Here is a 56,011-nt window from a genome sequence, read left to right on the forward strand (position 1 = left end):
CAGGAGTGTGCCGGACGGCTCACTCCCAGAACTGATTAGGAGCCGCGAAATGAAGGTGGTCGTGGACCAGTCCCGCTGTGTCGGGGCCGGGCAGTGCGTGCTCGTCGCGCCCGAGGTGTTCGACCAGCGCGACGAGGACGGGATCGTGGTGCTGCTGCAGGAAAACCCGCCCGCGGAACTGCAGGCGCAGGCCAAGGAAGCGGCACAGCTCTGCCCGGCGCTCGCGATCGAGGTGGACGGCTGAGCCAGCGGCCCCGGCGGTCCTTTATCCTGTAAGGGGAAAGGGGTCGCCGGTGGTCGTGTTCGCGGGGCAGGGCGACGCCCGCCGTTCGATGGAGTTGCTGTGGCGCGCGGGCAGCGAACCGCGCAGCGCGCCGGGGCCGAAACCCGCGCTGAGCGTGGACCTCATCGTGAACGCGGCGATCGAGCTCGCCGATGCCGAGGGCATGGCGGCGTTGTCGATGCGCGCGGTCGGGGAGCGGCTCGGGCGCACGGCGATGGCGCTGTACACGTACGTGCCGAGCAAGACCGAGCTGATCGACTTGATGTGCGACCAGGCGTTCGGCGATCTGCGCGACGACCACGAGCTGTCCGGCGGCTGGCGGCCCGCGTTGCTCGAACTGGCCGGCGACCTGTGGGACTTCCATCTGCGTCACCCGTGGCTGCTGCAGGTGTCCTACGCGCGGCCGGTGCTGGGTCCGGGGGAGTTCCGGATGCAGGAAACGGTGCTGCGGGTGCTGTTCGCGACCGGTCTGCCCGCCGGTCAGGTGCGGCGGCTGGTGGGCGCGCTGCTCAACGTCGTGCGCGGCGCGGTGCAGATCGCCGCCGAATCGCGGTTGGCGCTGAAGGAAACCGGACTGTCCGATGAGGACTGGTGGCGTGCGCGGACGTCCGCGCTCGGCGAGCTGGCCCCGGATCTCGCGGAGCGGTACCCGAACGTCGCGCGGCTGGGCGAGGAAGGGGCGCCTCCACCGCCCGCCGGAGTGTCCTATTTGGAGCACGAAGCCCGGTTGAGCTTCGACGCCGGCGTGGCGGTGCTGGCGGACGGGATCGAGGCGGCTATCGCTTGCGCGCCTCGATCAGATACCGAGTAGTCGTCGCGACGAACGGGCCGTTCTGAAGTTCCTCGTGCAGCTCGCGCAGGCGCGGCAGGTATTCGTCCACAGTGAATCCCGGCACCATCCAGATCACCTTGCGCAGGAAGTAAATCACCGCGCCGATGTCGTGGAATTCAGTGCGGAGTTCCTCGAAGCGCAGGTCCACTACCTCGAGCCCGGCCTGCTCCGCTGCGGCTTTGGCGTGGTCTGGATGGCGGCCGTTGCGTACCTCCGGCGGCTGAGGTCCGAGGAAGTACTCGACCAGCTCGAACACGCTCCACGGCCCGACCTGTTGCGACAGATAGCGGCCGCCGGGCTTGAGGACGCGCTTGATCTCGTCCCACCACACCGTGACCGGATGCCTGCTGACGACCATTTCGAATGTGTTGTCCTGAAATGGAAGCGGCGGCTCGTCCGTGTCCGCGACGACGGTCGCGCCGCGGGGTTCCAGCAGCGCGGCCGCCTTCTCGAGATTCGGCGGCCACGATTCGGTGGCGACCGTGAGCGGGGGCAGGACCGGCACGCCGGCCAGCACTTCGCCGCCGCCGGTCTGGATGTCCACAACGGACTGGACGTCCCGCAGTCGTTCGCCGAGCAGCCGCTGATATCCCCAGGACGGCCGCTGCTCGCTGGCCCGGCCGTCGAGCCAGGAGAAATCCCAGCCGTCCACCGACACCGACGCGGCCTCGTCCACCAGTTCGTCGAAGGTGCGCATCCGGTGATCGTCACAAATTCGGCGCGGGCGAGCCACTCGATTTTTGCCGCTGCCCGCTGAAGAACTCCCGCGCGGACGGGGGTGCCCACAGCAGGGCAACGATGACGAACTGCACCGCGCCGACGACCGGGACGACCGCGTGGAACATCGGCGAGGACGACCAGGAGAAGGCGCTGAACATCACGGACAACAGCTGGGAGACCGTCGTGAGACGGCGGGTCCACCGTCGCGCGGTGGCCAGCTTCCAGACCAGCAGCGCGCACAGCACCAGCAGGACGCCGTGGAACACCGCGCCGGAAACCACCGCGACATCGACGGACCGGTCGATCTCCGCCGCGGCGAACTCGGGGTGCTGGGACGCGATCTGCGTGCGCAAGGCGTCCCGGCTCGACCACATCACCACGGGCACCACCAGATGAGTGATCGCCACGACGGCCAGCAGCACCCGCGCCCACTGCACTGGCGTCGGCACTGGTCGCTCCCGGATCACTGCTCCTCCTCGCTTTCCCGCACGTGTCGCGTGCGGCGCCAGCGAGGTCCGGTTCCGGGCGGGCTCGTGACCGTGCCGCCGCGTTCCGCCCACGCCTGGTTGAGCCGGGTGACCAGCTCCAGCGCGGTGGTCACGTCCCGGTCCGGCCAGTCGGCGATGACCTCCGAGAAGACGGCGGCGCCCGCCTCGATCGTGGTGGCGATCTCGGCGCGGCCCTCGTCGGTCTGCCGGACGAGGAACGTGCGGGAATCGCTGGGATCGGGCTCCGCGACGACCTGTCCCGCTCGCTCCAGTGCGGCGAGGTGGCGGCTGGTCGCCGAGGCGGTGAGCCCGAGTTCGGCGGCGATCGCGGCGGGCCGGACGGGTTCCCGGGCGGCGACGGTCCCGAGCACCTGGATCCGGGTCAAGTCCAGGCGCCGGGAGAGCTGGCGGTGGCCCCGGTCGATGAGTTCCATGACCGCGCGGGCCAGGTCCGCAGAGTCGTTTCGTTGCGACACGAAACGACTTTATCAGAAGGCGGAGGTCTACCGCCGCTGCGGAGCCGGCGGCACGGGTTTGGCGGCGACCACCGCGGCCAGCGGAACGACGACCAGGCCGCGTTTGGTCTCGACGGTGCAGGTGTCGGCGTCGCGGGCACGCAACGGACCGAGGGCGTCGGTGAACCCGCCCTCGATCCGGTATCGCACGACAACCCGCGTGCCCAGCGGGAGTTCCGTCAGCGGTGTCACTGCGCGAGGTGCGCGTTCAGCTCGTCGTCGCTCGGCTCCACGAGGTGGCTGCCGTCCGCGAAGACGATGGTCGGGATGCGGCGAGCGCCGTCCTGCAGTTCGCGTACGCGGGCTTCGGCGGCGGGGTCGGCCTCGACGTCCGCGTAGTCGTACTCGACGCCCTTCGCGTCGAGCAGCGCGCGGCTGCGCTTGACGTCCGGGCACCAGCTCGCGCCGTAGACGATCGGGTTGCTCATGACACTACCTCCGAGGGGACGACAGCGGGTTTGTCTTCGGCCGCACCGGGTTCCGGGTGGCCGAGGAAGGTGAGCCAGTCGCGGAACACGCGGTGCACGGCTTCCGCGCCGACGGGTTCGCCGGGTGCCGGGAATTCTCGCGGATGCAGCAGGAAGCCGCGCTGCTGCGGTCCGCCGAGCCCGCCGTGCGAGCCGACGTGCCGTTCGAACGGCGAGGACTGGTCGGAGTCCGCGTCGTACCGGCTGTTGATCATGATGTCCGCGCAATGGGGGAAACTGTCGACGCGCTGGACCAGTTCGGCGGCGTACGGACCGTAGTCGGCCAGTGGGTCTTCGCCGATCACGACCCCGGTGGCCAGCCGCTTCAATCCGTCGCGACCGAGCACCACCGGACCGAATTCGCGGCTGCGGACCAGCAGGAACCCGACGCCGTCGTGGTCGACCAGCGTCGGCAGCAGGTCCGGGTACTCGCGTTCGATCGTCTCCAGTTCGACCCGGCCCTCGTGCTCGGTGAACGACACCATCGCCAGATGCCCGGACACGACCGCGACGACCCCGGGAGCCACCCGCGTGACCTGCCCCGGCGAGCCAGTCGCGGTGCGCGGCCGGTTGTCGGATCCTTCCGCGCCTTCGACCCGGGCCCGCAACCGTCGCGCGATCAGGCCGCCGGTCGCGGTCGCTTCGGCGAGCGCCGCGTTGACCTGCCAGCTTTCCGCCTGCCGCCGCTTTCCTTGCTCGGCAACGGGTTCGCCGCCGCAGAGCCGTCCGACGAGCGCCTCAATGGTTTCGCCGAACCGGTCGACGAACGCCTGACCTTGGGTTTGCCCGTGGTCGGACAGCCCGACGATGTGGTACTTCCGCGGCGAGAGCCGACCGGCCCGCAGCAGCCGCGCGAACTGCTGGTCGATCGACCGCAGCACCTCCAGGGTGTCGAACCGTTCGATGCCGGAGTGGTGCGCGACCTCGTCGTAGCCGAGGAAGTCGGCGTACACCACCGGCCGTCCGGCGAGCATGTCGCCGATGATCGCGGACACCACGACGTCGCGTGCGATCACCGTCGTGCCCGGCCGGGCGAGCGGGTAGACGCCGCCGCGCGGGATCCGCGGCAGCACTCCCGCGCGCCGCTGTTTGGCCGCCGCGGACAGTTCGCGGACGACGTCGGCGAGCGCGACCCCGAAGGTGCGCAACACGTTGACCGGATTGGCGAAGTAGGCACGGTACCCAGCGCCGACCCGGTCCCGGCGATGCTTGCGCGGCGTGAGCACTGGCACCGAACTCATGGTCAGGCTGACGTGCGGAGCGTCGCCGGAGAAGAGGTTGCCGTGGCTCGCGCCGCCGATCGACAGCAGCCCGCGCCCGTCGCTGTGCCGCCGCTCGATCTCCGCCGCGTCGGACGGATGCGCGCACGCCATGACGTGGTCGCGGTCCTTTTCGTACCAGCGGAAACCGAGGATGTCGTGGTTGGAACCGTGCAGGATCCCGCAGACGCTCGCGCCGGTCTGCGAACTCCAGTCGGTGTGCCAGCGGGTGAGCGAATGCGTGCCCTCGGACAGCCACTTGGCGAAGGTCGGCATGTCCCCGTCCCGCACGGCGCGGCGGACGGTGTCGTAACCGAGCCCGTCGATCTGCAGGAAGACCACGCCGGGCGGTTGGTCGGCGAAATCGGTGCGGTGCTTCGCTTTCCGCCGGCGGCGAGCGGCGCGCCGGAAGAAGATTTCGTCCTCGTCGACGGCCAGCACGCTGGAGATCACCGCGCCCACCGCGGACATCGCGACGGTGATGACGACCGCCGTCGAGAACCCGTGCAGCTCAACGCCGGGTACGGCCTGGAGGATCGCCAGTGCCGCGGCGCTGAGCAGGATGTAGGTGCCGACGCCGAGGGTGAAGTACGCGATCGGCCACGCCACCCGCACCACGAGCGGCCACACCACCGAAACGAGCAGACCAAGGATCAGCGCGCACACCGTCGGCTGCCACCACGACTGCATCGTGAAGCCGTCGAGCCACGCGTCGAGCAGCCGCAACGCGCCGGTGACCGCCACCCAGACCAGCAGGACCCGCGCGACGACCCGGCCGCCGCGCAGCAACCGGCCCTTCGCCGGAGCAGGTGTCGTCATCGATGTCCTCCCGTCTGATGGGCCGCCCGTTTCTTGGAGATCAGCGTGGTCAGCACGGTCACCAGCAGCACCAGGACGGTCGCGAGCAGCGTCGCGATCAGCGGCGAGTCGAAGATGCCGCCGCTGAGGATGCCCAGCAGCGAGTACGCCACCGCCCACAGCACGCAGGCCAGCAGGCCGGACGGGAGGAACTTGCGCCAGGGATAGCCGAGCGTGCCCGCGGCGAGCAGCACCGGGATGCGTCCGGCGGGCACCAGGCGGCCGATCACCACGAGTTGCCAGCCGCGTCTGGCGAACTGCTCGCGGCCTTTCGCGAGGCGTTCGGCCTGCTGTCGGCGTTCGACGAAGCGCAGGAGGGGTTCACTGCCGAATCTCGGGACGGCGAAGGTGATCACGTCGCCCAGGTACGCGCCCGCGACCGCCAGCAGGATCACCAGCGGGAGCGAGAGGTGGTCGGTGGTCATCGCGACCGCGGCCGCCGCGCCGACGAGCGCACCGGTCGGGACGATGGGGATCACGGAGCCGAGCAGTACTCCGCCGAACAGCGCCGGGTAGCCGATCGCTGACGGGTCTGTCCAATTCACCCGCGCTCCTCGCGAGTGGGGAGCAGGACGTCCGAGCCGGGGCGGGTGTGCAGGACCTCGGTGTCCAGGCCTAGACAGCGGACGTGATGCGCGAACGTGCGCGGCGGTTCCACGAGGAGCTGGCGCATCTTGGCGGTGCGGTGGATGCCGGGGACGGCGAGCGTGCCCCAGTGGACCGGGACCGCCGTGCGGGCCTGGAGGAGAGCGGCGGCTTCGGCGGCTCGTTCCGGGGTGAGGTGGCCTGGGCCGAGGTTCGGGCCCCAGCCCCAGACGGGGAGGAGGGCTACGTCTACTGGGCCGAGGTCGGCCATGCCGGGGAAGAGGTCGGTGTCGCCTGCGGAGTAGATCCGCTGGTTGTCGGCCTCGAGGAGGTGACCGAGGGCGGGGCTTTGCGGGCCGTGGGTGAGGCGAGGGCCCCAGCGGTGGCCGGAGTGGACCGCTTCGGTGGCGGTGATGTTCATCGGGCCGCTGGTGATGGTTTGGCCTGGGGAGAGTTCTTCCACCTCGGTGAAGCCTCGTTTGGCCAGCCAGGAGCCCGCGCCTCGGGGGACGACGATTCTCGTGTGCTTGCCGAGGAGTTTCAGGGAGGGGAGGTGGAGGTGGTCGCCGTGGAGGTGGGAGATGAGGACGACGTCTACCGCGGTCCAGGCGGAGACGTCGGGTTTGGGGGCTACTCGGGTTAGCGGGCCTACCCAGCGGGTGAGGACTGGGTCGGTGAGGGCGACCTGGCCGGCTAGTTCCACGCGGGTGGACGCGTGGCCTAGGAAGTGGAGGTTCGGGCTGGTCACGGGTTCGAGTATTGCTGGATGTGCGGCTGGATGCTCGGTGGAGTGGTGGGGGGCACCCTTTGGGGCGTTGCGTTTGCTTGGCGGCTCGTCGCCTGGCGGCGACCTCGCTTGGTGGTTGCGTGGGGCACCCCGAAGCTTGATTGTGCTGACGGGCGGTGGGTGCTTGTCAAGGCGGGAAAGATGCCTTGACAAGCACCCACCGCCCGCAGGGAGGCTTCGTATCGGGGTGCGGGGGAGGGGCTGGGTGCCTCGCTCGTTGGGTGCACCGGCTGCGGCGGGGTGCCTTGATCGTTGGGTGCGCCGGGTGCGGTTTGGGTGGGGGTGGGGCTAGCGCCCCAATGTGGCATTGGGTGCGTCAGATGCACCCAATGTGGCGTTCGGTGCGTGGGATGCACCCAATGCCGCATTGGGGCGCATCCCGGCGGGCGCGGTGGGCTGGTCGTGGGTCGTGAGGGGAACCCTCACGGAATCAGAGTTCCTCTGGGTTCCCCTCACGTACCTCGTCAGTGTGGGGTTGGGCTGGATGGGGCGGGGATGTGCAGGGATTTGGTGCCTAGGCCCGTTGCGTTCAGGTGGAAGCGCGGGGTTGCGCCGAGCGGGACGTGGGGGGTGCCGGTGCAGCCTGGGTGTTGCATGGGGTTAGCAGCGGGTGGGGTCGGTTCGGCGGTGAGCTGTGCGGCGCGGACTCGCTCCAGTTCTTCGTCCGTGTACCGGGCGGATTCGTGGTGCCAGTTCGCGATGCCGGTCATCAGGTTTTTCAGCAGGTCCGCGTAAGCGGTGAGCGTGTCTCGTGCTTTTGTGTCCAGGCCGTAGTCGGCGAAGAGGCCTGGCAGGCCTACGTCTGCTGCGTGGCGGAACTCGGCGAGTCTTGCTTCCGCTAGATCAGCGACGATGCGGATGGCTCGGTCCTGCTCGACGTCCAGGAAGGACCGTACTACCAGCACCGCGTTGTGCAGGGTGCCTTCGTACTCGATTTCCTTGCGGTAGGAGAACAAATCGTTGATCAGCCAGGCGTAGTCGGCGGCGGAGTCTTCCAGTGCTTCGATGACTCGGCTCCGGTGGATTTCCTCGGGGACGGTGCGGCTGTTGGTCAGCCTGCTGATACTCGCCACCAGGTCGGAACCGAAGGCGCGGCGGCGCATCTCGACGTAGTCGATGGGGTCGGGGATGCGGTTTTGGGCTTGGGTGGCCGCTTCCCATACCCAGGCGTCGATCATCGACTCGACTGTGGCGCGGAAGGTTTCGCGTTCGGCGGGGCTCAGGGGGCCGGTGGTGCGTTGCCAGAGGTCCGCTAGACCGGTTTCCAGCGCGGTTTGCGGTGAGGGAGGGGGCTCGCCGATGGTGGGCATGAAGAGTTTGAGGCGTTCGGTGGTCAGTCTGGTGGCGGACAGGTCAGACGAGAGGACTTCTGTGTAGTAGTCGTCGGCGTAGGTGCCCCAGGTGAGCCAGTCGTTGGTGAGGGAGACCTGTTCCGGGGGAGCGTCGGGGCAGATGCCTGCGGTGGCCAGTGGCACGTCGGACGCGCGCAGGCGGGCGGTGTCCCAGACTCCCTCGGACAGGAGACCTATGCGGCGTGGCCAATCGGCGATTTTCGTGCGTTCCGCGGAGAGGTGCGGGCTGAGTCGCAGGGGGAAGGGCAGGGGCAGGGCGGGCAGAGGGACTGGGCCTAGTTGTTCGTGAGGGTGGTGGGTGAAAGATCGTGTGCGTTGCGGGGCGGTGGTGGCGACGGAGCGGAAGATGCGGGCGGCGGAGGTGCCCAGTCCGGAAGGGCCGCCTAGCAACTCTGGGCCGCCTCGGGCTTCTAGGGCGCCTTCGTTCATGTAGCGGCTCGAGCGCAGATGCCATTCGTGTCCGCCGGATTGCCAGTCTTGCAGGCCTTTGACGTACGCGAAGGTTTCGGCTCGCCCGGCTGGTTGTACGCCGTGTTCGTCGAAGAGGGCGGGGACTTCGGTGAGGGCGGTGTGCTCGAATTGGTGCAAGCGCGAGGTTAGCAAGTCGTTTACCGCGTCCGCGGCCTCTTGGGTGGTGCAGCCCAGGAACTTTTCGAAGACCAGGACGCTGTTGGAAAGTTCGCCTTCGTCCTCGACTTCGCGCTGGTAGGAGAAGAGGTCGTTGCGGAGGTGGACGGCGTCGGCGAAGCAGTCGCGCAGGACTTCCATCGGGCGTTTCGCCGCGATTTCGTCCGGGACCTCGGCGTTCAGGGAGTGTTCGATCAGGTTCGCCGACCAGGGGGCACCGCCGACTTTGCGGCGCATGGCGACGTATTCGATCGGGTTCGCGACCCGGCTTTCGTTGATGTTGGCCAGTTCCCAGAGAGATTCGTCGAGGAGGTTGCGCGTGCTTTCGCGGAAGCGTCGCCGCCAGGCCGCGGACCGGTGCGGGACAGTGCGGTTCCACAGATCGGTCAGGCCGCGTTCGACGGGGTTTTCCGGGGTATCGGTGATTTCGCCCTCGGCGGGCATGAAACGAGCGATCCGGTCCAGATAACCGCGGGCGTGTTCGATGTCGCCGGTGCGTTTGAACAGTTCCAGGAAATGGTCGTCGAAATAGAATACCCAGACGTACCAGTCCGTGACGAGGTCGAGTTCCTGCGGGGCGGCGTCGGGATGGGTGTAGGAACACAAGAGCGCGTAGTCGTGGGAGTCGAGGTCGTGCTCGTTCCAGATGACGGTGCCGTGCTGGGGCACGTCGATCATGTCCATCGTGTACGCCCATGCCTTGCTGTGCTTCCGCGCGCCGTCCAGGTGCGGGTTCAGCCGGGCCGGGTACGACAGATAGAACTCGGGCAGGACGAACGGCTGCACGCGGGCTCCCCTCGCGGTCGCGGGTACCGACACCACGAGGCAAACAGACCGCACCGGCGCGGCGGAAGGCCCGCCACTCCGGCGAACCGGGCGGTCGCCCGGGCGGCCTAGCGGAGGCCGGCGCGGGATCGCCCCTGTGTGCTGTCGCGTCGCTCGTCGGTGCGGGGCGCGCCGACATCCGGGTAGGGACGCGGTAACCGGTGCGAACGATTGCACGGGCGGCCCGAACAGCTTATTGCAACGTGTGCAAACTGGAGTATTCTCAGTTTTTCACACGATGGCAAAGCGGCCCGGATCCCCGTGGCGGCCCTCTTCGAGACGACTCGGCACGGCGGCGAGAGAAGGCCGCACGCGTGGGCCGTCGTGCCCAGGGGCCGCGGCGCTGTCCCGTCCTAGGAGTGACGCTCATGTCGCCTGGTCCCCTGGCTTCTCGTTCTGGTCCACGACGGCGCGGTGCGCTGGTCGCGGCGGTAGTGCTCGTCGCGGCCGCGCTCCCGCAAGGCGTCGCCGTCGCGGCGACGACGTCTGGCGGAGTGCTTTACCGGCCCAGCACCGCGAGTGGTTCCACCGAAGACGCGAGCTATCCGCGGGTCATCCGTCTCGAACACAACGGCGGCGCCAACGGCACGCTGCTCGCGACGTTCTCTCATTCCGGCACCGGCGTCGGAAAGGCGAACTTCCCGATCTACCGCTCGACCGACAACGGTGTGACGTGGACTTCCTCGCCGATCAGCACGGTCACCGACACCCAGCACGGCTGGGATCTCGACGGCCCGACGCTCTACGAACTGCCGCGCGCCGAAGGGTCGCTGCCGGCTGGCACGCTGCTCGCCGCGGGCACCGCCTGGAACCACGGCGACTACACGCAGCAGGCGGTGGAGGTGTTCGCGTCCACCGATCAGGGAGCGAGCTGGACCTACCGCAGTTCGTGCGCGGCCGAGTCCGGCATGGCCAACACGATCGGGCACGGCATCTGGGAGCCGGAGTTCGAGACCACCAGCCACGGTCTCGTCTGCTACTTCTCCGACGAACGCCCGTCCTCGAACGGGTACGCCCAGGTGCTCGCGCACACCGTCTCCGCCGACGGCGGCCTGACCTGGGGGAGCGAGGTCTACGACGTCGCGGTGCAAAACGGTGTCGACCGGCCGGGGATGGCCACCGTCGTCCCGCTGCCCAACGGCTCCTACGCGATGACCTACGAGGACTGCAAAGCCGGCGCCGACCCGGATCAGGCCTGCGACGTCTACATCAAGACCTCGGCGGACGCCGAATCGTGGAACCCCGGCAGCCTCGGCACCCGGATCGAAACCGCTGACCACCGCTTCCTGCTGCACACGCCGTATCTGACGTGGTCGCCCGCCGGCGGCGCGAACGGGACCCTCGTCGCGTCCGGACAGCGGGTCGTCGCGGGCACCGACGGATCGCTGGCCGTGCAGCCGGAAGACGGGCACGTGCTGTTCGTGAACCGGAACCTCGGATCCGGTGCCTGGCAGGAGATCACCACGCCGGTGACCACCGCTCCGACCGGCGGCTACGACGCGGGCGAGACAGCGTGCGCCGGGTACAGCTCCCCGTTGCTCGGCGCGTCGTCCGGCAACACCTTCCTGATGCTCGCGGGCACACACCTGTCCACCGGCAAATGCGAAACCGCCTTCGGCACGGCGACGCTGCCGAACGCGCAGGGCCAGATCACCGGCCCCGCGGGCAAATGCGTTGACGTGAACACCAACACGTCCGTCAACGGCAACGCGGTGCAGCTCTACACCTGCGGCATCGCGACCGGTCAGCAGTGGTCTCTGGAAACCGACGGCACGATCCGCGCCTTCGACAAATGCCTCAACATCGTCGGCGGCAGCACTGCCAACTTCGCCAAGGTAGAGCTGCGCGACTGCCTTGGCACGCCTGCACAGCAGTGGCAGGCACGGGCCGACGGATCGATCTACAACCCGCCATCGGGCCGCTGCCTGGACGATCCGCAGGCCCAGACGGCGGACGGCACGCAGCTGCAGATCTATGACTGCAATGGGCTGTTCACTCAGTCCTGGCACGTTCCTGCTTGAGCGGAAAGGGCGGTCAGCTCAAGCTGGCCGCCCTTTCCCGCGAACGGTCACTCCCGCGCGCCGCGCCGGTTCAATTCCTCCACCACGGCCGCGTCCACGAAGGTCCGCGCTGCTGTCCCGCTTTCAGTCTCCAGCCAGAGATGCAGCCGCGCCGGGCCGCCCGGTGCGGGGACGGTCAGCGGGAACGCGTCGCTGAGCCGGAACGGTTTCGCTTGCGCGGCAACGGAATCCATCGACTCCGGGAGAGTGCGCGAGCCAGCGGCTCCCCACCCCGCGTGCAGTGTTCCCGCGATCGGTTCCGTCCCGGTGTGCGACACGTGCACGTCCAAGGTCAGCGGCTCCGCGGGAACCGGCAGGTCCGCGCCCGCGTGCGCCGGGACCAGGTCGACTACCAGCGTCGTCGGCGCGAACGCGTCGGCCGGGTCGAGCCCGCCCCAGTCCTTGGGCCGCCGGTGTGCGTCCAGCAGGCCCGCCATTTCGTGTTCCACATCGGTCAGTTCGGTGTAGATGTACCCGGAAAACCGGTCGTGCCTGCGGATTTCCTGCGTCTGCCAGCGCACGTGCCACGCTCGTTCCAGGCTGGTGAACCCCGCGCCGTATTCGCTGTTCAGCACCGGCACTCCGGAGCGCGGGAAGCTGGCCGAGCCGTAGAACGATTTGTCGACAAGGAAGTCCGCCCGGAGCTTGACCTCGAAGGACTCCCGTTCGCCGGACGCGAGCGCGGCGAGGTTGTCGGCCCAGCGGCGCGGGTCTTCGTCGTAGTAGTGCCAGTCGACCAGATCCGTCTTCACGTGCGCCCAGCCGGAGTTCTCCACGATCGGGCGGGTGTCGTCGAGCGAGCGCAGGAGGTCGTAAGCATGAGTTGCCGCGGCGGCGCGCTCGGGGCTGCCCGGGATGTCCCAGTCCAGGCCCCATTCTTCGTTGTACAGCCCCCAGATGACGATCGAGGGATGGTTGCCGTCGCGGCGCACGAGGCCCGGCAGCTGTGCCTCGAAAGCGGCGGCCGCGGCCGGGCTGAACCGGCTGGGGGCGGGCGGTTCAGCCCACACCAGCATCCCCATCCGGTCCGCGTGGTGCAGCCAGCGCGGCTCCTCGGGCTTGAGATGCTTGCGCACCAGGGAAAAACCGAGTTCCCGGGCCAGTTCGAGGTCGCGGACCAGCGCTTCGTCGTCCGGTGCGGTGAGCCCGCTCTCCGGCCAGTATCCCTGGTCGAGCACCCCGCGCACGTACAGCCGTTCCCCGTTGAGGTACAACGCTTCGCCGCGGGTTTCGATCCGGCGCAGCCCGCCGGTCACGGTCAGCCGGTCGGCGTCGTCGCCTTCGCCGACGGTCAGCGCGATGGAGTACAGATGCGGTGATTCCGGGCTCCACAGCTGAGGGTCGGGAACGTCCAGCCGTCCGGAGAACCGCCCGTCGCGCACCGGGAGGACGGTCTCGCGGCCTTCGAGTTCGGCGACCACGACCGCAGTCTCCGGAGCGTCGCCAGCGAGGTCACCGGTGATGTCGAAGCCGGTCAGCGAATCGCCGCGCACGGAGACCTCGGCGGCGTACGTGCGCCCGCGGGCCTCCAGCCAGACGCTCTGCCAGATCCCGGACGTCGGCGTGAACGAAACGCCGTCGTAGTCGTCCCGCGGGATCGAACGCTGTTTGCCGTGCGGGATTTCGCGTTTGTCCGCCGGTGCCTCGACTTCCACGGTCAGCTCGGCGGGGCGGCCGGGTTCGAGCACCTCGGTGACGTCGAACTCGAACGAGCTGTACCCGCCGACGTGCGAGCCGATGGGCACGCCGTCGATCGAGACGGCCGCCCGGTGATGCACGGCGCCGAAACACAGCACCACGCGGCGTCCGCTCCACTCCGGCGGAACCGTGACCGTACGGGCATAGACCGCGCGCGGCAGCCAGGTCCGCTGCACGCCGGAAGCGGCGGTCTCCCAGGCGAACGGGACGATGATCGACTCGGGAGCCCCGTCGTCGGCGATGAACCGCCAGCGGCCGTTGAGGCTCAGCCACCGCGCGGACCGGTCCCGGTCGGGGCGCGGGTATCCGGGCCGGGGAACCGCCTCTTCGCTGCGCGGGTCGGCGGCGTTCTCGGCAATCGTCATGTGTGTCAGCCCTTTACGCTTCCGGCGAGGATGCCGTTGATGAAATGCTTCTGCAGCACGATGAACAGGATCAGGAGCGGAACGAGCGCGATCGACGCGGCGGCGAGCAGTTCGCCGGTGACGGTCGCGTAATCGGATCCCACGCGGTTGCCCGAGATGTTCTGGGCGAGCGTCGAGAGAACGACCTGGAGCGTGGCCATCCGGCTGGAGCTGGCCGCCACCACCGGCCAGACGAAATCGTTGTAGATGTTCATGATCGTCAGCACGCCCAGTCCGGCCAGCCCCGGCCGGATCGCCGGGACGACCACCCGCCAGAAGATGCCGAACTCGCCGCAGCCGTCCACCCTGGCCGCGTCGAGCAGTTCGTCCGGCACCGCCGCGATCACCTGGCGCATCCAGAAAATCGCGAACGCGTCGACCGAACCGGGCAGGATCAGCGCCTGGTAGGTGTTGACCCAGCCGAGTTCCTTCATCTCCAGCAGCAGCGGGATGACGAGCACGATCGTCGGCAGCATCAAGGTGAGCAGCACCGCGCCGAAGATCAGATTCCGGCCCGCGAAGCGGTACTTCGCGAACGCGTAGGCCGCCAGCGGCGCGCAGAACATCGTGATCGCGCCCTTCGCCGCGAGCACGACGGCGGTGTTGAGAAAGCCGCTGCCGATCGGGACGTCCTGGAACATCCCGCGGAAATTGGCGAGGGTGAACGTCGCCGGGTCGAATCCGAGCGGATTCCGGATGATCTCGCCCGCCGGTTTGAACGAGGACAGGATCGCCCACACCACCGGTGCGAGCAGCGCGACGGTGAGCACGAGCAGGAACGCGTGCGAGCCGAGCAGCGGGCGGGCGGACTTCCGCCGCTCCCGGACGTCGAGGGTGGTCATGTCAGTCCTCCGCTCGCAGCAGCCGCACGAAAAGCAGCGACACCGCCATCACGATGATCACCAGGAGGAACGAGTTCGCCGCCCCGGTGCCGAGATCCGCGTGGGTGATGTGGTGGTAGAGGTAGAGCCCGGCCGTGGTGGTCGACGTGTACGGCCCGCCCTGCGTCACCACGTACGGCTCGGCGAACATCTGGAACACCGCCAGCGTCTGCAGCACGACGCTGAACATCAGCGACCGGCGCAGCAGCGGAACGGTGATCGACCACAGCTGCCGCATCCGGCCCGCCCCGTCGAGCGAGGCCGCTTCGTACAGCCCGCGGTCGATCTGCTGGAGTCCGGAAAGGACGATCAGCACGACGAACCCGGTGGTCTTCCAGAGAAACAGCAACGCCAGCGTCGGCTTCGCCCATCCGCTCGTGACGAGCCAGCCGACCGGCGGCAGCCCGACCGCGCCGAGCACCGCGTTCACCGCGCCGTTGTTCTGGTCGAACAGCACGATCCAGATCTGCGCGACCGCGACCAGCGGGGTCACGAACGGCACGACGAACGCCACGCGGTAGAACCCGCGCAGCCGTTTGATCGCGTTGAGCAACACTGCCACGAGCACGGCCAGCACGATCTGCGCTGGGACGATCAGGAGCCACAGCACCCCGGAGTTGCCTAGCGACGACCAGAAGCCGTTGCTGGTCAGCAGATACCGGTAGTTGTCGAAACCGATCCAGTGCGCGGCACCGGAGCCGTGCCAGTCAGTGAAGCTCAGGCGCAGTGTGAAGAACAACGGGTAGACGCTGAAAGCCAGGAACACCAGCACGAACGGCAGTACGAACAGGTAGGGGGCGAAGCGGCGGCGCCACGCGAAGGCGCGCCGCCGCGGTTTTCCGGCCCGCGGTCCGACGGACGGAGACGGCTCCCGGAAAACCTTCGCCTCGGCGGTAACGGAGCGAGTGGTCATTTGCGGTCGATCAGGTTGGTCTGGATGTCTTTGCTCGCCTTGTCGATCACCTGCTGCGGAGTCAGCGCGCCGTCCAGCATCTTCTGCAGATCAGTGCCGAGGTAGTCGACCGCGCCCGACCACCAGGCAGGGATCGGCGCTCCGCCGGGGATTTCCCGGCCCGCTTCGACGGCGGTCTTCCAGACGTCCTGGCCGCCCATCGCGTCGATCGGCCGGAACAGCGGCTTCGCCGGATCGGCCGCGGGCAGGTAGGCGGGGACCGACGTGTTCAGCCCGCCCGGATAGACCGCGTTCGGACCGTAGACCGCGGTGTAGCCCGCCTGGTCGAACATCAGGAAGCGGTAGAACAGCCAGGACAGCTTCGGGTTCTTGGCGTCCTTGGGGATGACGAACGACGAACCGCCCATCGCTCCGCTGCGTGCGCCGCCGGCGGTCCACGCGGGCAACGGCATCGCCCGCCAGTCGCCCTTCGTCGCGGTCAATTGCTGCTGCGGGGCGAAGTCGAACCAGATCGCCCACGGGTAGAAGACCTCGTCGCCGGAGTCCAGCGCGCTCACGTCGCTGGGCTTGAGGTACTCCGCGCGGGTGCCGAGCCCTTCCTTGCGCACAGTGTCGAGCCAGGTCAGGATCTGGTGGTACGGCGGGGAATTCAGCCGCAGCTTGCCGTCCGGGCCGGCGAGGCCGGTGCCGAACTGGCTGGCGAACATCTCGAGCTGGAGCTGGCTGTTGAAGGCGTTCTGTTCCAGGTGGATCGGCTTCGCGCCCGGCTTGAACTGCTGGTACTTCTTCGCCGCGGCGAGCAGATCGGCGTAGGTCTTGATGCCGTTCGGGTCGATTCCGGCGGCGCTCAGCGCTTTCGCGTTGTAGAACAGCAGCCCGGGGTCGAGGTCGAACGGAACGCCGTAGATGCCGCCGTTGACGGTGTTGACGTCGACCTTTTGCTTGGCGATGTCCTTGGTGTAGGGCGCGAGTACGTCCTTGAGATTCCACAGGTGGCTGACGTAGCCGCCGACCTTGGCGTCGTCGAGGAAGACCCCGTCGGGCACGTCGGTGCCGGTGATCAGCGTGTTCTGGAGCTTGCCGTCGATGTCGACGGCCTCGTGCTTGACCGTGACGCCGGGGTATTTCGCGGTGAACTTCTTGATCGCGGCGTCGAAGACCTTGTACAGGTCGCCCGAGCGGTCCCAGATCGTGATTTCGCCTTTCGGCGCGTCTTCGGACGGCGCCTGCAGCACGGCGTTGTCCGCCGCCGAACCGCCGGAGCTGATGTCCGGGCCGCAGCCGGTCAGCCCGGCGGTGAGCAGGGCCGCGGCGGCGACGGCGCCGGCCCGGCGGGCGAGGAGGCGGGCTGTCCGTCCGCTCCGTCGGAGAGTGGGGTTCATGGCACTCCTTTGTGCGGGACGGTGGCAACGCGGCGAGGCGCGCCGCGGATTTGCCAACGTAGGCAAACTGTACGACATGCTTGCACACGTTGCAAAAGGTAGGATGACTTTCCGGGCGGAAGGAGTTTCATGGCGGCGACGTTGCGGGACGTGGCGGACCGGGCGCGGGTTTCCGTGCGAACGGTGTCGAACGTCGTCAGCGGGTACGAGCACGTCAGCGAGAAGATGCGCCAGCGCGTGCTGAGTGCCATCGACGAACTCGGCTACATCCCGAATCCGGTCGCCCGCACGCTGCGCACCGGCAAGACCGGCTTGCTCTCGCTGGTCGTGCCCGAGATCGACGTGCCGTACTTCAGCCAGCTCGCCCGCGAGGTCATCGACGCCGCCGCGAGCCTCGGTTTCCAGGTGATGATCGACCAGACCGGGCACGACCACGAGCGGGAACGCCAGCTGCTGCGCGGCGGAGGCAGGCGGAACCTGTTCGACGGGATGCTGTTCGCGCCGCTCGCGACCAGCGAAGAACTGCGCGACGTGGACCCGGCCCGCTCGTCGCCGCTGATCCTTCTCGGCGAGCACGTCTTCGACAACCGCTTCGACCACGTGGCGATCGACAACGTCGTCGCGGCACACGACGCGACGACGCATCTGCTCGACCGCGGCCGCACGCGCATCGCGGCGGTCGGCGCCCAGCCGAAGGAGACGTACTCGACGCCGTTGCAGCGCACCGAGGGATTCCGCAAAGCGCTCGACGAGCACGGGCTCGAGCCGGTGAACGCGTTGCAGGCCACCGCGGCCCATTACGGGCGGGCCGACGGATACGCGGCGACGGCGTCGCTGCTTCGCGAATCCCCTTGCCCGGACGCGATTTTCTGCTATTCCGACCTGCTCGCGATGGGTGCGATCCGAGCGGTTTTCGACGCGGGTCTGCGGGTCCCGGAGGACGTCGCGATCATCGGCATCGACGACATCGAGGAAGGCCGCTATTCCCGCCCGTCGTTGAGCACCGTCTCGCTGGACACTCCGTTCATCGCCCGGACCGCGGTGTCCCGTCTCGCCGCCCGGATCGAGAACCCGGAGCTGCCTGCCGAGGAGTTCGTCGCGCCGCACACGGTGCTTGCCAGGGAGAGCACGGAATCGGGTCCCGCCGGCGGTGGTGTGTGAAGATGCGGGAATGAGCGAAGAGACCAGCGTTTCCCGCAACGACAGCGAAAACCGCTACGAAGTGTATGCGGACGGCAAGCTCGCCGGCTTCGCCGAGTTCACCTCGAAGGACACCGAAACCGTCTTCACGCACACGGAGATCGGTGACGAGTTCGGCGGCCGCGGGCTCGGCAAGGTGCTGGCGAAGGCGGCGCTGGATGACGTCGTCGCGCGGGGCGGCGTGATCGTGCCGGTGTGCCCGTTCATCGCCGGGTACCTGCGCAAGAACGAGGGCTACGCCGAGCACGTCCGGTGGCCCGGACAGCATTGATCCAGGTCGCGACGCAGGTCAGCGGTGCCGTTCGGGGTATTCCAGGTGGCCCGAACGGCGCAACGGTGTCCGATTGGTCCGCATTTTTTGGTTATTAACCAACCTTCGTCGGTTTCGCGTTGGTTGCCGGGCAACAAAAGTGTGGGGCGTCCCACCGGTCGGTTCAGCCCACCTGGAGGAAGATCCATGACTTCCCGGAAGACGCTCGTCGCGGGATTCACCGCACTGTCGGCCGCGGCCTTGACCGCGGGCATGTGCGTGAACGCCGCCTCGGCAAGCCCGATGGCGTTCGCCCAGATGCAGGCACAGGCGATCACCCAGGCGACGCAGGTCGCCGACACGCTCGGCGCCGGAAACGGCGGCATCTACCTCGAACGCGGCAAGGCGGTCCTGAACGTCACCGACGCCGCGGCGCAGGAGAAGGCAGAGGCCGCGGGCTTCGCGACCAAGCTCGTCAAGCACAGCTTCACCGCCCTCACCGGCGCGAAGAACCAGATGGACACCGTCAAGAACGTGCCGCAGACGTCGTGGGGCATCGACACCAAGACCAACCAGGTCGTGGTGAAGATCTACGACTCGGCGTCCCAGGCCACGAAGGACAAGGTCGCGGCGGCCGCGGCGAAACTGGGCGACGCGGCGCGCGTCGAGCACCGCTCGGGCAAGCTGGCCACCTACATCGCGGACGGCGACTCGATCAACAACGGCCAGTTCACCTGCTCCCTCGGCTTCAACGTGACCAAGGGCGGCCAGCCGTACATGCTGACCGCGGGCCACTGCACCAACGAGGGCGGCACCTGGTCCGGCGGCGACGTTTCCGGCGCGCAGGTCGTCGAAAGCGACTGCCCCGGAGCCGACTCCGGCCTGCTGACTCGCCCGAACGGCTCCGGCCCCGGCGCGATCAACACCGGCCAGCAGATCACCAGCGCCGGCACGCCGACCGTCGGCGAGCAGATCCAGAAGATGGGCCAGACGACCGGCGGCGGCAGCGGCGAGGTCACCTCGGTGGACGAGTCGGTCAACTTCGACGTCGGCGTCCTGAACCACGAGTTCGGCACCACCGCCCACACCGACCACGGCGACTCGGGCGGCCCGGCGTACGACGGCGAGAAGGGCCTCGGCACCCTCTCCGGCGGCGACACCCAGACCAGCTACTTCTACCCGCTGACTCTGGAACTGCAGTCCTACGGCCTCGAGCTCGCCTGAGGTTTTTCGGTTCCACGGCCCGCCGTCCCCCTTCCGGGGCGGCGGGCTTCTTCCTGCGCGGCGGTTTTTGTCGTACCCGGGGCCTAGAGTTTTCCGCATGAAGCCGAACCCGGCCCGAAACCTCTGGACCGCCATCGAACCCCTCCACGCAGTCGTCTACTTCGCCCCGGAACCCGCCGCGGCGGCGAAGAATGTCGGCTTGCGCGGCTGGTGGATGGGCTACTTCGCGGGCCGGGCGGCGCCACTCGGTCCCATCGGCCCGGAACCGGTCACGTCGATGTTCTTCGGGTTCGCGCCGCGGATGGTCGAGCGAGCGCTGCCGGACGCGTGGACGTTCGCTTCTCCCGCCGATGTTGTGCGCACGCGGGTGGAAGCGGTCGAAGCGGCGTTGACGCGGCTGCTGGGTCCGTCCACTGTGGACGAACTGGTCACGCTGCTGGAACAAGCGGTCGCCGCCTGCCAATTCGACGCCCGCCCACTCGCCGCGGCCTGGTCCGCGGTGCCTCGCCCGGACCGGCCGCTGGCCCGGTTGTGGCTCGCTACTGCCGTCCTGCGCGAACATCGCGGTGACGGCCACGTCCTGGCCGCAGTCGCGTCCGGGCTGACCGGGCTGGAAACCACCCTCACCCACATCGCCACCGGAGCCACCAGCCGCGAGCAAGTCCAGCGCGCCCGAGGGTGGACCGACGAGGAATGGTCCGAGGCAACGGCAAACCTGGTCGATCGCGGTCTGCTCGACGCTCGCGGGTTGACCCCAGCGGGTGCGGAAGTCCGCCGAACCATCGAGGAAACCACCGACCGCCTGGCCGCCGCCCCGCTGGAAGCCTTGGGTCCGGAAGGCGTCGACCGGCTGCTGGACCTGGCAGTCCCGTTAAGTCGACGGATCATCGACAACGGAGGTGTGCCTATTCCGAATCCGATGGGTGCGGAACGTCCCTGAGAACGGTGTCGATTTCCCGGTTCCCCGCTCGACGCACTGGTGACAGGCATGAGAAGGGAGCCCGGAAGATGCTGCTCGAAGGCAAAAACGCGGTTGTGTACGGCGCCGGTGGAGGAATCGGCGGTGCGTTCGCGCGAGCGTTCGCGGAGGAAGGCGCGCGAGTCTTCCTGGCCGGACGCACTCGCGAGAAGCTGGACCGAGTCGCCGGGGAGATCCGCGCTGCTGGCGGTACCGCCGACGTTGCCGTAGTCGACGCGCTCGACGAGAAATCCGTCGATGCGCATGCGGACGCGGTAGTCGAGGCCGTGGGCAGTCTCGACATCTCGGTGAACGTGATCAGCCACGGCGACGTCCAGGGGACTCCGATGGTCGAGATGTCGTTGGCCGACTACGAACAACCGGTGGTCAACGGCGTGCGCACCACCTTCTTGACGATGCGTGCAGCGGGTCGGCACATGAAACGCCAAGGCAACGGCGTAGTCCTCCTCTTCGGCGGCGACGGCGACCCGGTGCGCAACCACGCGGTCGGAGGTCTGCAGGTCGGCTTCTCCGCGCTGGAAGCGATGCGTCGGCAACTCGCCGCCGAACTCGGCCGGTACGGCGTCCGCACGGTCACCCTTCGGACCGGCGGTGTCCCGGAAACGATCCCCGCGGACTTCCCCGGTGCCGAGGAACTGAGTGCGGAACTCGCCGAGCCGACCATGCTCGGCCGCACCGCAACGCTGGCCGATGTCGGTGCGGTGGCGGCGTTTGTCGCGTCCGATCGCGCCCGCACGATGACGGCTGCGACGGTGAATGTCAGCTGCGGCGCGCTGGTGGATTAGGCCGGTTGGACACGGGCGGTTGCCGTGGTCGAGGGTCACCTCTTGGCGCGGGTGGACATCTGCTGGACGGACCAGCTCTTGCTGTCGGGCTGGCGAGTCGGCCGCACTGCGACGCTAGCTGATGTCGGTGCGGCGGTTCTCGCGTCCGATCGCGCCCGCACGATGACGGCTGCGACGGTGAATGTCAGCTGTGGCGCGTTGGTGGATTAGGTCGGTTGGGCACCGGTGGTTGCCGTGGTCGAGGGTGAGTTCTTGGCGCGGGCGGAGATCTGTTGTACGGCCCAGCTGTTGCCGTCGGGGTCGGCGAAGTGGATGAACCCGATGTTGTCGAGGTCTTCGAGCGCGCCGGTGCCCGGGTCTGAGCCGTAGACCTGGAGTTCGCCGACGTCGACGCCGCGTGCGACGAGCTCCTCGCGAGCTTTCCGGACGTCGGCGACGACGAGCTGCAGACCCTTCAGCGACCCCGGCGGCATGTCCGGGACCATGCCCTTGCCCAGCACGATCGAACAGCCCGATCCGGGCGGCGTCAGCTGCACCAGGCGCTGGCCCGGTCCGGGGTTGATGTCGTGGTCGAGGCGGAAGCCGACCTGGTCGACGTAGAACGCTTTCGCCCGGTCCACGTCGGTTACTGGAACGACGACGACCTCGAGAGTCCAGTCCATGAGACGAGTTTTAGCGGTGGCCTGAGCAGGCGGTCAAGCGCTGGCCAGCTCGACGCGGTTCCGGCCCGCCTGCTTGGCGCGGTACAGCGCGGCGTCGGCGGCCACCAGCACGTCGTCGACGCTGGCGAGGTGCTTCGCCGGGTACAGCGCGCAGCCGATCGAGACGGTCAGGTCGCTGATCACCGAATCCTGGTCCGGCAGCGCGACGACCACCTGCGGGATCCGCCGCCGGATACGGTCGGCGATGTGGCCGAGGTGCTCGGCGCTCGGGATGTCCGGCAGCGCGATCGCGAACTCCTCGCCGCCCCAGCGGCCGCACACGTCCTGCTCTCGGACCTCGTCGCGCAGCGACAGCGCGATTTCGCGCAGCACCAGGTCGCCGGTGGGGTGGCCGTAGGTGTCGTTGATCGCCTTGAAGTGGTCGAGGTCCAGCAGCAGCACGCCGACGCTGTCCTGGTTCGCCCGCGCGCGTTCGAGGTAGCGCTCGGCGACCGTGCGCCACCAGCGTTTGGTGGCGAGCCCGGTGGTGACGTCGGTGCGCGCGTCGCGCTGGAACTGGGTGAGCAGCAGCCCGCGGTGCAATGCCACGAGCGCGATCACGACACCCGCCAGGATCAGCGGGTTGGCCAGCAGCAGGAGCGCGGCGGTGACCAGGCCGAGGCCGATCGCGCCGGCTTCGAGGAGCTGGTCGCCGAAACCGGAGAACAGGTCGGCGAACGACCGCGGCGGGCTCGACAGCGCGATCGCGACCATGACGAGCGCCGTGTTGATCGCCCAGCGCAGCCCGGCGGCGAGCACGAAGACGATCAGGTCGACCAGGCCAGGCCCGAAGCCGTGGGCGAGTACCCCGGGGTACTCGTGCATCCCGAGCGCGAGCACCGCGACGGCGGCTTGCGTGCCGCACAGGACGGACGCGCAGGAGAAAATCCAGCGGTGCGGCAGGACCGGCCGTTCGCGCGGCCAGATCCGCCACCAGGCGACGGCGTAGGTGAGCACGACCATCGCCGACGCGAGGATCGCCGGCAGCGCCACCACGGCGGCGATGCTCCACACAGCCTTGGTGTCGACGTACGCGACTGCGGGTGCTCGGCTGTACTCGCGCTGCCGTTCGATGTGCCGGGTCGCCTCGATCGCGAGCGCCGCGCAGACGGCGAGAACCCCGAATCGGACCAGGTCGATCTGACGCACCGGCGCGAGCCACGCGGTGGCGAGGGTGGTGCCCACCGCCACGACGTTCACCAGCAGCACATACATGCGGACGTGAGAGGGCAACCGCCATAGGCGCCAGCCTGTGAACCACCCGGCAACTCGTCCGCGCACTCTTCACCTCACCCGATTGGCTTCTACGGTAAACGACGAGGCGCGTTGTGTGCTGCCTGTCGTCCGGACTCTGGGAAGCCCCGGGGCGATTTCGCCCGGTCAGCCCAGCGCTGGCCGGCCGGCGAGGGGAGGTGGCCACTGTGAGTAGTGACCAGCTGCTCCGAATCCGGGCCGGACCAGGGGATCCAACAGGGTCCTCTTGGGACCCCCATGGCCACATTCGGTGACCAGCCGACCGGCGATGACGTGCGAAAACCGCCGAAGGCGCGACTCTGAAACGGAGGTGACAACAGTGCGCGACAACAACTGGACGGCTCTTCGGTGACTTCGGTCTCCCTCGCGGTCTCGACTCGAGGTCGAGACTTCGGTCTTCGCAGATGAGAGGAGGTGCCCACAGTGCGGGACAACAACTGGTGAATGGGGCGAAGAAGGGAATCCGGGATGCGGAAAGGAGGGCTCGCGATGCGCGACAACAACTGGACTCGGTGAGACGGCTGAAACCACTGCACGAAATGTGCGCGGAGGAGGTGAACAACTGCCATGCGCGACAACAACTGGACTCGCTGAACGTGCTGAGTGCTGATCGTCGATCCGGAAGGGAGCTGCCGTCGTGCGCGACAACAACTGGACCCGCTGAATCCCAGCAACCACTGCCGTCAACTCGCGAAAGGAGCCGCTGCTGTGCGTGACAACAACTGGACTCGTTGAGTTCCGCCGACCATCGCCCGTCGAGCCGTGAAGGGAGCCGCCCGCGATGCGTGACAACAACTGGTCCCGCTGAACCCCTGCAACCACCCGCCGAGCCGAGAAGGGAGCGGCCGTCGTGCGTGACAACAACTGGACCCGCTGAATCCCGCGACCACCGACCGCCCAACCGCAAAGGGAGCCGCCGCGATGCGCGACAACAACTGGTCCTGCTGAGCCCCGCAACCACCGCCCGTCGAGCCAAGAAGGGAGCCGCCGCCGTGCGTGACAACAACTGGACCCGCTGAATCCCGCGACCACCGACCGCCCAACCGCGAAAGGAACCGCCCCATGCGCGACAACAACTGGTCCCGCTGACCCCCGCAACCACCGCCCCTCAAGCCAAGAAAGGAGCCCACCGTGCGCGACAACAACTGGACCCGCTGACCCGGCCCCCAGCCCGCCCCACGAGGAGGTGAGAGGGCATGCGTGACAACAACTGGACGTGACCGAAGCCAGTCCCGCGGCGCACCCGTCCCGCGGATTACGGCGCGGGAGGTGGGGTGGCCCCGTCGAGGGGAGTTCGGCGGGGCCGCACCGCGTGGTCCGCTCGCACCGCCCGCGTCCAGGCGATCCCGGCCAACGCGGCGCACCCTGCCCCGGCGACGGCGGCGATCGCGACCACCGTCGTCGGCGCGAAGGCCAGTGCCAGCGCGCCCGCGGCCGCGATCGTCAGGCCTTGCGCCGCCCGCAACGCCGCGATCGCGACTCCGATCACCTGGCCGCGCTGTTCCGGCGGCGCGGCGAGGCTGTACTGCACCTGGGTGATCAAGTCGTGCGCGGAGAACATCCCGGACACCGTCCAGACCGCGACGACCACCGGCAACGCGGGCGTCCAGCCGGTCGGCAGCAGGACAAGACTGCTCGCCACCGCGAGCGGGCCCAGCCACCGCACCTGCCGTGCCCGCGGCAACCGGCTGATCAGCAGCGCGCCGAGCAGCGTCCCGACCGGGTTCGCGACCAGCAGCCAGCCGAGCACGCCCGTGCCGCCGAGTTGCGCGGCCACGGGCACCGCCAAGCCCTCCGGCACCACGTAAAACCCGCAGCAGCACGCGATCGCCAGCAGCGACCGCAGTTTCCGGTCCCGCGCGACCAGCCGGCAACCAGCCTTCAGCGACGCCCATTGCGGCACGTGCGCGGTCACCTTCGAAACCGGGTACAGCCGCAATCCCCAGCGCAGCGCGGCTGCCGAGACCGCGAACGTCACGGCGTCGGCCCACAGCGCGCCCGAAACCCCGAGCCACGCGACCACCGCGGCGCCCGCGCCGAAGCCGATCACCAGCGCGGCCTGGTACGTCGAGGAGAGAATCGCTTGACCGGTCGCCAGTTTCTCCTCGCCCAGCATGTCCGGCAGGACCGCTTGCCGAGCCGCCTGAAACGGTCCGGCCGCGAGTTGCACGATCACGAGCAGTCCCGCGGCGACCGGCCAAGGCATGCCGGGGATCGCCATCAACGCGACCAGCAATGCGCGCACGACATCCGCGACCACGAGCACGGTCCGGCGCGGGAACCGGTCGGCGAGCCCGCCGAGCGCACCGCCGAGGAGGTCCGGCAAATAGGTGAGCGCGTACGTCCCGGCGGCCCAACCCGCGGACGCCGTTCGGTTGAACACCAACACAGTCAGCGCGACTCGTGCTAGTTGATCACCTGCCACCGACAATACGTGCGCGAGCCAGAGCGCACGAAATTCGCCCATCCGGAACACACTCCGGAAAGACGGCGCTGTCGTGGTCATGTGCTCACCCTGTCGTGACTCGGCCACCCGGAGCAACCCCGGCCTGGCGCGGGTGGGTCGCGGATCAGGCTCCGGCCGTCCGTGGAAAACTGGGTGATCGCCGTCCGTGGATGATGTCGCACCGAAGGGTTTTCCGTTGACCGAGGAGAGCCGGCAGGTCGCCGGTCGCTACGAGCTCGTCGAACTGATCGGCAGCGGCGCGATGGGGATGGTCTGGCGCGGGGAGGACAAGATCCTCGGCCGCGTCGTCGCGGTGAAGGAACTCCTCATGCCCGTGAACCAGGGCGAGGACAAGGTCGAGGAAGCCCGCAACCGCGCCATGCGCGAGGCCCGCATCGCCGCCCGGCTGCAGCATCCGAACGCCATTTCGGTCTTCAACGTGGTCGAGCACGAGGACCGTCCGTGGCTGATCATGGAGTACCTGCCTTCGCGCAGCCTCGCGGTGAAACTGCGCGAGGACGGCCCGCTGACCGTCGACGAGGCGATCCCGTTCGCGGTGCAGCTGGCGGGCGTGCTCGCCGCCGCGCACCGGGCGGGCATCGTGCACCGCGACGTCAAACCGGGCAACGTCCTGCTCGGCGACGACGGCAGCACGGTCAAGGTGACCGACTTCGGCATTTCCCGCGCGGTCGGCGACGTCACGCTCACCGCGACCGGCGAAATCTCCGGCACGCCCGCGTTCCTCGCGCCCGAGGTCGCCCGCGGCGAGGAAGCGACGTTCGCCTCCGACGTGTTCGCCCTCGGCGCGACGCTGTACATGGCGGTGGAGGGCGACCCGCCGTTCGGCACCGCGGACAACGCGATCGCCTTGCTGTACCGGGTTTCCAGCGGTTCGATCAACCCGCCGAAACAGGCCGGGAAGCTGGAGCCGCTGCTGCTGAAGCTGCTGGAGCTCAAGCCGGAGGACCGGCCGTCGATGGCTGAGGTCGTCACGGAACTGCGCAAACTCGACGGCGGCGTCACCCCGGTCGTGGCGGTCCCGGAACCGCCGACCCTTCCGGACGCTAAGCCGCCGGTCGTGCCCACCACGGTCGCGGTTCCGGCCGCGGGCGCCGCCGCGCCGCCCGCGGGTTCGGACCGAAGACGCCGCGGGATGATCTTCGCTGGGGCGGGCGCGCTGCTTGTCGTGATCGCCGTGATCGTCACTGTCGTCCTCACCCGCGACCACGGGGGCGAAAACCCGTCCGCGAACCCGCCGCCCGCCGCCGAGAGCTCCGCGGCTTCCAACGCTCCGGGGACCTCGTCCGCGTCGCAGCCGTCACCGTCGACGCAGCCGTCGGCGCCGTCCTCGTCGAGCAGCCCTCCGTCGTCGAGTTCCGCGGCGAACTCGCCGGACGCGATGGCTTCCGCGCTGCGTGCCTACTTCTCGTACCTGCCGAGCAATCTGGAAGCCGGCTGGGCGATGATCAGCGACAAGTTCCGTGCCGCGCACAAAAATCAGACTTTCGACGAGTACAAGGCGTGGTGGAGCCGGTTCAGTTCGGTGACCGCGAACGACGTGAAGGTCACCGGTGAGAACACGCTCACCGCGGTGATCACCTATCACCGCGCCGGCGGCGGCCCGACGACCGAGACGCACCGCTACACGATGTCGCAGCGCAACGGCACCTGGCAGATCGACGTGGAGAACTAGCTCTCGAGCAGCAGCGCGATCGCGGCGGCGGGTTCGCGGTCCGGGCCGACTCGCACGGTGCGCAATCCGGCGGACCGGGCGGGTCCGACGTCCGCGCCGACGAACCAGGCGTCGTCCAGCGTGGTCTCGCAGCGTTCGGCGACGAGCCCGTACAGCTTCGGGTCCGATGTGGACAGTCCGTCCGGCCCGGCGAGCGCCCAGCCGTCCACGAGTCCGGCGATTCCGGTGCACAGCAGCGTGGACAGCTGCGGTTCGCCCTCGCCGAGGACGCCGATCCGCCAGCCCGCCGCGCGCAGCCGGGGCAATCCGGCCAGCACGCCTGGCGCGGCCGGGACGAGGGCGGGATGGCGTTCGCGGTAGGCGTCTTCGAGATCGGGTTCTTGCAGGTCGAAGCGCTCGCGAAGGTTTTTGAAGAACGTCGCCCGGTCGGCGCGCCCGCGGTCGTCGGCGGTGATGAGCCACGCGGCGTCCGCGTCGGCGAGCCGGTGTTCCGCGCAGAACTCCCACGCCCAGCGGCGGAATCCCTCCGCGCGATCGACGAGCGTGGTGTCGAGGTCGAACAGGACGAGCCGCACGGGGGAGAGGTTAGCGCGTTCCGTCCGTGTTCCGTCCGGGCTTCGGGAGATTTTTCTACTCCGTTCGAGTGAACGGATCGCGGTTTTTGTCGGTGTTCGATGCGAACATATGTTCGTGACGAGCGAAGGACCGATCCTCCACGCCGATCTCGACGCGTTCTACGCCTCGGTCGAGCAGCGCGACGATCCCCGGCTGCGCGGCAGGCCGGTGATCGTGGGCGGTGGCGTGGTGCTGGCCGCGAGCTACGAGGCCAAGGCGTTGGGCGTGCGCACCGCGATGGGCGGGGCGCAGGCCAGGAGGTTGTGCCCGCATGCCGTGGTGGTGCCGCCGCGGATGCCGGTCTACAGCGCGGCGAGCAAGGCGGTGTTCGAGGTGTTCCGGCAGACGACGCCGGCGGTGGAAGGAGTGTCGATAGACGAAGCTTTCTTGGACGTAGGCGGTCTGCGGCGGATCGCGGGACGTCCGTCGGAGATCGCGCTGCTCCTGCGCGCGGAGGTGCTGGCGCAGGTCGGGCTGCCGATCACGGTAGGGGTGGCGCGCACGAAGTTCCTGGCGAAGGTGGCGAGCGGCGTCGCGAAACCGGACGGTTTGCTGGTGGTGCCGCCAGATCAGGAGCTGGAATTCCTGCACCCGCTGCCGGTGGAGCGGTTGTGGGGAGTGGGAAAGGTGACGTCGGCGAAGCTGCGGGAACGCGGCGTCCGCACCGTGCGCCAGGTCGCCGAACTGCCCGAAGCTGCGCTGATCTCCATGTTGGGCCCAGGTTCGGGCCGTCACCTGCACGCCTTGGCACACGGCCGCGACCCGCGCGCGGTTCAACCAGGAAAACGTCGCCGCTCAATCGGTTCGCAACGTGCTCTGGGTCGCCGCTCCCGCTCGCCGGCCGAGTTGGACGAGATCGTGGTGTCCATTGTGGACCGACTGGCCCGTCGGCTGCGCGGCGCGTCACGGGTATGCCGGACGGTGGTGCTGCGAATGCGCTTCGCGGACTTCACTCGCGCCACGAGGTCGCACACGCTCGCCGACAGCACCGACCACACGGAAACCTTGCTGTGCGCCGCCCGCGGCCTGCTGTCCGCGGCGCAACCGCTGGTGTACGACCGGGGTTTGACGTTGCTGGGCCTGTCGTTCTCGAACCTCGACAGCCACGGCGCGGTGCAGTTGGCGCTGCCGCTGGATCAACCGTCCAGCCCAGCGCTGTCCGCGGAGGCGACTGCGCTGGACTCAGCAGTGGACGCGCTACGAGACCGCTTCGGCGCGGCCGCGCTGACCCGAGCGGCGCTGCTGAGCCATGAAGCGGGGATGGAGATGCCTATGCTGCCGGACTAATCGAATGCGGTGGTCCCGCGGACGCTTCGCCGTGGGTCCGGACGACTTTGCACGACAGCACGCTCCGCGTGCGAGAGTGCGGGAGGTCGTTGCCCGGCATCAGGAATGGATGCTTGTGCTGCCGGATCTAGTGAGCGTGGTGGTTCCGCGAGGGCTGGTACCCGAACCGGGCGGGCAATCCCGGGACGGCTGGAGGCTGGGCGGAATTTGGCTGGCCGGGATCTGCGTGCGGTGGCTTGCGCCGACCCGATATGGCTGAACTTGGCCGCAGTCGGATGGTTGCGCTTGGCCGCAGTCGGAGAGCGCGCTCCGGGTGGCCGTTCTTCGGATCCGGTATGGACTGGCTCGGTTTCGGCGGTGCCACCGAAACCGGTGCCTAGTCCAGCCGCCTCTCTGCAGTCGCCGGGCCAGGGTGACGCGGCACCTGGAGGAGATGCTGCGCGGTCATTGGGTCCGGTGTTGTGGGTGCTGGGCGGGGCGGCTGCCGGAGGGCGAGGTCCTGTGTGGCTCCGGGGATCCGGTGCTGCGGGTGCTCGGTCAGTGGCTCCTGAAGAACCAGGTGCCGAGTACCGGGGAATCCTGTTGCTGCGGGCAGCGAGTGGGGCGACGACTGGACGAACAGGTGCGGCGTGCCCCAGGAAACACGAACAGGTGCGGCATGCCTCGGGAAACCCCGGAGCTGCGGTTGCTGGGCCGGTGCGGTTCCGGTGAGCTGATCTTGTTCAGGCTCAACGTCGTTGACCGCGGTCGTCGCCCGCGGGCGTCCGTGGTCTGTTCCGGTCATCGCACGCGCGGGCGGGGGAGTGCCGAGGCACAATCCCCCCCCCGCCCGGCAAGGTCTATGCGAGACGCAGGCCGTTCCAGGGCACGGAAACAGGTCTTCGCCCGGAAGCCGCTATTTCAGGTCAGCGAGCAGACCGTCCAGGGCTGTGGCGAGGGCCTCGGCGTTGGCTGGCGCGAACCACGTCGTGCGGATTCGTTCGTTGTTTCCCTGAGGTGTCTCGTGGTCGGCGGCAAGCTGATCCAGCGAGCGGCTCGTGTCCTCCAGCGCGCGGCCGACGTTCTGGAAGAGACCGCGCACGTACCGTTCGGCGACCTCGCTCGCGATGCCGTGCTCGCCGGCCCAGGCGGTGAGTGTGGCGAGGTAGGCGTAGTGGGCGGTGAGAGTCCCGGTTAGGGCGGAGAAGACGTTGAAGGCGTCCTCGTCCGCGACGGGCAACGACCCGCCCAACTGGTCGAAGAGAGCGTCCACCGCCGGATGCGGAGGTGTGGTCACGGTGACGGACCGGCGTACGCGCACGGCGGGCAGCGGGATGGCGCGGACGATCGGGGCGCCGGTGCCGAGGGCTTGGCGCAGAGCGTCGATGCCGACCCCGGCCATCAGGGTGACCACGATCTTCTCGTCGGCCACCTTGAGCCCGCTCAGCGCCTCGTGGCGGTCTTGGCGGCGCACGGCGATGATCACCAGATCCGCGCGGTCCACGACCTCCTGGTTGTCGGCGCACACCTGGACGCCCTCGAAACGTTCGGACAGTTCGGCGGCGGTGCGGGCTCCTCGCGGGGAGAGGAAGATTTCCGCTGCCGCACCGTTTTCGTGCCGCAGGCCTTCGACGAGAGCCTTGCCGATCTCGCCGACGCCGACGATGCCGATTTTCCGCATGTTGTTGTCCTCCAGGGAATGCTGGGTCATGTCGGTCGCCTGGCGCTCAGCGGCGAGGCGACTGTGAGACGGCCGAGCGGTGATCGTTGTGCTGTCGGCGCAATGACGCTTCGCAGGCATGCCGCAGATCGTCGGGCGAACCGGCGGGCACCAGGCCGTGGCAGTGCGCTGGGCACCGGTTTTTGGGGTCAGACAACGCTCATGCAACCCAGAACGAGCTGGGCGTTGTTGTGCACCTGATCCTCCGTCACTTCGCCAAAGCCGCGCCGAGGAACGCGAGGATTTCCGCCTGTGCGGCTTCGGCCTGCGGTTCGATGCCGGGCAAGGTGAGGAACGCGTGTTTCGCGCCCGGGTACTCGGAGAGCTGCACAGAGCTTCCGGCCTCGCGCAGCCGCTCGGCGTAGCGGCGGCCGTGGTCGGCGACCGCGTCCTGGGTGGGCACCACCACGAGTGCTGGAGCCAGCCCGCTCAGATCGTTGGCGTGCAACGGGGAGACAGCAGCGGCGTCGGCGCCAGGCGGGATGGCGAGTCGCTGGAAGAGCTTCAACAGCGACAGGGCTGGGCTCGGGCGGTACGCGTATTCGGCGACGGAGGGGTAGTCGAACATCGTGCCGGTCACGTCGGCGACCGGGTTGACCAGGACCTGCGCCTTAAGCTCGAGACCGGCGTCCCTGGCGCGAACGGCAGCCAGTGCGCTGATAAGGGCACCACAGCTCTCGCCGAAGACCGCCACGCGCGCGGGGTCGATGCCCCACTCCGCGGGGTGCCGGACCAGGTGCCAGAGCACGTTCCAGCCGTCGTCCGCGGCGTTCGCGAGCGGGCTGTCGGGTGCGAGCAGGCGGTGTTCTACCGAGACGACAACGGCGGGAAGCCGCGCGGCGAGACGGCTGTTGGTCCAGTCGCACTGCGCCGCCGTGCCCACGAAGCCGCCTCCGTGGACATGGACCACCAACGGCAGTGTGGCTTCCAGCCTCGGCCGGTAGACCCGGACCGGCAGGTCGCGGCCGGGCAGAGCGATCTCGCGCCACTCGATCTCGGCGTCGGGGCTCGGCTCTCCGATGATCGGGTGTGCCGCGCTGGAAGCCCGGAAGCGGTTCTCCGCCTCGCGGTAGACGTGCAGTTCCTCGGGCGTGATCACCGAGTAGTCCGGCTCCGGCGGTCTCGTCGGGGCAGCGGGTTCTCCCATGATTCCTTCTTTCCTCCCGGCGGAAAGCCGGGTGCGTCGTGGTGTCCCCAGTGACTTGTCCTCATTATGCACACACTGTGTGCATTGCTAAGTGCATAGGTTATGCTGGGCCGGACGAGAGGGGCCGAGATGACCGGTCGCAGGCGATGGTCGACCGACGAGATCCTGGACACCGCGGAAGACCTGCTGCGCACGAGCGACGCGGAGTCGTTCAGCGTGCGAAAACTCGCCGCCGCGCTCGGGACCGATCCCTCCAGCCTTTACCGGCACTTCCGCAACAAGACCGAACTGCTGCGCGCCGTCGCGGACCGGATCCTGCTGGCCGCCATGGAGGGCTACCGTCCGGACGGCACTTGGAAGCAGCGCATCACCGCACTGGCGCTGTGCCTGCGCGAGGCCTTTGGAGAGCAGCCTCAACTCGCCACCGTGTGGGGCCGCTACGCGTCCGGCGGCACCGGATCCCGGTTGGTCATGGAGGAATTGCTGCAAGCCCTGCGCGCGGCCGGGGTTCCCGACGAACAGATCCCGGTGCTGTACCACCGCCTCGTGGTCCTCATCGCCGCCCTGATCGCCGCCGAGGCTGGCGTCAGCAGCATCACCGCCGAGGAGTACGAACAGGGTCTGGAACAGTTCCGCGTCGCAGTGCTCGGCGCCGATCCCGAACGCTTCCCCGCGTTGGCGTTCTTCGCCCGCGAAGTCCGTCCCCTCGGGGCGGATCGCCGCGCCGCGTTTGAAGAAATCGTCGACGGTTACTTGGCCCAGATTGAGGCTCAGATTCCTTGATGCGCCTGGTCCACTGCGCGCCGAGGCAACATCGCACAATGCGGTAGGACTGCCAGAGGATGTCTACCGCAGGGCGCTGAGCCACGAGATGGCGATGGCTTGCTGGGGTTAAGCGTGGTTCCGCGGTGCGCAGTTCAGAGCCCGGTTGGTCACTGTTCGTACCGGGCTACCGGGAGGGTCTCCCCGAGGCAATGGCGCGCAGTGCCGCAAGGCCTGCACTGACAAGAGGATGTCCGCTGCTGCCACGTCGTACCGCGGTCAGCAATTGGCGGGTAGGAATAGACGTGCCCAGCAAAGGAATCCGCTTAACCGCGTGCTCCGGCAATGGCACAATCCTCGGCATCAGGCACACGCCGAGGCCTTCCGCGACGAGGGCAGAAACTGCGTACCACTCCTTGACCTCATGCACGATCCGAGGCGTAAAACCAGCGGCGGCGCAGGCTGCGGTCACCAAGGGATAAGTGTCGTTGTTGTGTTTCTTGACGATCCACGGCTGATCAGCCGCCTCGGCGAGTTCGATTCCCTTGCGGCGGGCCAGGGGGTGGGTGGCGGCGACGAGCAGGTCTTGGCGGTCGGTCGTCAACGGGGTCTGCTCGAAGCGGGAATCGGTGACCGGCGGTGCTTCCGGGCCGGGCAGGACCAAGGCGATGTCGGCTTCGTCGGCGAGGAGGAGGCGGTAGCAGTCGGCGCTTTCCTCTTCGGTGATTTGCGTTTCTATCAACGGATTCGTCCGGCGCAGGCTGGCGACGGCGGGGGCGGCGAGGGTCGCCAGCGGAGGAGACGCCGCACAGGCGCAGTGTGCCGCGGAGTTCAGTGGCCTCCGCGGCGAGTTCCGCGCGGGCTGCTTCCCATTGCGGGCGTAGGGCGTCGGCGTGTCGGAGCACGATGTGTGCGGCGGGCGTCAGTTGCACTCGACGGCCTTGCGGCACCAGGAGTTCCACCTCCAGATCCCGGGCCAGCAACCGTAATTGCTGCGAGACGGCAGACGGGGTCAGGTGCAGTGCGGCGGCGGTCGCGGTCACGGTTTCGTACTCGGCGAGGGTTCGCAGGACGTGCAACCGGTGGTCAATCATGTAGTCCAGGCTAAACGGTTTCGTGCGGAAAGATTCGTTGGACGTGCACGCTTGCCAGAGGCAAGCCTGGAGGGATGAGGAATGCGCCTGCGCTGATGGTGGGGAGTGTGCTGAGCGTCCAGTTCGGGCAGGCGTTCGGGAAGCAGTTGTCCGAGGACGTCGGCGCGTCCGGTGTGGTGGCGTTGCGGCTTGGGCTGGCTGCGGCGGTTCTGCTGGCTCTGTACCGGCCTGCGGTGCCGCGCAGTTGGGCGGAAAGGAGGGTGATCCTCGGCTTCGGCACGGCCATCGCGGGGATGAATTTGATCTATCCGGCGCTGACCATCTTGCCATTGGGGTTGGCGAGTGCGTTGCAGTTGTTGGGGCCGATTTCCTTGGCGTTGTTCACTTCGCGACGTATCCGCGACGTGGCCTGTGCGGTCGTGGCCGGAGTCGGGGTGTGGTTGTTCTACGCTCCGCGCGACGTCAGTTTTCCGCTCGCCGGCGTGGTTCTCGCGTTGGCTTCTGGCGCGTGCATGGCTGCCTACTTCCTGCTCAGCTAACGCGCGGGAGCAAGCAGTGCGGGAGGGGGTCCGCTTGCGCTGGCGTTGGCTTGGGCTGCCGTGCTTTCGGTGCCGTTAGGGGTGATCGACCAAGGCACCCGGCTGGTGACGCCTCGGGTGTTGCTGGTCGGCGTAGTGGTGGCCGCGTTATCGGCGGTGGTGCCGTATTCCTTGGAGCTGGCGGCTTTGCGACGGCTGCCTGCCCGGACGGTCGGGGTGCTGGCCAGCCTTGAGCCGGCGAGTGCGGGGCTGGCCGGGGTGCTGGTTCTCGGTGAGCACTTGCGTGCGGTGCAGTGGGTGGCGCTCGCCTGTGTTGGGCTCGCGAGCGCGGGGGCGGTGTTGGGGCGGAAGGACGCTACTCAGCGGGTCGGTTGACCAGCGCGGCAATGCCTTCGATCAGGCGGTCCAAGCCGAACGCGTACTCGTGGTCGAGGCTGTACGGAGCCTGGTGCGTTTGCCCGGCGGCGGCACCGACCCGGTCCGCGACCGGGAAGCGGCGCGGTTCGTAGACCTCCGCCAGTGCGGGGGCGGTCGCGGCCCACCATTGCTGGTCGGTCATCCCGGTTTGCCGCACCACGCGCGCGGCTTCGACCTTGCGGCGCGCCAGGCCTTCCACGTGGGTGGTCACCAGCGTGATCGTCGAATCCATTTCGAGGTCCGACAGGCCGATCCCGTCGACGACCGCCAGTTCCAGGTCGTACTTCGCGATCGCGTTGGGACCGAGCGTCGGACGGCCGGTGAAGACTTGCAGCAGCCACGGATGCCTCAGGTGCATCGCCCAGTTGACGGCGGCGACGCGGCGGAGGCCGTCGCGCCAGTCGTCGGCGTCTATTTCGGACAGTTCGGCTACCGCCTCGCCGTACACCGCGTCGACCATCGCTTCGACCAACTCCGCGCGCGACGAAACGTAGGTGTAGAGCGACATCGTCCCGACGCCCAGCGATTCGGCGACCCGGCGCATCGACAGCGTCGCCAGGTCCTGTTCGGTGTCCGCGACCTCGACCGCGGCGTCGACGATCCGGGCCGGGGTCAGTCCGTGCTTCGGGCCGCGCTTCGGCAGCTGGCGGGTGCCCCACAGCAGAGCGATCGTCGCGGCGGGGTCGCCGGGGTTGCCGTCAGTCGTCACGTGACCAGCATAGGAACTTAACTCCGTAGGCAATACGGAGTGTTGTGCTAGCCTTCTTCGTATGGCATACGGAGTAGATGGCCTGCTGGCGTGCGGGGTGCAGAAGCGGTATGGCGAACGGGCCGCGCTGGACGGGTTTGACCTGCGGGTCGAGCCGGGAACGGTGTGCGGACTGCTCGGTCCCAACGGTGCGGGCAAGACGACGGCGGTCCGGATTCTGACCACGTTGCTGCGGCCGGACGCGGGCGAGGTGCGGGTGGCCGGTTTCGACGCGGTCGCCGAGCCGGACGAGGTGCGGCGGCGGATCGGGCTGGTCGGGCAGAACGCCTCGGTGGACGAGATTCTGACCGGCAGGCAGAACCTCGAACTGTTCGGCAGGCTCGGCGGACTGCCCTCGCGGGCGGCGCGTACACGAGCGACGGAGCTGCTGGACCGGTTCGGTCTCGCCGAGGCCGCAGGCCGGTCCGTCTCCGGCTACTCCGGCGGCATGCGGCGCAAGCTGGACCTGGCCGCCGGGCTCCTGCTGAACCCGGCGGTGCTGTTCCTCGACGAGCCGACGACCGGGCTCGACCCGGCCGCCCGCATCGACGTCTGGGCGGACGTCCGCGCGCTGGCCGGCACCGGCACCACGGTGCTGCTGACCACGCAGTACCTGGAGGAGGCCGATCAGCTCGCCGACCGGATCGCGGTCCTCGACGCCGGGCGGGTCGTCGCCGCGGGCACGCCGGACGAGCTGAAGGCGAAGGTCGGGCCGGACCGGGTCGAGACGGTCGTCCGGAAGCCGACGCTCGACGAGGTTTTCCTGCTCCTGATCGGCAACGCGACTGAGGAGGCGCGATGACCATCCCCGCCACCGCACCCGGGCGCGTGTCCTGGCCGACGCACACCGCCGTCCTGACCCGGCGGATCCTGGTGCACTGGAAGCAACGGCCGGTCTCGATCGCGGTCACGCTGCTGTTCCCGGTCCTGATCGTGGTGATGTTCGGCCAGCTGTTCGGCGGCGCGATGGACATCCGGGACGGCGCGTACATCGACTTCCTCATCCCCGGCATGCTCGCGATGACCATGCTGTTCGGGCTGGAATCCACCGTCCTCGCGGTGACTTCCGACGCCGCGAAGGGCGTTACCGAGCGGATCCGCGCGATGCCGGTCAGCGGGCTCGCCGTGCTGACCGGACGGTGTCTCGCCGACTTGATCAGCGCGGTCGCCGGACTCGTCGTAATGATGGGAGCGGGGCTGGCGCTGGGCTGGCGGCCGCACCAGGTGTCCGTGCTGGGCGCGGTCGGGCTGCTGTTGTGGCTGCGGTTCGCCTTCGTCTGGATCGGGATCTATCTCGGACTGCTGCTGAAGACCCCGGAGTCGGCGGTTTCGGTGCAGGTGCTGGTGTGGCCGGTCGGATTCCTCTCCGGCGTTTTCGTTTCCCCGGACACCATGCCTGCCTGGCTGAGCGCGGTCGCGACGTGGAATCCGCTCACCGCAACGGCTTCCGCGGTGCGCGAGCTGGCGGGCAATCCGGCGTGGGCCGCGAATGGCTGGGCGGCGGAGCATTCCGTGCTGCTCGCGATGGCGTGGCCCGCAGTGCTGACGGCGGTCTTCCTGCCGCTCGCCACCCGGCAGTACCGGATGCTCGGGCGGTAAAAAACAGCCGGGCGGCAAGGGAAATCCCTGCCGCCCGGCTGCACCCCGAGAGGAAAAATCAGGCGCGTGCCTTCGCGTGCGTCCGTCCGCGCAGGTCGAGTTCGATTTCCTCCAGCGACCGGCCCTTGGTTTCCGGGACGAGCCACTTCGTGAGGAAGAACAGGACCACGTTGATGCCCGCGAACAGGAACATCGAGCCGCCGAGGCCGAGTGCGCCCGGGTCGGAGATGATCGGGAACACGGCGCTGATGATGCCGGTCGCGGCCCACAGCACGACGCTGCTCACGCCCATGCCCGCGGCGCGCACCTTCAGCGGGAACACCTCGGCCATCATGACCCACACGACCGCGCCCCAGCCGAGTTCGTAGCCGACCAGGTAGAGCACCATCGCGACGAGCATCAGGATGCCCTTGGTCGCGGTATCGTGGACTTCCAGCACGATGAATCCGGCCCCGACCAGGGTGATCACCATCAGCACGTTGCCGATCAGCAGCAGCGGCTTGCGGCCCCACCGGTCGACCACGAACACGACCCACGCGGTGAACAGGAACTTGGTCACGCCGAGCAGCACGCCGGACAGCAGGGCCGCCTGGGTCGCGAAACCGAGGCCGATCAGCATCGTCGGGAAGTACGCGTTCACCGCGTTCACGCCGCTGAACTGCTGGCCGATCGCGAGCAGCAGGGCCACCACGAGCATCGGCCGCACGGTCGGCGTCAGCAGGTCGCGGAGCCGGGTCTTCGCCGATTCCGAGTCGAGCCGGATCACCTCGCGGATCGTGCCGATCTCCTCGTCGACGTTCACGCCGCCGCCGTGCGAGCTGAGCAGGACCGCGCGGGCCTGTTCCTCGTGGCCGTTCGCGACGAGCCAGCGCGGCGTTTCGGGCAGGAACACCAGGCCGGCCAGCAGGATCACCGCGGGCACGATCGCGCCGGCGAACATCAGCCGCCAGTTGCCCGAGCTGCCGAGCCCGTAGCTGACCAGGAACGCGATCAGGATGCCGAGCACGATGAAGATCTGGTTCAGCGCGCCCATCGCCCCGCGCAGCCGGGCCGGGGCGAGTTCCGACAGGTACGTCGGGACCGTCGAGGACGAAAGACCGATGCCGACGCCGATCACCAGCCGGGAAATGATCAGCAACGCGAACGTCGGCGAAAACGTGGCCGCGAGCGTGCCGATGATGACGACGACCGCGGCCACCATGATCGTGCGGCGGCGGCCGAGCCTTTCGTTGAGCCGGGAGGAGAAACTCGCGCCGACGATCGCACCGATCGAAATGCTCGCGGTGATGACGCCTTTGTCCCAGCCGGACAGGCCCCAGAGTTTCCCGATGAACGGCAACACCCCGGAAATGACGCCGAGGTCGTAACCGAACAGGATGCCGCCGAGGGCACCGAAGAAGTACAGCGTCGTTCTGCCGATGGGCCGCCGCGCCGCGGCTGTCTGTGTCATTGCCGAGCCGTCTCTTTCCGGGATGGCCGGCCGGTCCTGGTCCGCTGCCCGCGAGGTCAGCGCCGTCCTGGCCGGACGAATGGGGGTCGAGGGGACAAGGACTGCCGGACTGGTCCAGCACTGCGGAACGGCCGGATCCGCCGTCGCACAGCGCCTTTCCACGCTGTTCGCCTGCCCGGCTCGCTCCCGTTCGAACTTCGCCGTACACAGTCACACGCTGGTCACCGGCGGGCAAGACGCGGGCTGATAACTATTCAGTCACGTGACTAGCGTTCACATATGTGGACACGGTAGGCGGGCGTTTTCGCAGGTCAACGCGGTGGCAGGGAGATCTTGTCAAGAGTTTCCGCGAACGTCGAACTGTGGGGAACCGGCTGCCGGGGACGTCCGTCGTACCGGGCGTCCGGTCGCCGCGGTGGGGGAGATGCGCATGGGAACGGGTTTCGAGGTCGCTCCGAGGGAGGTCGTGACCGCGGCCGGACGGGCGCACCAGGCGGCGGCGACCGTGCGGACGGTCGACCTCGCGGGCGCGCTCGCCGGGGTCGGGCTGTCCGGCGGCACGAGCGCGGCGGCGGCGGATCGGCTGTCCGACACCTGGGGCCGCGTCGTTCCGAAGTGGACCGCCGACACCGAGGCTTATGCGGAGAACCTCGACCAGGCCGCGGCCGGCTACCGCGACAGCGACCAGAACGCGGCCGGCGAGATCGCGGCGGCGGGCCGATGATCACCTGGGGAGACGTCCGGCGCTGGAACCCGGCTGACCTCGCCGCGGCGGTCGACGCGCTCGGCGCCCGGGCCGCGCGGCTCACCGCGGCGAACGACGACGCCGACGCCATGACGAAGTTCGGTGCCTGGCAAGGCGACGCGGCAGACGCGGCGACCGCCAAAGGCACTGCGCTCACGGCGGAATTGCGGCAGTTGACCACCGACGTGTCGGCGGTCCGGCGCGGGGTGCACGACGCGCAGCTGGCGGTCGAGCGGATCAGCTCGGCGGTGCGCGACGTCGACGATTTCGCCTCGCGCAACGGAATGCGGATCGACGACGGCGGCGGGGTCAGCGGAGAACCCGAGCGGCAAGCCGAGGTCGCCGACCGGGTCGGCCAGATTCTCCGCGACGCCACCGCGGTCGACGCGGACCTCACCGTCGTGCTCGATCGCGCGGCGAAGGGCGAAAGCGGCGGGACGGGCGTCGTCGCGCTGGCGATGGCGACCAGCAGCCAGCCGAAACCGAACGGCACCCCGGCGGAGAACCGGGCGTGGTGGGACAGTCTGTCCGACTCCGCGCAGTCCTCGATCCTGCGCGACAACCCGGATCTGATCCGCAACCTCGACGGCATCCCAGTGGTCGATCGCGACGCGGCGAATCGCGTTGTGCTGCAACAGGAAATCGACAAGCGCAAGGGCGACGACGCGCAACTCCGCGGCCTCACCGCGATCCGCGACCGGCTCGCGGCCACCGGCGACGGCAAACCGCCCGCCTTCCTGATCTCGCTCGACGTCAGCGGCGACGGCACCGCGGTGGTCGCGGCCGGAAACCCGGACACCGCGGCGAATGTCGCGACCTACGTGCCCGGCACCGGCAGCGAACTGGCCAAGATCGGCGGCGACCTCGGCCGGTCGGACAAGATGTGGCAGTCGGCGACGATGGCGGGCTCGCCGTCGACCTCGGTGATCACCTGGGTCGGCTACGACGCGCCGGATGAACTCGTGAACGCCGCCAGCGAGAAATACGCCGACGGCGGCAAAGCGGCGTTGTCGAAATTCGAGGACGGACTGCGGGCATCGCACGAAGGCGCGCCGTCGCACAACACTGTGCTGGGCCACAGCTATGGCACGACGGTAATCGGCCACGCGGCTCGCGACGGCGGCCTCAATGCCGACGACCTGATCTTCGCCGGCAGCCCCGGTGTCGGCGTCGAGCACGCGAACCAACTGCACCTCGACGGCGTCCCGCAGGATCAAGTCGCCCAGCACGTGCACTCGACGGTCGCGGAACACGACCTCATCAAGATCACCAACATCGGCGTCGGCGGCCATGACCCGCTCGGCCCGAGCCCGACCGGCGACGGATTCGGCGGCCAGGTCTTCGAGTCCGCGCCGGGCGACAAGGGCCCGTGGTACGAGGGCGGTCTGTCCGGGGCCGCGCACAGCCAATACTGGGAGGACAACAACCCGTCGCTGCGCAGCTTCGGCCGGATCATCGCCGGGTTGCCGGCGTGACGGCGCGCCGCACCGCGCTGGCCTGCCTCGCCGCCCTTCCTCTCGTAGCCTGCTCCCCAGGAGGTGAAGCCATGACCACCACGATCACCGAAACCGAAGCCCGCGACCGGGTCGAGGGCTATGTGCGCGCCGTGTTCGCGGTGCTGCCCGCGCCGGCCGCGCGGGAACTGTTCTCCCGCAACCGGTCCGAATGCACCGACCCGACCGACAACGGTCCGGCGGGGCGGTACGAAATCTCCGCCACCTACGAGGTGACCGGCCTCGAACCGGACACCTTCACGGCGCAGTTCGACGCCGTCGTGGATTGGTGGCAGGGGCACGGCTTCACGGTGCTGACCGACCGGCGGCCGACCGACCAGTACGTCTTCGCGCGCAACGAGCGGGACGGCTTCGACATGTCGTTGCAGGCAAACGAACTCGGGAAGCTTTACCTCGGCGCGACGTCGCCGTGCGTCTGGCCGAAGGGCACTCCCGAGGCCGCGCCCGAGGCGGTCGTAGAAGAAGAGGAAGTCGCGGAAGCTCCGGAGCCCGAGCGTCCCCGACCGCGCCGCGCGCCGGTGGACGACGAGGACTTCGGCCAGACGTCCTGGTCGGACGGAGGCGCCGCGTTCTGATCACTCGCGGGTAGAGTGGACTCTCAGGTCCAATCAGGAGGCAGGCGATGACGCTCACGCGCAAGGGCGAGGCCACGCGACAGCGGATCGTGGAGGGCGCGGCCGAGGTGATCCGCGAGCGCGGCGTGCTCGCGACGACGCTCGATGACGTCCGCGCGCAGACCAGGACCAGCAAAAGCCAGCTGTTCCACTACTTCCCGGACGGCAAGGAAGAGCTGCTGCTGGCCGTCGCGCGCTGGGAGGCGGACCGGGTGCTGGAGGTGCAGCAGCCGTCGCTCGGCGCGCTGCGCACCTGGGACGACTTCCGGACCTGGCAGCAGGTGGTGCTCGGGCACTACACCGAGCAGGGCAGGCATTGCCCGCTGAACGTGGTGATGTCGCAGATCGGCCGCAACACCCCGGGCGCGCAGGCGGTGGTGACGCAGCTGATGGAGCGCTGGCTGTGCGAGCTGACCGCGGGGATCGAGAACCTGCGGGCGGCGGGGGAGACCCGGCCAGGGCTGGATCCGAAGCGGGCCGCGTCGGCGCTGCTGGCCGGGGTGCAAGGCGGGGTGCTGATGCTGCTGACCACGGGGGAGCCGCAACACCTCGAAGCCGCGCTCGAAGTCGGTATCGCCGGGTTGCGCGCCGCTTAGCCGAAGTACGTGAAGGGCTCCTTGCGGGAATCGGATTCCGGCAAGGAGCCCTTCACGGACAGCTGGGGCGGTTCAGGCGTTCTTGATCGCGGAGATCTCGAACTCGAGGGTGATCTTGTCCGAGACCAGCACGCCGCCGGTCTCGAGCGCGGCGTTGAAGGTGACGCCGTAGTCGCTGCGGTTGATCGAGGTCGAGCCCTCGAAGCCGACGCGGTCGTTGCCGAACGGGTCCTTCGCCGAGCCGCCGAACTCGAACGGGATGGTGACCTGCTTGGTGACGTCCTTGACGGTCAGGTCGCCGGTCACGTCGAAGGTGTCCTCGCCGGTCTGCGCGATCCCGGTGGAGGTGAAGGTGATGGTCGGGAACTGGTCGCAGGACAGGAAGTCGTTGTTGCGCAGGTGACCGTCGCGGTCGGCGTTGCGGGTGTCGACGCTCTTCGTCTGGATGGTGACGTTCGCGCTCGAGTTGGCCGGGTTCTCGCCGTCCAGGGTGAACGAGCCCTCGAACTCGTTGAAGGAGCCGCGGACCTTGGTGACCATGGCGTGGCGGGCGACGAAGCCGATCCGGCTGTGCGAGCCGTCGATCGTGTAGGTGCCGGTCAGGTGGGAGTAGGTGGTCGCGCTGGTCATGAGTTCCGTTCCTTCGGGTCCTTGGTTGAGTGTTCAACTAGCACTGTAGCCCACAATAACTGATTGCGCGAGCAAGTGTCGGATATACTCCTCGTCTGTGGTGAACAGAACCCCGCTGACCAGCGAAGAAGAGGCAGTGTGGCGTCCGTTGATGCGGGTCGTCACAGTGCTGCCGAGGGCTCTCGAGGACCAGTTCGCGCACGACACCGGCGTCTCGCTGACGGATTACACCGTGCTCGTGTCGCTCTCGGAAGCGCCCGAAGGCAGGCTGCGGCTCACCGATCTGGCGGAGTCCGCGGCGCTGTCGCTGAGCCGGATCAGCCGGGTCGTCGAGGCCATGGTGCGCCGCGGCCTGGTCCAGAAGGTGAAATGCCCGCAGGACCGCCGGGCCGCGCACGCGACGCTCACCGAACTGGGGCGGGCGAAGCTCGCCGCCGCGTACCCCGGGCATCTCGAGCGCGTGCGCTCGTACCTGTTCGACCACCTCTCGCCCGAGGAGGTCCGCGCCGCGGGCCCGATCCTCGCCCGGCTGGCCGCCGCGCTGGAGCCGCCGGACTGTCCCGCCTGCCCGGACGATCAGACCTGACTCCGCGACGAAAGGGTTCCGATGCCCGACCAGGGTGAGTTCAAGCGCGACACGAACTACATCTCCGACCGCATCACCGCCGACGGCCGCGACGGCTGGCCGGTGGAGCCGGGCCGCTACCGCCTGGTGATCGCGCGCGCGTGCCCGTGGGCGAACCGCGCGTCGATCGTGCGCAGGCTGCTCGGCCTCGAAGAGGTGCTGTCGATGGGCCTGTGCGGTCCGACGCACGACGAGCGCAGCTGGACTTTCGACCTCGACCCCGGCGGCCGCGACCCGGTGCTCGGCATCGAACGGCTGCAGGAGGCGTTTTTCGCGCGGTATCCGGACTATCCGCGCGGGATCACCGTTCCGTCCATTGTGGATGTCCCAAGTGGACGGGTGGTGACGAACGACTTCAAGCAGATCACCGTCGATCTGTCGCTGGAATGGGGCGCCTACCATCGCGACGGCGCGCCCGAGCTGTATCCGGAACGGCTGCGCGACGAGATCGAGGACGTCGCGGAGAAGGTCTTCCGGGATGTGAACAACGGCGTGTACAAAGCGGGTTTCGCCACTTCGCAGGAGGCGTACGAAGAGGCGTACCGCGCGTTGTTCTCCCGGCTGGACTGGCTGTCCGAGCGGCTGTCCGGCCAGCGATACCTGGTGGGCGACACGATCACCGAGGCGGACGTGCGGCTGTTCACGACCCTGGTTCGCTTCGACGCGGTGTACCACGGGCATTTCAAGTGCAACCGGCAGAAGCTCGCGGAGATGCCGGTGCTGTGGGGGTACGCGCGGGATCTGTTCCAGACGCCCGGTTTCGGGGACACGATCGATTTCGGGCAGATCAAGGAGCATTACTACGTGGTGCACCGGAACGTGAACCCGACCGGGATCGTGCCGCTGGGGCCGGACCTGTCGGGGTGGCTGACGCCGCACGGACGGGAGGAGTTGGGCGGAAGGCCGTTCGGAGACGGGACCCCGCCGGGGCCGCCGGCGGGGGAGCGGGTGCCTGAACTGGGGTCGTGAGATCCGCGAGTCAGTCCGCGTTTTGCCGACTCCGGTAGGCCGCGACGCTGGCCCGGTGCGCGCAATTCCGGGTGCAGTACTGCTTCGAGCCGTTGCGCGACAGGTCGACGAAAGTAGCTCGGCAGTTCAGTCCTGCGCAGACGCCGAGGCGCGACGGACCGTGGGTGGCGATCACGGAGGCCAGTGCGCTGAGCGTGGTCGCCGCCAGATGTGCTGAGCAGCGGTCGGTGTCGGAAGTCACCTCGGTCCACCAGCGGTCGTCCTCGTGCCGCAGTTCCGGGGTGGCTCGGCTGTCCCGTAGCCCGGCATTGATCAGGGCCGCGGCTTCGACCGCGTCGGTGCTCGCTCGTTCCAGCACGGCGCGCACGGTCTCGCGCAACTCGCGGACTTCTGCCAGGTCGGCGCGGGTGAGACGGCGTGAAGGCGCGGCCGCGGGATGGCCGGCGAGGAAGTCCCGCAGCTGCTCCACGGTCTCGAGCGCGTCCTCTCCCTTGATCGGCCGCAAAGTGTTGGCGAGGTCGACGGCCGTCTGCACGTGATACGCATCCAGCATTTGACGTGTCTCCTCGTGTCTTCGTACTGTGACACCCATGGGTGCGTTCGCGTGTCACAGGATACCTGCGGCGGAAGCTGCGAGCGCGGACGGGCGGCGGCTGGGGCTGACGCTGGGGATGCTGGTGCTGCCGATGTATGTGGCGCTGGGCGCGCCGGCGGTGGCGCTGCCTGCCATCGGCCGCGCGCTCGCGGTGCCGTTCGGGGCCACGGCCTGGATTCTCGCCGCGTGGTCGCTGACCTCCGCGCTCGCGATGCCGGTCGCGGGCCGGTTGATGGCCCGGTGGAGTCCGCTGCGGGTGCTCGTCGCCGGAGTCGTGGTGCTCGCCGCGGGCTCGGTGCTCGCCGGGGCGGGTTCGACGCTGCCGGTCGTGATCGCCGGTCGGCTGATCGGCGGCGCGGGGGCGGGTGCGACCGTGATCGCCGTCTTCGCCGCGGCCACCGCTCTTCCTGGGCGGGAACGGATTCGCGCGCTGGGAATCATCGCGGCCGCCAGCGCGACGGCGTCGGCGTGCGGAACGCTGCTGGGCGGGGCGGTCACTGCATGGCTGGGGTGGCGTGCCGTGCTCGCGCTCCCGGCCCTCGCGCTGCCCTTGCTGCTGGCTGTGGTGGCGCGCAGGCGCACGTTCACGCGGACCGACGGTGGTGAGCGGGACGGGCGGCTCGACATTGTCGGCGCGGCTGTGCTGTCGGTGCTCGCTGGCTCCTTGATCGCGTTGCTGCAAGCGCGTTCGGTCGGCCTGCCCGCTCCGGTCACCGTCGCCGTGGCTGTCGCCGGTGTGCTCGCCGCGGCGGGACTGTGGCGGCGCGTGCGGCGCTTGCCCGACGGGTTCGTGCCTCGGCGGGTGATCGCAGCACACGGCTTCCTGCCAGCCGGTCTGATCGGCGGGACGGTCTTCGCCGGTTACTACGGGGTGCTGTTCGTCGCCCCGTCCCTGATCGAACAGGCCACCGGCGGCGGTGCCCTTGAAGCTGGCGCGATCTTGGTCCCGGCCGCCGCCTGCTCAGTGCTGGCCGGGAGACTAGTGGGCACCCTGCACGACCGGTTCACCAGTTGGTAGATGGCGGCCGGACTCGCGGGACTCACTGTCGTCGGGGTCCTCGTGGTCGCGGTCTTCGACGGGCCGGTCGCGGTGGTCATCGGCGCGGCGCTCACCGTGTGCGGGTTCGCCGGTTCCCAGGCCGTACTTGTCGGCCTCGCGCCGGAACTGGTCGCCGCGGATGATCGCGATACCGCACAGGGCCTGTTCAACTTCATGACCGCTTTGGGCGGCGGAATCGGCCCGGCCGCGGTCGCGGGTCTGTCCGGCCTCGTGCCGATGCCGGTGGCCCTCGCGGTACTCGCGGCCCTCCCGCTGGCCGGAGTCGTTCTCAGCCAGTCCCGGAAAGGAGCCCGCCGTGGCCGCCGAGCCATTCAAAGTCAGTGTCAGTGAAGCCGAGATCGCGGATCTGCGTGAACGATTGCGCCGAACGCGATGGCCCGAGGCCGAGCCGGTGGACGACTGGTCGCAGGGGTTGCCACTGGCTTATGCGCAGGAACTGTGCCGCAGCTGGGCCGAGGACTACGACTTCGGGTTCGCCGAGCGGCTGAACGCTTTCCCGCAGTACCGCGAGACGATCGACGGGCTGGGCATCCACTTCCTGCATGTCCGCTCGCCGGAGCCGGACGCGTTCCCGCTCGTGCTCACGCACGGATGGCCGGGTTCGGTGCTGGAGTTCCTGGACGTCCTCGGCCCGCTGACCGATCCGCGCGCGCACGGCGGGGATCCGGCGGACGCGTTCCACGTGGTCGCGCCGTCGTTGCCCGGGTACGGCTGGAGTGACAAGCCGTCGAGGACCGGTTGGGGCGTCACCCGAATCGCGCGCGCCTGGGACACGTTGATGATCTCGCTGGGCTACGAACGGTACGGCGCGCAGGGCGGCGACTGGGGTTCGGCAGTGTCCGGCGCGCTGGGCGAGGTGGCTCCCGAGCGGGTCGCCGGCGTCCACCTGAACCTGGGGTCCGTGGCGGCGGGCACATTCGCTGACCCGACACCCGCGGAGCTGGCGAATCTTGAGGCAGAGAAGGAATTTCAGCGCACCGGCCGCGGATACTCGGCGCTCCAGGCGACCCGGCCGCAGACCCTCGGCTACGGCCTCACCGACTCCCCGGCGGGTCAAGCCGCCTGGATCGCCGAGAAGTTCTGGGCCTGGACGGACAACGACGGCCACCCCGAGGACGCGTTGCCGCGGCAGAAGATCCTCGACGAGATCTCGGTTTACTGGTTCACCGCGTCGGCCACGTCGTCGGCACGGCTGTACTGGGAGAGCTTCGCCAACTTCCGGGACAAGGTCACCGCGCCTTCCGGACTGTCGGTCTATCCGCGCGACATAACGCGTCCATCGCGGCGCGAGGCCGAACTGCGGTTCACCGACCTGCGCTGGTTCGAGGAACTGCCGCGTGGCGGTCACTTCGCCGCGCTGGAGCAACCGGAGTCGCTGGTCGAGCAGGTGCGGGGGTTCTTCCGTCTCTTCCGCTGACCGTCCGCTATTCGCGCCCGGGCAGCGGAAGGTCGTGTGCTTTGCGGAAGTCGTTCAGGGCGGCCCAGGCGAGGTGCGGGTCCAGCGCGAGACGGCGTCGGGCGACGGCCAGTTCGTGCAGGCTCGGTGTGAGGCGGGACTGAGTGAGCGCGTCGGTGAACACGTCCAGGACGGTGGCGCAGAAGAGGACGAACGCGCTGCTGTGCAACCGCAATCGGTTGACCGCGTCGGCGAGGTCGGGGGTCGCGCCTTCGTGCAGTTCGGCGGCTAGTTCGGCGAGTTCCACCGCTTCGCGGGTGTCGGGGATGCGGAGCAGTTTTGGCCACAGTTCGGTCAGCTCCGGAGTCTGCGTGAGCCCGCGAGCTTGTCCGGTGAAGCCGCTCGCTTTGGCGGTCAGGTCGGCGCGGACCAGGATGCCGGTGACCGTCGACAGCGACGGTTCGTAGTGCTCGATCGTCACGTCCACCATGTCGATCGTGGTGCGGCGCAGGTCGCGGGGAAGGCCGCCGGAGAGGCAGTGGCCGAGGTAGCAGAACTGCTCCGGGACGCCGGGCAGCCGTTGCGCGATCCACAGCCTGCTTTCGTCCAGCGTGAACGATTCCAGGCGCACGACCTCGGAGAACGCGCTGTCGAACGCGTCGCGCACGGCCAGTCCGCGCTGCTCGAAGCTGAGCACCGCGTCGTCGGACACCGCCACGAAGTACAGGCAGCCGGGCACGCCGAAGATGCCCTTGATGTCGTTCACCAGTTGCTGGGCCTTGTCCTGCTCGCCGATCTTGTCGAGTTCGTCGATCGCGACCACGACCCGATCGGTGATTCCCTCCTCGCGCAAGGACTCGGCGGTCAGCTGGGCGAACGCGCGGAACTCGTCGACGACCTCCGGATGCGTCAGCTGCTGTTCGGCCCGTTGCGTGGTGCGGGTGCGGCCCAGCTCGCCGCCGGCCGGGACGGCGAGCTTGCCGGACCAGCCGGTGGTGTAGGTCAGGAGGTACTGGATCCGGAGCAACTGCCGTCGTGCTTCGGCTTCGAGGGCGCGCGGCCCGGCGGACGATTTCCGGCACAGGAAGAGGATTACCGCGCCGATCGCGGTCGCGAGAAGTTTCCACACCCAGCGGAGCGCGAGGACCGCGACCACGGCCAGCGCGATCCGGTTGCTCACTGGCTGGTTAGTCCACAGTGGACCGAGCAGATTCGGGAACCGCACTGTGCTGACGGTCTGCCACAGTTCGACGGGGAACCGGGTGAATTTTCCGTTCCACAGCAGGCCGCCGATAGCCCAGCCGAGCGCGGCCGAGAGGACGAGGTCGGCCGATCCGCGCCAGAACCGGCGGGCCCACCAGCGCCAGCCGAGTTCCGGACCCAGCGTCTGCCGGATCCGGGCGAGGACGGCTTGGCACAGCAGTTTGTGCAGGTGCAGCACGAAATCGCGGGCGTCGTAGGTGGCCGGGGCGGAGGCGACCACGACCAGTGGCGCGGGGTTTTCGCTGCCGTGCAGCAGCCCTCGCTGCATGGAACGGATCGCGGTGGTTTTGCCGGACCCGCGTTGCCCGCCGAGCGCGACCGCGCCGGAACCCGCGCGTTCGAGGACGCGCCGGATCCGTTTCGCCGCGGCGGTCGGCACGATCCGGCTGCTGTCCTCCTCGCCGAGGTCGTGTTGCTGGTCGAAAACCAGCGTCGTGCCGAAATGCAGCCGCCGGTGCGCGGAAATGACGTCGCGGACCTCGGGCAGCACGATCTCGCGCGCGGCGAACGAACGCCGCGGCCCGAGACCGAGTTGCTCCTCGTGGAACTGCATGGCGTCCGGACTCATCCACTCGCGCAACGCGGTGACTTTGCGGACCGCGAGCACGCCGGTGGCGAACAGGACGCACGGCATCATGACTCCGGCGAAAACCCGGAAGAGCAGGGGAAGCTGACTCCACGCTGCGCTCATCAAGCTGAGGTAGACGAGCCCGAGCAGCACCGCGACGACCAGCCAGACCACCTCGCCCGGAGACACCGCCCGGTTTCGCGGCCGGAACCCGCGGTCGCCTTCGGCCATGACCTGGTCCTGCAACGTGCGGATCTTGGCGAGCAGCGTCTCGTTGCCGAACAGTTCCTCGCGGACGACTTCGGTGCGCAGTGATTCGCGGGCGAGCAGGCGGGTGACTTCGTGGGAGCTGAGCGTTTCGTCGATCAGGGAGGCGAGTGCGGCTTGGGCGGTCCAGGAGTCGAAGTCTTCGAGGTCTTCTTCCTCGAGGAGATGGGGGTCGGTCCGCTCGCCGGTCACCGGCGGATGATGCCATATGCGGTGCTTCGGGCAGGGCGGTTTCGGTGACCGTTAGCGCGAAGCGAGCAGCCGCAGTGCGTCTCGGGAGGCGGTGTCCCGCGGGGTGTAGGCCTCGAGCCGGTGGTCGGGGCTGTCGGGTTGGAGCCAGACCTGGTAGTCGACGTCCACGTGGCCCAGCGTCGGGTGGCGCAGGTTCATCGGTCCGCTCGTGCAGTCCGCGACGTCGCCGGTCGCCCACAGTTCGGCGAATTCCGGGCTGCCCATCGCGAGCTCGCCGATCAGCTCCGCGAGCCGGGCGTCGGTCGGGTGCCGGCCGGAGGTCAGGCGCAGGTAGCCGATGTGGATGCGGGCGAGGTCGGACCAGTTGCGGTAGAGGTCGCGGTGCAGCGGGTCGAGGAAGAACATCCGCGGGATCGACGGCCGGGTTTCGGGGGAGTCCGGCGCGGTGTAGTCGACGTGTTCGGCCAGCAGCAGGTGGCCGGTGCGGTTCCAGCCCAGTACGTCGCCGCGGCGGCCGAGGATGATTGCCGGGACGCTGTCGCTCAGCGCGTGCAGCAGGGTCGCGACCCGCGGGTCCAGCGTTTCCGGCGCGGGACGCACCAGACGGGAGACACCGGGGCGTTGCGCGAGGTTGTGCAGGTGGCTCGATTCGGCGTCGTCGAGCCCGAGCACCCGTGCCAGCGCGTCGAGCACTTGCGGCGACGCGGTGCCGGACTGGTCCTGCTCCAATCGCGTGTAGTAGCCGACGCTGACGCCCGCCAGCTGGGCGAGTTCCTCGCGGCGCAGTCCGGGCACCCGGCGGAGCGTGCCGTACGTCCGCAGCCCGGCGGCCTCCGGCGGCACGCGGTCGCGGCGGGTTTTGAGGAACACGCCAAGGGTTTCGGTCTGCATGACCTCGATGGTAGGCAGCCGCGCGCGTCGCTGCCTGCACCTGCGAGGGGTACTCATCGCAGGTGCTGGCCGAGGCGGTTCGCGCGTTTCCAGGATCGGGGGCATGACGGAAACTCGCCGCGCCTGGCTCGGGCTGCTCGTGGTGCTCGGACCGGTCCTGCTGGTCTCGATGGACGGTTCGATCCTGTTCCTGGCCATGCCGACCATCACGCACGCCCTCGCCCCGACGCCGGACCAAGCCCTGTGGATCCTCGACAGCTACGGCTTCGCGGTAGGCTCGCTGCTCATCGCCTTCGGCAGCCTCGGCGACCGGTACGGGCGGCTCAAACTGCTGATGATCGGCGCCGCCGTGTTCGGGGCGGGCTCGGCGGGCGCCGCGTTCGCGACCGGGCCGGAATGGCTCATCGGCTGTCGCGTGCTGATGGGGCTCGGCGGTGCGACGCTGCTGCCGTCGGGGCTCGCGGTGCTCAGCGAGGTGTTCCCGGAGCCGCGGCGGCGGGCCCGCGCGATCGGGATTTTCGCTGCGACGTTCGCCGCCGGCTTCGCGATCGGGCCGATCCTCGGCGGGGTGCTGCTGAGCCGGTTCGGGTGGGGGTCGGTGTTTCTGGTCAACCTGCCGGTGGTCGCGGTTTTCCTCGCTGCCGCGCCGGTGGTGCTCCGGGAGGTCAAGACGACCCGGCCGGGCAAGGTCGATCTGCTCAGCATCGTCTTGTCCGCGGGAGGTTTGCTGCTGACGGTCTACGCGGTGAAGAACTTTGCTGCCTACGGTCTGTCCTGGTCGGCGATCGCCGGGGTCTTGGGAGCGGCGGTGCTCACGTGGTTTCTGCGGCGGCAGCGGAAGTTGGAGTACCCGCTCCTCGACGTGACCTTGTTCCGCGAGAAGGTCTTCACCGTCGCGGTGATCACCGGAGTGTTGTCGCTGTTCGCCTGGTCAGCTGCGGCATTTCTGACCGGGATGTACCTCCAGTCGGTGCTGGGAGTGTCCGTGCTCGCCGCCGCGTTGCTCGCGCTTCCGGGGGCAGCCGCGCTTACCGCGGTCTGCGTCCTCACCCCGGCGTTCTCCCTGAAGATCGGGAACCGGGCGGCCTTGGTGACGTGTCATTTCGCGATGGCGCTCGGATTGGCGTTGCTGCTGGCGACCACTGCCACCGGCGGAATCGGCTGGTTCATCGCCTCCTCGGTGGTGGCCGGGGTCGGCTACGGGATCTCGTTCTCCCTCGTCGCGGACACTGCGGTCGGCGCGGTCCCGGCTGACCGCGCGGGCTCGGCGGGTGCGATCGCGGAGACGTCCAACGAGATCGGCAACGCGCTGGGCATCGCGGTGCTCGGTTCGGTCGCGGCGTTCGTCGTCCGGTCGGAGGGGACCGCGGAGGCGCACGTGACTGGGTTGCATGTCGCCATGGGCATCGCGGCCGTGCTCTGCGCGGGGCTGGGAGTGCTTGCGCTGCGGTGGCTCCCGAAGGATTCGTCAGCTGAGGACGTCGTAAGCGAGAGCGACCGGGTCGTCGACCGTGCCTGACGGCTGGGCCTGGACGGCGGCCGCGGCGGCGGTCGCGTCGGGAAGGGCCAGGTGGGGGCCGCCGCGGAGGTGGTCTGCTGCGGCCAGCAGGTCAGCGGCGGCGACCGGACGGTCCAGCCGCACGGCGTGGTCGGCGATGCCCGCGAGGACGATCGACAGATACAGCACCTCACCGGATTCCGCGGCCAAGGCCAGTGCTTCGCGGCGGCGGTCCCGGGCTGTGGGCAGGTCGCCGGCTTGCGCGTCCAGGTAGGCGTGCGAATGCTGGATCATCGCGCAGAACAACGGATGCGGCGAGACTTCGCTCAGCAACGCTTCGGCCCGGTTCAGTTCCGCCCGGGCTTCCGTGCGGTCTCCGCGCCAGCGTGCCAGATCCGCTTTCGTCTGGGCTAGAAACGCGAGCGAATCAGGGAACGGCACGGTCCGCGCGTCTCGTTCGGCAGCGGCTGTCGCGGTCGCCGCTGCTGCCGCGTCGCCGAGTTGCCAGAACAGGTGCGCTTGCCGTCCTCGCGCGAAGAGAACGTCTTCGGCCGAACCGATCTCCGACACGACCTGGATGGATTCCTCGTAGCACGCAACGGCTTCCTCCAGTTCGCCGCGACGGCCGACGACCTCGGCGAGGCTGTTCAGCGCCAGCGACATCCCCCAGCGTTCCCCGCTCTGCCGGAACAGGCGGACAGCCTCGCGGGTGTCGGCTTCCTGTGCGGCCGAGTCGTGCCAGCGGTTCAGCTGTATCCGTGCGCGGTGCAGCCGGGCATGGGCGCGCAGCCACGGGTCCTCATCGGACAGTAAATCGTCCAATGTGGACCCTATGACGCTGGGATCCCCGCTTTGCGTGAACACCGGAATAATGGAGCGCAGCAAGGCATTCTTGCTGTCGCGGCTGAGTTCGAGCGCTTTGCGGCCCAGTGCGTCGGCGGTGGTTTCGGAGGACATCCCGATGGTCAGCAACAACGCGGCCATCGCGTAGCCCATCGCGCGCAGTTCGCGATCCACCTCGCCAGGCAGCGCCAGAGCCGCCTCGATAACTTCCTGCGCCTCGGTTTTGTGCCCGGTCAGCATCCAGAACCACGCGCACGACGTCGCCAGCCGCAGCGCGGTCGTGGCTTCGCCCGCGGCAATGGCACCGCGCGTGGCGGAAATCAGGTTGCCGTGCTCGGCGGCGAAACGCGCCAGCCATTCGATCTGCTCGGCACGGCGCAGGTATTTGTCGCCGGTCTCGGCGAAGGAGGCGAACCATTCGGCGTGCGCTTGGCGCATTGCCTCGCGTTCGTCGGCCGCAGTGAGCTGCTCCAGCCCGTACGCCTTGATCGTCTCGAGCATCCGGTAGCGCGGCTCGGCGTCCGCGGAGACGGTTAGTAGCGATTTGTCGACTAACGCGCTGAGCAGCTCCGAAGTGCCGCCGCAGACCGCTTCCGCGGCTTCCGCGGTCGCGCCACCGGAGAACACCGCCAATCGGCGCAGCAGCTGCCGTTCGTCCGGTTCCAGCAGATCCCAGCTCCAGTCGACGACCGCGCGAAGCGTGCGGTGTCGCGGCAGCGCGGTCCGGCTGCCCGCGGTGAGCAGGCGGAACCGGTCGTCGAGCCGGGCCGCGAGTTGCGACACGGTCATCGACCGCAACCGGGCTGCGGCGAGTTCGACGGCGAGCGGCATTCCGTCGAGCGCCCGGCAGATCCGCACCACTTCGTCCACTGTGGACTCGTCAACGACGAACCCTGGCCGCACCGCAGCGGCACGGTCGGCTAGCAGTCGCACCGAAGCGCACGACATCGCTTCGACGGACGTCGCGCCTTCCGCGGGCAGCGTCAGCGGTTCGACCGGCCAGAGCGCTTCGCCGGTCAGCGCCAACGGTTCCCGGCTGGTCGCGAGGATGCGCAGCCGCGGGCACTCGCCGAGCAGGTGGTCGGCCAGTTCCGCGGCGGCTTCGATGACGTGCTCGCAATTGTCGAGCACCAGTACCGCGTCCCGGTCACGCAACGCTCTCGTCGCCCGCTCGCGCGGAGTGCCGCTGACGAGCGATCCCTTGTATATCTGCTCGCGAAGGCCCAGCGCGTCGAGCACGGCCTGCGGAACGTCCGCGCCATCCCCGATCGGGGCCAGTTCGGCGAACCACACGCCGCCGCGTTCGGTCAGCAGATGCCGTCCGGTTTCCGTGGCCAGCCGCGTCTTTCCGGCCCCGCCGGGCCCGGTCAGGGTGGTGAGCCGGTACTCGCCGACCAGCTTGGCCACGCGCGCGACCTCGGTGTTCCGGCCGACGAAACTGGTCAACCCGGCCCGCAGGTTCGTGCGCGCGACGTTCTCGTCGGCGACCGTCTCGCGGAGGATTTTGGTGTGCGCGGCGGCCAGTTCAGCGGCCGGGTCGGCACCGAGCTCGTCCGCCAGCGCCATCCGGATCCGAGCGAACACCTGCAGCGCTTCGGCTGGTCGTCCGGCAGCTTGGAGCGAGAGCATCAACGCCGCGGCCAGCCGTTCGCGCAATGGATGTTCGGCGAGCACCCTCGACAGTTCTTCGGTGAGATCCGCACCGTGGCCCAGCCGGAGCGCGGCTTCGGCGTACTCCTCGGTGGCGGACAGCCGTAGCTCGTTCAGGCGCGCGATGTGGCCTTGGAAGAACTGCGCGTCCGAGACGTCGCCGAGCGCCGGGCCGCGCCACAGGTTGAGCGCCTCGCGCAGCAGCACGACGCGCTTCTCGTCAGACGCGGTCCGGGCGGCGGTGACCAGCTCCTCGAAACGGGCCGCGTCGACGGTCGCCTCGGGCAGCCGGTAGCCGGACGGGGTGGAATCGAGCCGCGTGCCGACCCGGCGCAGCCGCGAGACGAGCGCCTGCAACGCGTTGGCCGTGGCCGGCGGACGCGTCCCCCAGACGGCGTCGACCAGCTGCCCGGCCGAGACGACCCGGCCGGGCTCCAGCGCGAGGGCGCTCAGCAGCGTCCGCAATCGGGCGCCGGTGATCTCGACCGCGGCACCGTCGTCGTTCCGGACCTCCAGCGGGCCCAGCAAGCCGATCCGCACCTGGTCGATGATGCCGCGCCGGCCCCCGTCCCGTCCTCCGGGATCTCCCGGATATCCGGGCAATAAATGCAGTCGACACCAAGTTTGCAGTCTGCTTCACTTTCCGGCGTGGGACTTCGAGAGCGGAAGAAGCAGGAGACCGTGCGGCGCATCGCGGAAACCGCGCTGCGGATGTTCGTCGACCGCGGATTCGAGGCGGTGACGATCGCCGAGGTGGCCGAGGCCGCCGACGTCGCGGTCAACACCGTCTACAACCACTTCCGCGTCAAGGAAGACCTGGTGCTGCCGCCGTCGGAGGCGTCGGCGGGACGGCTGGCCGGGATCGTGCAGGCGCGCGAGCCGGGAGTGTCCGCGGCGCGCGCGGTGCTGGACCGCCTGCGCGGCGAGATCGAGCAGCGCTCGCGGACGATCGGGCTCAGCCCGGGGTTCGGCCGGGTGCTGCCGATGATGCTGGCCGCGCCCACGCTCGCCGCCCGGTTGCGGGAGCTCGGCGAGCAGATGGTCGCCGAACTCGCCGACCTGCTGGTCGCGGAAACCGGTGCGGCGCAGGGCGATCCGGTGCCCGGCCTGGTCGCCGCGCAGATCGGGTGGGTGCACAGCCTGCTGTACGGCGAGATCGGCAAACGCACCGTCGCCGGCGAGCAGCCGGACGACATCGCGGAGGCGGCGCTCGCGCTCCTCGACGCGGTGGAAGGCCTGCTCAGCGAGCAAGTTCTGACTTATGCGACCC

53 protein-coding genes and 1 pseudogene (1 of these 54 cut by a window edge) are annotated in these 56,011 nt (G+C 68.9%); 26 read left to right on the plus strand and 28 right to left on the minus strand.

The features are described from left to right. Window positions 1-49 precede the first annotated feature (49 nt). Both EIZ44_RS30790 and EIZ44_RS30795 read left to right on the plus strand, forming a co-directional pair. Window positions 50-244 carry a ferredoxin gene (locus EIZ44_RS30790; RefSeq protein ID WP_037818343.1) on the plus strand — a complete coding sequence of 65 codons (195 nt, stop codon included), beginning with the start codon at window positions 50-52 and terminating at the stop codon, window positions 242-244. A 49-nt stretch (window positions 245-293) separates the two neighbouring features. Beyond that, a complete protein-coding gene (locus EIZ44_RS30795; RefSeq protein WP_134732739.1) occupies window positions 294-1,094 on the plus strand; it encodes a TetR/AcrR family transcriptional regulator in 801 nt (266 codons plus the stop codon). Here EIZ44_RS30795 and EIZ44_RS30800 read toward each other — a convergent pair. The 9 genes from EIZ44_RS30800 to EIZ44_RS30840 all read right to left on the minus strand — a co-directional run bounded on the left by EIZ44_RS30800 (window position 1,060) and on the right by EIZ44_RS30840 (window position 9,559). Next, window positions 1,060-1,812 (minus strand): class I SAM-dependent methyltransferase, encoded by a 753-nt coding sequence (locus EIZ44_RS30800; RefSeq protein ID WP_134732740.1) that lies wholly within the window; start codon window positions 1,810-1,812, stop codon window positions 1,060-1,062. The two genes, EIZ44_RS30795 and EIZ44_RS30800, sit on opposite strands and share 35 nt — an antisense overlap. 10 nt (window positions 1,813-1,822) lie before the next feature. Continuing rightward, window positions 1,823-2,284: a hypothetical protein gene (locus EIZ44_RS30805; protein WP_134732741.1), complete on the minus strand. Its 462-nt coding sequence runs from the start codon at window positions 2,282-2,284 to the stop codon at window positions 1,823-1,825. 14 nt (window positions 2,285-2,298) lie between these two features. Next, window positions 2,299-2,799 (minus strand): MarR family winged helix-turn-helix transcriptional regulator, encoded by a 501-nt coding sequence (locus tag EIZ44_RS30810; protein ID WP_134732742.1) that lies wholly within the window; start codon window positions 2,797-2,799, stop codon window positions 2,299-2,301. 27 nt (window positions 2,800-2,826) lie between these two features. After that, entirely contained in the window at window positions 2,827-3,030 is a 204-nt protein-coding gene (locus EIZ44_RS30815; protein ID WP_037818347.1) for a putative acetyltransferase, read from the minus strand. Further along, window positions 3,027-3,266 carry a glutaredoxin family protein gene (locus EIZ44_RS30820; RefSeq protein WP_134732743.1) on the minus strand — a complete coding sequence of 80 codons (240 nt, stop codon included), beginning with the start codon at window positions 3,264-3,266 and terminating at the stop codon, window positions 3,027-3,029. Before EIZ44_RS30820 ends, EIZ44_RS30815 begins: the two co-directional genes overlap by 4 nt. Then, the gene (locus EIZ44_RS30825) at window positions 3,263-5,383 is read right to left on the minus strand and encodes a phage holin family protein (protein ID WP_037818349.1); all 2,121 of its coding nucleotides are present in this window, start codon (window positions 5,381-5,383) and stop codon (window positions 3,263-3,265) included. The genes EIZ44_RS30820 and EIZ44_RS30825 overlap by 4 nt, the downstream gene beginning before the upstream one ends. Next, window positions 5,380-5,967, minus strand: coding sequence for a DedA family protein (locus tag EIZ44_RS30830; protein WP_037818351.1), 588 nt, complete (start codon window positions 5,965-5,967; stop codon window positions 5,380-5,382). The genes EIZ44_RS30825 and EIZ44_RS30830 overlap by 4 nt, the downstream gene beginning before the upstream one ends. Beyond that, on the minus strand, window positions 5,964-6,755 hold the full coding sequence (locus EIZ44_RS30835) for an MBL fold metallo-hydrolase (protein ID WP_134732744.1): 792 nt from the start codon (window positions 6,753-6,755) through the stop codon (window positions 5,964-5,966). Before EIZ44_RS30835 ends, EIZ44_RS30830 begins: the two co-directional genes overlap by 4 nt. A 503-nt stretch (window positions 6,756-7,258) precedes the next feature. Continuing rightward, window positions 7,259-9,559: a terpene synthase family protein gene (locus EIZ44_RS30840; protein WP_205673368.1), complete on the minus strand. Its 2,301-nt coding sequence runs from the start codon at window positions 9,557-9,559 to the stop codon at window positions 7,259-7,261. Window positions 9,560-9,966: 407 nt separating this feature from the next. On the opposite strand from EIZ44_RS30840, the gene EIZ44_RS30845 reads away from it, so the two are divergent. After that, window positions 9,967-11,619: a sialidase family protein gene (locus EIZ44_RS30845; protein ID WP_167754330.1), complete on the plus strand. Its 1,653-nt coding sequence runs from the start codon at window positions 9,967-9,969 to the stop codon at window positions 11,617-11,619. A gap of 47 nt (window positions 11,620-11,666) precedes the next feature. Here EIZ44_RS30845 and EIZ44_RS30850 read toward each other — a convergent pair whose 3' ends face one another. The 4 genes from EIZ44_RS30850 to EIZ44_RS30865 are packed head-to-tail and all read right to left on the minus strand — an operon-like array spanning window position 11,667 to window position 16,936. Next, on the minus strand, window positions 11,667-13,721 hold the full coding sequence (locus EIZ44_RS30850) for a glycoside hydrolase family 2 protein (protein WP_134732745.1): 2,055 nt from the start codon (window positions 13,719-13,721) through the stop codon (window positions 11,667-11,669). Window positions 13,722-13,726: 5 nt separating this feature from the next. Then, window positions 13,727-14,602, minus strand: coding sequence for a carbohydrate ABC transporter permease (locus EIZ44_RS30855; protein ID WP_037818355.1), 876 nt, complete (start codon window positions 14,600-14,602; stop codon window positions 13,727-13,729). Between the two features lies 1 nt (window position 14,603). After that, a complete protein-coding gene (locus tag EIZ44_RS30860) occupies window positions 14,604-15,554 on the minus strand; it encodes a carbohydrate ABC transporter permease (protein ID WP_134732746.1) in 951 nt (316 codons plus the stop codon). After that, window positions 15,551-16,936, minus strand: coding sequence for an ABC transporter substrate-binding protein (locus EIZ44_RS30865; RefSeq protein ID WP_134732747.1), 1,386 nt, complete (start codon window positions 16,934-16,936; stop codon window positions 15,551-15,553). The genes EIZ44_RS30860 and EIZ44_RS30865 overlap by 4 nt, the downstream gene beginning before the upstream one ends. A 129-nt stretch (window positions 16,937-17,065) precedes the next feature. Between EIZ44_RS30865 and EIZ44_RS30870 the strand changes: the two genes are divergently transcribed. From EIZ44_RS30870 to EIZ44_RS30890, 5 genes are all read left to right on the plus strand, one after another. Next, entirely contained in the window at window positions 17,066-18,097 is a 1,032-nt protein-coding gene (locus tag EIZ44_RS30870; protein ID WP_134732748.1) for a LacI family DNA-binding transcriptional regulator, read from the plus strand. 10 nt (window positions 18,098-18,107) lie between these two features. Next, entirely contained in the window at window positions 18,108-18,407 is a 300-nt protein-coding gene (locus EIZ44_RS30875) for a GNAT family N-acetyltransferase (RefSeq protein WP_134663355.1), read from the plus strand. Between the two features lie 186 nt (window positions 18,408-18,593). Continuing rightward, window positions 18,594-19,610 (plus strand): S1 family peptidase, encoded by a 1,017-nt coding sequence (locus EIZ44_RS30880; RefSeq protein ID WP_134663354.1) that lies wholly within the window; start codon window positions 18,594-18,596, stop codon window positions 19,608-19,610. A 97-nt stretch (window positions 19,611-19,707) separates the two neighbouring features. Next, window positions 19,708-20,550 (plus strand): SCO6745 family protein, encoded by an 843-nt coding sequence (locus tag EIZ44_RS30885; RefSeq protein ID WP_134732749.1) that lies wholly within the window; start codon window positions 19,708-19,710, stop codon window positions 20,548-20,550. A gap of 68 nt (window positions 20,551-20,618) precedes the next feature. Continuing rightward, the gene (locus tag EIZ44_RS30890) at window positions 20,619-21,374 is read left to right on the plus strand and encodes an SDR family NAD(P)-dependent oxidoreductase (protein ID WP_134732750.1); all 756 of its coding nucleotides are present in this window, start codon (window positions 20,619-20,621) and stop codon (window positions 21,372-21,374) included. Window positions 21,375-21,580: 206 nt separating this feature from the next. Here EIZ44_RS30890 and EIZ44_RS30900 read toward each other — a convergent pair whose 3' ends face one another. The 3 genes from EIZ44_RS30900 to EIZ44_RS30910 all read right to left on the minus strand — a co-directional run bounded on the left by EIZ44_RS30900 (window position 21,581) and on the right by EIZ44_RS30910 (window position 25,835). Continuing rightward, on the minus strand, window positions 21,581-22,036 hold the full coding sequence (locus EIZ44_RS30900; RefSeq protein WP_134732751.1) for a VOC family protein: 456 nt from the start codon (window positions 22,034-22,036) through the stop codon (window positions 21,581-21,583). A gap of 33 nt (window positions 22,037-22,069) precedes the next feature. Then, window positions 22,070-23,356 carry a GGDEF domain-containing protein gene (locus EIZ44_RS30905; protein ID WP_205673369.1) on the minus strand — a complete coding sequence of 429 codons (1,287 nt, stop codon included), beginning with the start codon at window positions 23,354-23,356 and terminating at the stop codon, window positions 22,070-22,072. Between the two features lie 1,228 nt (window positions 23,357-24,584). After that, the gene (locus tag EIZ44_RS30910; protein ID WP_134732753.1) at window positions 24,585-25,835 is read right to left on the minus strand and encodes an MFS transporter; all 1,251 of its coding nucleotides are present in this window, start codon (window positions 25,833-25,835) and stop codon (window positions 24,585-24,587) included. 136 nt (window positions 25,836-25,971) lie between these two features. Here EIZ44_RS30910 and EIZ44_RS30915 point away from each other — a divergent pair, with 136 nt between their 5' ends. Further along, window positions 25,972-27,468 (plus strand): serine/threonine-protein kinase, encoded by a 1,497-nt coding sequence (locus EIZ44_RS30915; RefSeq protein WP_134732754.1) that lies wholly within the window; start codon window positions 25,972-25,974, stop codon window positions 27,466-27,468. Here the strand turns inward: EIZ44_RS30915 and EIZ44_RS30920 are convergent. Continuing rightward, complete coding sequence (locus EIZ44_RS30920) at window positions 27,465-28,043, minus strand: HAD family hydrolase (protein WP_134732755.1); 579 nt, start codon at window positions 28,041-28,043, stop codon at window positions 27,465-27,467. The genes EIZ44_RS30915 and EIZ44_RS30920 overlap by 4 nt on opposite strands. A 109-nt stretch (window positions 28,044-28,152) precedes the next feature. On the opposite strand from EIZ44_RS30920, the gene dinB reads away from it, so the two are divergent. Beyond that, window positions 28,153-29,370, plus strand: coding sequence for a DNA polymerase IV (dinB, locus tag EIZ44_RS30925; protein WP_134732756.1), 1,218 nt, complete (start codon window positions 28,153-28,155; stop codon window positions 29,368-29,370). Window positions 29,371-30,265: 895 nt separating this feature from the next. Here the strand turns inward: dinB and EIZ44_RS30930 are convergent. Further along, window positions 30,266-31,060: an NAD(P)-binding domain-containing protein gene (locus EIZ44_RS30930; RefSeq protein WP_205673370.1), complete on the minus strand. Its 795-nt coding sequence runs from the start codon at window positions 31,058-31,060 to the stop codon at window positions 30,266-30,268. A 217-nt stretch (window positions 31,061-31,277) separates the two neighbouring features. Continuing rightward, window positions 31,278-32,216, minus strand: coding sequence for an alpha/beta hydrolase (locus EIZ44_RS30935; protein WP_134732757.1), 939 nt, complete (start codon window positions 32,214-32,216; stop codon window positions 31,278-31,280). A gap of 129 nt (window positions 32,217-32,345) precedes the next feature. On the opposite strand from EIZ44_RS30935, the gene EIZ44_RS30940 reads away from it, so the two are divergent. Further along, a complete protein-coding gene (locus EIZ44_RS30940) occupies window positions 32,346-32,999 on the plus strand; it encodes a TetR/AcrR family transcriptional regulator (protein WP_134732758.1) in 654 nt (217 codons plus the stop codon). A gap of 166 nt (window positions 33,000-33,165) precedes the next feature. Here the strand turns inward: EIZ44_RS30940 and EIZ44_RS45715 are convergent, their stop codons facing one another. Together EIZ44_RS45715 and EIZ44_RS45720 are read right to left on the minus strand one after the other, a co-directional pair. Further along, window positions 33,166-33,720: a LysR substrate-binding domain-containing protein gene (locus EIZ44_RS45715; protein WP_240691459.1), complete on the minus strand. Its 555-nt coding sequence runs from the start codon at window positions 33,718-33,720 to the stop codon at window positions 33,166-33,168. A 229-nt stretch (window positions 33,721-33,949) separates the two neighbouring features. Beyond that, window positions 33,950-34,072 (minus strand): annotated as a pseudogene (locus tag EIZ44_RS45720) (helix-turn-helix domain-containing protein); the annotation flags it as partial. 74 nt (window positions 34,073-34,146) lie between these two features. On the opposite strand from EIZ44_RS45720, the gene EIZ44_RS45725 reads away from it, so the two are divergent. Together EIZ44_RS45725 and EIZ44_RS45730 are read left to right on the plus strand one after the other, a co-directional pair. Beyond that, a complete protein-coding gene (locus EIZ44_RS45725; RefSeq protein ID WP_240691460.1) occupies window positions 34,147-34,611 on the plus strand; it encodes an EamA family transporter in 465 nt (154 codons plus the stop codon). A 45-nt stretch (window positions 34,612-34,656) separates the two neighbouring features. Next, the gene (locus tag EIZ44_RS45730) at window positions 34,657-34,986 is read left to right on the plus strand and encodes an EamA family transporter (protein WP_276323757.1); all 330 of its coding nucleotides are present in this window, start codon (window positions 34,657-34,659) and stop codon (window positions 34,984-34,986) included. Here the strand turns inward: EIZ44_RS45730 and EIZ44_RS30955 are convergent. Beyond that, a complete protein-coding gene (locus EIZ44_RS30955; RefSeq protein WP_037818373.1) occupies window positions 34,967-35,737 on the minus strand; it encodes a TetR/AcrR family transcriptional regulator in 771 nt (256 codons plus the stop codon). The two genes, EIZ44_RS45730 and EIZ44_RS30955, sit on opposite strands and share 20 nt — an antisense overlap. Before the next feature lie 61 nt (window positions 35,738-35,798). Between EIZ44_RS30955 and EIZ44_RS30960 the strand changes: the two genes are divergently transcribed. Together EIZ44_RS30960 and EIZ44_RS30965 are read left to right on the plus strand one after the other, a co-directional pair. Further along, window positions 35,799-36,578 (plus strand): ATP-binding cassette domain-containing protein, encoded by a 780-nt coding sequence (locus EIZ44_RS30960; protein WP_134732759.1) that lies wholly within the window; start codon window positions 35,799-35,801, stop codon window positions 36,576-36,578. Then, window positions 36,575-37,375 carry an ABC transporter permease gene (locus EIZ44_RS30965; protein ID WP_134732760.1) on the plus strand — a complete coding sequence of 267 codons (801 nt, stop codon included), beginning with the start codon at window positions 36,575-36,577 and terminating at the stop codon, window positions 37,373-37,375. The genes EIZ44_RS30960 and EIZ44_RS30965 overlap by 4 nt, the downstream gene beginning before the upstream one ends. 58 nt (window positions 37,376-37,433) lie before the next feature. Here the strand turns inward: EIZ44_RS30965 and EIZ44_RS30970 are convergent, their stop codons facing one another. Continuing rightward, window positions 37,434-38,825 carry a sugar porter family MFS transporter gene (locus EIZ44_RS30970; protein ID WP_078870702.1) on the minus strand — a complete coding sequence of 464 codons (1,392 nt, stop codon included), beginning with the start codon at window positions 38,823-38,825 and terminating at the stop codon, window positions 37,434-37,436. Window positions 38,826-39,255: 430 nt separating this feature from the next. Here EIZ44_RS30970 and EIZ44_RS30975 point away from each other — a divergent pair, with 430 nt between their 5' ends. The 4 genes from EIZ44_RS30975 (at window position 39,256) to EIZ44_RS30990 (ending at window position 42,294) form a co-directional block, all read left to right on the plus strand. Then, a complete protein-coding gene (locus tag EIZ44_RS30975) occupies window positions 39,256-39,549 on the plus strand; it encodes a hypothetical protein (RefSeq protein WP_037818376.1) in 294 nt (97 codons plus the stop codon). After that, window positions 39,546-41,045: an alpha/beta hydrolase gene (locus EIZ44_RS30980; RefSeq protein WP_037818377.1), complete on the plus strand. Its 1,500-nt coding sequence runs from the start codon at window positions 39,546-39,548 to the stop codon at window positions 41,043-41,045. The genes EIZ44_RS30975 and EIZ44_RS30980 overlap by 4 nt, the downstream gene beginning before the upstream one ends. A gap of 71 nt (window positions 41,046-41,116) precedes the next feature. Next, window positions 41,117-41,659, plus strand: coding sequence for a hypothetical protein (locus tag EIZ44_RS30985; RefSeq protein ID WP_037818378.1), 543 nt, complete (start codon window positions 41,117-41,119; stop codon window positions 41,657-41,659). A gap of 47 nt (window positions 41,660-41,706) precedes the next feature. Continuing rightward, entirely contained in the window at window positions 41,707-42,294 is a 588-nt protein-coding gene (locus EIZ44_RS30990; RefSeq protein ID WP_043839496.1) for a TetR/AcrR family transcriptional regulator, read from the plus strand. A gap of 72 nt (window positions 42,295-42,366) precedes the next feature. Here the strand turns inward: EIZ44_RS30990 and EIZ44_RS30995 are convergent, their stop codons facing one another. Beyond that, the gene (locus tag EIZ44_RS30995; protein ID WP_037818380.1) at window positions 42,367-42,924 is read right to left on the minus strand and encodes a YceI family protein; all 558 of its coding nucleotides are present in this window, start codon (window positions 42,922-42,924) and stop codon (window positions 42,367-42,369) included. Between the two features lie 97 nt (window positions 42,925-43,021). Between EIZ44_RS30995 and EIZ44_RS31000 the strand changes: the two genes are divergently transcribed. Next, window positions 43,022-43,510, plus strand: a complete 489-nt coding sequence (locus EIZ44_RS31000; protein WP_134663340.1) for a MarR family winged helix-turn-helix transcriptional regulator — start codon at window positions 43,022-43,024, stop codon at window positions 43,508-43,510. Between the two features lie 21 nt (window positions 43,511-43,531). Then, window positions 43,532-44,518, plus strand: a complete 987-nt coding sequence (locus tag EIZ44_RS31005) for a glutathione S-transferase family protein (RefSeq protein ID WP_134732761.1) — start codon at window positions 43,532-43,534, stop codon at window positions 44,516-44,518. Between the two features lie 10 nt (window positions 44,519-44,528). Here the strand turns inward: EIZ44_RS31005 and EIZ44_RS31010 are convergent, their stop codons facing one another. After that, window positions 44,529-45,071 carry a CGNR zinc finger domain-containing protein gene (locus tag EIZ44_RS31010; RefSeq protein ID WP_037818383.1) on the minus strand — a complete coding sequence of 181 codons (543 nt, stop codon included), beginning with the start codon at window positions 45,069-45,071 and terminating at the stop codon, window positions 44,529-44,531. A 37-nt stretch (window positions 45,072-45,108) separates the two neighbouring features. Between EIZ44_RS31010 and EIZ44_RS31015 the strand changes: the two genes are divergently transcribed. Genes EIZ44_RS31015 through EIZ44_RS31020 form a run of 3 tightly spaced genes read left to right on the plus strand, consistent with a single transcriptional unit; the run spans window position 45,109 to window position 47,590 of the window. Next, entirely contained in the window at window positions 45,109-46,131 is a 1,023-nt protein-coding gene (locus tag EIZ44_RS31015; RefSeq protein ID WP_240691462.1) for an MFS transporter, read from the plus strand. After that, window positions 46,132-46,503, plus strand: a complete 372-nt coding sequence (locus EIZ44_RS45735; RefSeq protein ID WP_240691463.1) for a hypothetical protein — start codon at window positions 46,132-46,134, stop codon at window positions 46,501-46,503. After that, the gene (locus EIZ44_RS31020) at window positions 46,469-47,590 is read left to right on the plus strand and encodes an epoxide hydrolase family protein (protein WP_134663337.1); all 1,122 of its coding nucleotides are present in this window, start codon (window positions 46,469-46,471) and stop codon (window positions 47,588-47,590) included. Before EIZ44_RS45735 ends, EIZ44_RS31020 begins: the two co-directional genes overlap by 35 nt. Window positions 47,591-47,597: 7 nt before the next feature. Here the strand turns inward: EIZ44_RS31020 and EIZ44_RS31025 are convergent, their stop codons facing one another. After that, complete coding sequence (locus tag EIZ44_RS31025; RefSeq protein WP_134732762.1) at window positions 47,598-49,859, minus strand: hypothetical protein; 2,262 nt, start codon at window positions 49,857-49,859, stop codon at window positions 47,598-47,600. 51 nt (window positions 49,860-49,910) lie between these two features. Then, window positions 49,911-50,750 (minus strand): helix-turn-helix transcriptional regulator, encoded by an 840-nt coding sequence (locus EIZ44_RS31030; protein ID WP_134732763.1) that lies wholly within the window; start codon window positions 50,748-50,750, stop codon window positions 49,911-49,913. A gap of 103 nt (window positions 50,751-50,853) precedes the next feature. On the opposite strand from EIZ44_RS31030, the gene EIZ44_RS31035 reads away from it, so the two are divergent. Then, on the plus strand, window positions 50,854-52,269 hold the full coding sequence (locus tag EIZ44_RS31035) for an MFS transporter (RefSeq protein ID WP_134732764.1): 1,416 nt from the start codon (window positions 50,854-50,856) through the stop codon (window positions 52,267-52,269). Here EIZ44_RS31035 and EIZ44_RS31040 read toward each other — a convergent pair. Next, a complete protein-coding gene (locus EIZ44_RS31040; RefSeq protein WP_134732765.1) occupies window positions 52,219-55,281 on the minus strand; it encodes an AfsR/SARP family transcriptional regulator in 3,063 nt (1,020 codons plus the stop codon). The genes EIZ44_RS31035 and EIZ44_RS31040 overlap by 51 nt on opposite strands. A gap of 108 nt (window positions 55,282-55,389) precedes the next feature. On the opposite strand from EIZ44_RS31040, the gene EIZ44_RS31045 reads away from it, so the two are divergent. Beyond that, window positions 55,390-56,011 carry the 5' portion of a TetR/AcrR family transcriptional regulator gene (locus EIZ44_RS31045; protein WP_134732766.1) on the plus strand. Its footprint extends 14 nt past the window's final position, so the window shows 622 of its 636 coding nt (coding positions 1-622); it begins with the start codon at window positions 55,390-55,392; its stop codon lies off the right edge, out of view.

The sequence above is a fragment of the Amycolatopsis nivea genome (assembly GCF_004522235.1).
Classification (GTDB): domain Bacteria; phylum Actinomycetota; class Actinomycetes; order Mycobacteriales; family Pseudonocardiaceae; genus Amycolatopsis; species Amycolatopsis nivea.

Bases quoted from the DNA above. Each gene is read 5' to 3' on its own strand.
- EIZ44_RS30790 (WP_037818343.1), top strand. From the start codon at position 50: ATGAAGGTGGTCGTGGACCAGTCCCGCTGTGTCGGGGCCGGGCAGTGC.
- EIZ44_RS30800 (WP_134732740.1), bottom strand. From the start codon at position 1,812: ATGCGCACCTTCGACGAACTGGTGGACGAGGCCGCGTCGGTGTCGGTG.
- EIZ44_RS30820 (WP_134732743.1), bottom strand. From the start codon at position 3,266: ATGAGCAACCCGATCGTCTACGGCGCGAGCTGGTGCCCGGACGTCAAG.
- EIZ44_RS30825 (WP_037818349.1), bottom strand. From the start codon at position 5,383: ATGACGACACCTGCTCCGGCGAAGGGCCGGTTGCTGCGCGGCGGCCGG.
- EIZ44_RS30845 (WP_167754330.1), top strand. From the start codon at position 9,967: ATGTCGCCTGGTCCCCTGGCTTCTCGTTCTGGTCCACGACGGCGCGGT.
- EIZ44_RS30850 (WP_134732745.1), bottom strand. From the start codon at position 13,721: ATGACGATTGCCGAGAACGCCGCCGACCCGCGCAGCGAAGAGGCGGTT.
- EIZ44_RS30855 (WP_037818355.1), bottom strand. From the start codon at position 14,602: ATGACCACCCTCGACGTCCGGGAGCGGCGGAAGTCCGCCCGCCCGCTG.
- EIZ44_RS30860 (WP_134732746.1), bottom strand. From the start codon at position 15,554: ATGACCACTCGCTCCGTTACCGCCGAGGCGAAGGTTTTCCGGGAGCCG.
- EIZ44_RS30865 (WP_134732747.1), bottom strand. From the start codon at position 16,936: ATGAACCCCACTCTCCGACGGAGCGGACGGACAGCCCGCCTCCTCGCC.
- EIZ44_RS30870 (WP_134732748.1), top strand. From the start codon at position 17,066: ATGGCGGCGACGTTGCGGGACGTGGCGGACCGGGCGCGGGTTTCCGTG.
- EIZ44_RS30875 (WP_134663355.1), top strand. From the start codon at position 18,108: ATGAGCGAAGAGACCAGCGTTTCCCGCAACGACAGCGAAAACCGCTAC.
- EIZ44_RS30880 (WP_134663354.1), top strand. From the start codon at position 18,594: ATGACTTCCCGGAAGACGCTCGTCGCGGGATTCACCGCACTGTCGGCC.
- EIZ44_RS30885 (WP_134732749.1), top strand. From the start codon at position 19,708: ATGAAGCCGAACCCGGCCCGAAACCTCTGGACCGCCATCGAACCCCTC.
- EIZ44_RS30890 (WP_134732750.1), top strand. From the start codon at position 20,619: ATGCTGCTCGAAGGCAAAAACGCGGTTGTGTACGGCGCCGGTGGAGGA.
- EIZ44_RS30900 (WP_134732751.1), bottom strand. From the start codon at position 22,036: ATGGACTGGACTCTCGAGGTCGTCGTCGTTCCAGTAACCGACGTGGAC.
- EIZ44_RS30910 (WP_134732753.1), bottom strand. From the start codon at position 25,835: ATGACCACGACAGCGCCGTCTTTCCGGAGTGTGTTCCGGATGGGCGAA.
- dinB (WP_134732756.1), top strand. From the start codon at position 28,153: ATGTTCGTGACGAGCGAAGGACCGATCCTCCACGCCGATCTCGACGCG.
- EIZ44_RS30930 (WP_205673370.1), bottom strand. From the start codon at position 31,060: ATGACCCAGCATTCCCTGGAGGACAACAACATGCGGAAAATCGGCATC.
- EIZ44_RS30935 (WP_134732757.1), bottom strand. From the start codon at position 32,216: ATGGGAGAACCCGCTGCCCCGACGAGACCGCCGGAGCCGGACTACTCG.
- EIZ44_RS30940 (WP_134732758.1), top strand. From the start codon at position 32,346: ATGACCGGTCGCAGGCGATGGTCGACCGACGAGATCCTGGACACCGCG.
- EIZ44_RS45725 (WP_240691460.1), top strand. From the start codon at position 34,147: ATGAGGAATGCGCCTGCGCTGATGGTGGGGAGTGTGCTGAGCGTCCAG.
- EIZ44_RS30960 (WP_134732759.1), top strand. From the start codon at position 35,799: ATGGCATACGGAGTAGATGGCCTGCTGGCGTGCGGGGTGCAGAAGCGG.
- EIZ44_RS30965 (WP_134732760.1), top strand. From the start codon at position 36,575: ATGACCATCCCCGCCACCGCACCCGGGCGCGTGTCCTGGCCGACGCAC.
- EIZ44_RS30970 (WP_078870702.1), bottom strand. From the start codon at position 38,825: ATGACACAGACAGCCGCGGCGCGGCGGCCCATCGGCAGAACGACGCTG.
- EIZ44_RS30975 (WP_037818376.1), top strand. From the start codon at position 39,256: ATGGGAACGGGTTTCGAGGTCGCTCCGAGGGAGGTCGTGACCGCGGCC.
- EIZ44_RS30980 (WP_037818377.1), top strand. From the start codon at position 39,546: ATGATCACCTGGGGAGACGTCCGGCGCTGGAACCCGGCTGACCTCGCC.
- EIZ44_RS30985 (WP_037818378.1), top strand. From the start codon at position 41,117: ATGACCACCACGATCACCGAAACCGAAGCCCGCGACCGGGTCGAGGGC.
- EIZ44_RS30990 (WP_043839496.1), top strand. From the start codon at position 41,707: ATGACGCTCACGCGCAAGGGCGAGGCCACGCGACAGCGGATCGTGGAG.
- EIZ44_RS30995 (WP_037818380.1), bottom strand. From the start codon at position 42,924: ATGACCAGCGCGACCACCTACTCCCACCTGACCGGCACCTACACGATC.
- EIZ44_RS31005 (WP_134732761.1), top strand. From the start codon at position 43,532: ATGCCCGACCAGGGTGAGTTCAAGCGCGACACGAACTACATCTCCGAC.
- EIZ44_RS31010 (WP_037818383.1), bottom strand. From the start codon at position 45,071: ATGCTGGATGCGTATCACGTGCAGACGGCCGTCGACCTCGCCAACACT.
- EIZ44_RS31015 (WP_240691462.1), top strand. From the start codon at position 45,109: ATGGGTGCGTTCGCGTGTCACAGGATACCTGCGGCGGAAGCTGCGAGC.
- EIZ44_RS45735 (WP_240691463.1), top strand. From the start codon at position 46,132: ATGGCGGCCGGACTCGCGGGACTCACTGTCGTCGGGGTCCTCGTGGTC.
- EIZ44_RS31030 (WP_134732763.1), bottom strand. From the start codon at position 50,750: ATGCAGACCGAAACCCTTGGCGTGTTCCTCAAAACCCGCCGCGACCGC.
- EIZ44_RS31035 (WP_134732764.1), top strand. From the start codon at position 50,854: ATGACGGAAACTCGCCGCGCCTGGCTCGGGCTGCTCGTGGTGCTCGGA.